Below are 57,671 nucleotides of genomic sequence, written 5' to 3' on the forward strand. Positions count from 1 at the left end.
CTCGCCCGTCCGATCTTTCTCATACATTTTCCCATCCCTGCCTTTGACGGGATACTTCATCGGATTTCCTTTGTTTGTCGTTCCAAGGATTGTGCCGCCAAGGTGCGTGATGCCCCGGACCCGGTCTCTTGTCAGTGGGATGAGCCCTCCATCGGGATATTGTTCAGGGAGTAGAAGTCCGTTGTAGCCGTCTCTGATGCCGATGCATTCCCAGCCACGGTCGATAGCAGTGATCACCGCTGCACGAATGACTGCATTGAGCCCGGGAGCGTCTCCGCCTCCGGTATTGATTGCAATGCGTTTGATAGGCTTGAGTGCCATACGTATCTCCTTTGAAAGTAATCAACTGTATTCAGCTTCACGTCCCAAAATCTTGAATTGAATCCATGTCGCTATCATGATGATGAGAAAGAGCACCCAGGACATTGCAGAGGCATAACCCATCCTCAGCTCTTCCCAAGCCGATTGATAGATGTGGTACACGATGACGTCTGTGCTTCCCACCGGGCCGCCGCCAGTCATGACATAAATCGAAGTAAAGACCTGAAACGATGCGATGATTGAGGTGACAAGGATAAAGAACGTCGTGGGCTTGAGCAGTGGAAGCGTTATCCGCCAGAAACGCTGCCAGCTGTTTGCGCCGTCGATCCGGGCTGCGTCATGGAATTCTTCCGGTATGCCCTGAAGTCCGGCAAGGAAAACGACCATCTGGTATCCAAGGCTGAGCCACACGGAAAATATGATCACCGAAACCATGGCCGTGCTGGACGAATTCAGCCACTGCACAGGACCGAGTCCCAAAAATCCGAGTACGAAGTTGGCCACGCCGAACGTGGGATGATAGATCCACATCCAGACGAGGGCAATTGCGACGAATGAAGTGACGCTTGGAAGGAAATAGAGCGCCCGGAGAAACGCGACTCCTTTGAGCCGCTTGTTCATCATCAGCGCCACGACGAGAGAAATGGCCATTGCGATGGGTACATTCAATGTATATAGTGCCGTGTTCTTCAGCGCATTCCAGAATGTCGTGTCCGACGCGAGTTCCCTGAAGTTCTCCAGGCCGACGAATGGTTTGTCCGGCACTACGACATCCCACCGGTGCAGGCTAAGGTATGCGGCAAATGCAATCGGCGTGAAGATAAAAACGGTCAGGTGGAGCAGGGAAGGGGCAAGGAAGCCAAGCGCTGTGCGTGTCGAGGCGCGCGTGTGACCGCGGGATTTCAGATACATCGCTCCGCATGCACTGAAAACTATGAATGTCACAACGATAAGGAACCGAAGTATGTCGGAGTGCTCTCGAATAGGCTTGAATTCAAACGCCTGGTGCTTTCGTATGTTCGCGAGTTGGGCATCGATTGTTGCTGCGTAGCGGGTCATTGTTTCATGAATCGGCTTGCCGTTCACCATAACTTCATCGACAGCATCCTGCAATGTCCATTCAACCTCGCTGAAGCGTTCGATAATAGAGCCCCACGGCTGACGGCACAATGGTATCTCGTTCGCAAAGGGGCGTTCGAGTCCAAGCAAGTCAGCCGCGACAACCTCCTCTGCCACATTGCGTACGGAAGGGATCTCAAGTTGTTTTGAGGCCCGAATGCGGTTTGCTTTCTCGCCGGCCATGAACGCTGCGAGAATAGCCGCTTCGCGGGGGTGTTTCGAACTGACAGGAACGCACCAGCCCGATTCGTACATGACGTTCACTGAGTGTCCTCCGGGATAGTTCGGCATCGGAACCACTCCCACGCGGAGAGTCCCGTGCTCAATCTGCCGGAGTATCCGTGGCAGCCGCCAGTGTCCGTCAACCATCATTGCGATCTTCCCGTTCATGAAGAGCTGAACGTTCATTCCAGTTTTTTCTGATTGTATCCAGCTCCCGGTGTTCGGAGCTACCTTGTGAACAGTACGCAGATCAATCAGATAGGAAAGGGCCGATTCGGTCGCAGGGGAGTTCAGATAGCCCGAGGCGGTCGTTCCAGACGGGTCGATGACGTCGCCCCCGGTCCTCCAAACCCACGGAATCCAGAAATAGAAATAGTTTGTGAAGGAAGTTCCATACTGATCTGGTGTCCCATCACCATCGAAATCAACGGTCGTCTTCCTGGCGAGGGCGAGATACTCATTCCACGTCCACGAACTCGCAGGATAGGGGAGATTGGCACCGTCAAAGATGTCTTTGTTGAAATAGACCATCAGTGGAGTGAAGCCCTTCGGAAATGCGAAGAGGGCTTCTCCTTTTCGCGCGATGGCGAGAACATTGGGATACCATCGGGCTGTGTCGATTCGAAGCTGTTGCACAAACGGGTTCAGATCGAGAAGGATCTTTTTGTTCGTGAAGGTTGGAATAAGCTTGGAATCCAGCAGAAACACGTCAGAGGGATCATCTGCAGCGAGCGCAGTCAAAATCTTTTCTTCGTACTGTCGCCCCGGGTTGGGTTCGTAGAGAACGTCGATGGCGGGATAGAGCCGCTTGAATTCTGCGAGAGCCAGCTGATCAAGCGGAACCTCGTCCAGATCAGCCCAATCTGTGAGTCTCAGCGTAATCCGAGTCTGGGCATTGAGAGGGTGGAAGCACGCGACGGCGAGAATGAAGAAGCAGAAGAAGGTGAGTAATGTTTCAGCCAGTCGCTGTTTTGTCCCGCGGGAGAACACAGATATTTTCTTTGGCTGATGGTGAGTGTGAAGCAGACAATTGCTGTTACAACGCAGTCCGCGACCCGGGCACTGCAGCCCGCGCACTAAGTCTTTCGCTCAAAAGATGACCGTGTTCCCTCAATCACCTCATCGGGCAGAGAGAGCCTTGAATACTTCCCTCGTCGCATCTGCCGCCGTACGGATTTCGTCCAGTGAATTATAGAAGTGGGGAGCGAATCGGAGCTTCCCTCCGCGCAGGGAAATGTAGATTTTTCTTCGTGTCAGTTCTTCGAAGGCTGCGGTGGGGTCGACTCCCGACGGCGGCGCGATCGTCATGATGCCTGAACGCTCATGAAGCGCTACAGGGGAATAGAGAGACACTCCATCCATACGGTGGAATTCTTCGAGAAGAGCTCCGGTCAAAGCCAGCACATGGGACTCGATGACCTGAGGTCCGACTTCGAGAAGCGTGCTCAGAGCCGCGTGCATTCCCCACATGCCGGGGATGTTGACGGTGCCTCCCTCGTAGCGGTTCGCCGTCGGTGTGAGGGCCTGCTCGAAATTAAAAAAGTCCCATGGGTTTTCGACTGAAAGCCAACCAAGATATTTTTGGTGTATCCTTGCCTGGAGTTCTTCGGTGACATAGAGAAAGCCGATTCCCTGCGGTCCCATTTGCCACTTTGCGGCCCCGGCTGCCATACCGTCGATTTTCATCGCCTGGACATCCACGGTAACCCCTCCAACGGCCTGCATGGCATCTACGACGAGCAGAATACCCCGGGCATGGCACACCTCGCCGAGTACGGCCAGATCCGCACGGTATCCGGATAGAAATTGAACGGCGCTGATGGCCAAAATACGCGTGCGAGGTCGCAGTGCTGCGTACACCGCCTCCGGCCTGATGGTTCCGTCAGGGCAATGGATGATATCAATTTCGACTCCCTGGCTCTTCAGGTGATAGTACGGATAGACATTGGACGGAAATTCGAGGTCATTGAGAAGGATCCGGTCTCCCGGTTTCCAATCGAGGCCCGACGCGATAACATTGAGCGCATCAGACGTGTTGCCGGCGAAGGCGATACGGTCGATCGATTCTGCGTTGATCATTCGTTGAACACACTTCTTCGTTTCCTCGATCTGCTTGACGTCCTCCCAGTAGGTCTCGATCTTGCCGGAAGAACGATCCTGCAAATGTCCAACTTGAGCACGCAATACCCGTGTCGAGAGCGGACTGACGGCAGCGTGATTCAGATAGATCACTCCCTGCTCAGTGTGCGGAAATAACTGTCGGAATTGCTGAAGCGGTTCGAATGGAATGAGACGAGCTTGGGGAGAAGTCACGAGTGGCCGGTGATGTTAGGAGACGATTCGTTCTGGGCAAGTGTACTCAAAGAGACACGGAAAATCAAGGATTTCGGGGTTAAATGCCGGGTTGTTTTTGGGAGTCAGGATGGCTACCATAGGTTCGACGCGCTTTCCCTTCCGGCTGTTCACCCACCCGTGGGTGGTGGATAGAAAGATGGCGTCGTGCGAAAATTCACTACGTCAACAGACTGGTATTCGTCCAATCTCAGGCCGGCAATCGATCCAATTTGCACGCTGCTGCAATGCAGTTGGATAGGCAACATCTTCACTCACTCCTGCGGGCAGGGAATAGGTGATTGCTTCGACTTGAATCTGGAGACAATTTGCATAGATTTGCTTTCTGTAACCCACCGTGGCCGTTGCCCACATGACTACAAAGGTCAAACGCATGAAAGTGAAACCAATTCTGCTGCTCGTTGTTCTCCTGAGCTGCTATTGTTACTCTGCGACTGTTTCCATTTCCGATTCCTCCTCACCCGTTGTCTTGATTCGCTGTGACGATCTCGGCATGTGTCACACGGTCAATCTGGCAGCAAAGCAGGTGCTGGAGACCGGCATGCCAGTCTCCTTTTCAGTTATGTTCGCCTGTCCGTGGTATCAGGAGGCGATTGACTTGCTTAGACGGTATCCGCATGCATCTGTCGGCATTCACCTCACACTCAATGCGGAGTGGAAGAACTACCGTTGGGGACCTGTATCAGGGAAGAGCGCTGTACCAAGCCTTGTTGACAGCCTTGGTTTCTTTTTCCCCTCGCGTGCAGCATTTTTTGCTCACCATCCACAATTGGGGGAAATTGAAACCGAATTGAGGGCACAGATCGAACGTGCGATGCATTGCGGGATACAAATAGACTACGTCGACTACCACATGGGAACGGCGGTTGATCGACCCGAATTACGGGCCCTGGTGGAATCTCTCGCGAAGCACTACGGTCTTGGCGTTTCCAGGTACTTCGGTGAAACGGATGTAGACGGAGTGTACAGCGCTCCGATTGCGAGCAAGGTCGATACACTCCTTGCCCGGACACGTTCACTGCCTCACACATCCATCAATCTGATGGTTTTTCATATCGGTCTCCAGACCCCGGAGATGGATGCCCTCGAGGATTTGAATTCATTCGGGCTTCGGGAAATGAGCAAACATCGGGAGGCAGAACTCAAATCCGTAACCTCAGCATCGTTCCGACAATTGGTCGAGTCACAGCACGTTCAGCTGACAACCTACCGGGACGTCATCAAAGCAACAGGATTGACCGGTATGAAACGCCCGGTACAGAAGGACTGATCTCGTTGAAGACTTTCGCAGTCATCCTGGTCGCCCTTACGCTGAATTCCTGCGCGATCTCGCGCTACCTCGGCTATTTCGAGCTCGCTGAACGATTGTATGTGGCCGGTGATTACTCTCGCGCCATTGATATGTACATCGAGGCGATCAGGCAAAAGGACAAAAGGGCAGAATCCTTTTTCGGATTGGCGCTGTCATACTATCAACGAGGAGACCTCGAAGAGGCGATGCTAGCGTTCGAGAAAGTGATAGAACTTGAACCAAAACGCGAGAGCGCATATGAAAGGCTCGCAGCCGTTCATCTGGATCTGGGAAACCCTGACATCGCGATCGCGTTGTGTCGGAAGGCTATCGGAATGGATCCGGAATTCGTGGAGGCGTACAATACGCTTGCACATGGATTGTTCGAAACCGGAAGGACGGATAGCGCGGAGACCACATTCAAGTATTGTATCACACTTGCGTGGGGGATGTCAGCGCGCAACCGCGGGTCCGGGTATCGGACGCTGTATCTGGATGAGCAAGCGGAATCCTATAACGGGCTCGGTGAGATTGAACTCGCCAGAGGACTCTATGTCCGGGCCTTGGAACAGTTTGGTTCAGCCATCAACCTCGTTTCCGATTGGGATACCCCATGGATCAACAAGGGGAGGACGTACGAAGCGATGGGGAACGCCGCTGCCGCACAGATATCCTATCTCCGCGCGATCGACTTGTCGGCGTCAAACGCAAGCACATACAAGCGGCTGGCCGAATTGTATCGGCGAATCGGTAAAGAGGCGGATGCGATCGACATCTACCGCTCGGCGCTTCGCGTTGATCGGACGGATACAGAATTGTACTACGCCCTGGCGGACATCTATGAGAAGCGTCACGACTATTCGCAAGCCACAGCTGCATTGGAGAACGTCGTACGGTATGCTCCCGATGATCCTGCGGGGTATTTCCGCAGCGGACGCCTCTGCAACGCTCAATCCGAGTACGATCGGGCAATCGTCTACTTCAGGCAGGCACTTGACCTCGATTCGCAGCATGCCGAGTCCTTGAACGGAATGGGTGAAGCCTATCAGGAAAAAGGTGAGGTCAGCGAAGCACAACGATTGTATGAAAGAGCAATTGCTTGTGATTCCTCGTTCACGCTTCCCTTGCGAAACCTTGGTTCGCTCTTCCTTTCTCTTGGGAAAGAGGCGGAAGGTATCCGATGCTACACACGCGCCTCAGCGTTGGGTGACATTGATGCAATGATGTTCCTCCGTGCCTGGGACAATGCCAGGAAGAAAGAGTGAAGTACGACCCTCTTCGAATCGTTCTCGTTGCATTTCTTCCGCTTTTCATTCGGAGTGGTCTCTATTTCCTGGCCTGCAAGGTTCGTTCTATTCAGATATCGTTGATGAGTTGCATCGTGATTGCAGGTTCTGGTGTACTCCTCACCATCGTCCCTATCCCACTGCCATACGCGTTTTCGCGTCTGCTGGCGATTGGTCTGGCAATGTTTCTTATGACGCGATACACCGAAGCGGAACTTTTTCCAGACGTGGTGCTCATCCCGCTAGCCGTTGAGGTACTTTCGGGCGTACTCACGGAATTGTCGCTCTTGCCTTTCGCTTCCTAGAACAATCCGTTTGAGGGCGTGGGTTTCTTGCCTCGAATGAATGTCGATCCGAGCGCACAACGTCTCAGGCAACTTCTGCTTTTCAATCCGATGCAGAAATTGAAAGGCCGCCGGAAATCTCCTGGTCAGTGTTTCGCTGGCTGGCCAACTTGTTCCCGGTGGAATGCACAACAGTCTTGCACGCCCCCTGAAATTTCCGTAACTTTGCCATTGAATATGCCCCCGTAGCTCAGCTGGATAGAGCATCGGTTTCCTAAACCGGTTGTCGGACGTTCGAGTCGTCTCGGGGGCACGAAACATTGTCGATTGTCGAATTTCGATTTCCGATTGTCGTTTGATCAGTCCGAAGTTTGCATCCCTGCTCATCGATCTTGAGCTAACCATTCACCAAATAACCACTTAGCTTTGCCATGCGATTCTCCAAGGCCTTCATCCCCACTCAGAAGGAAACTCCTGCTGACGCGACCATTCCAAGTCACCAACTCATGCTCCGGGCGGGGCTCATGCGCCAGCTCACCGCAGGAATTTATTCATTTCTGCCGCTCGGGTACCGATCGATGCTCAAGGCGATGCAAATCGTACGCGAAGAAATGAATGCAATCGGGGGTCAGGAGTTCTATCTGCCTGCCCTTAATCCCGAATCGCTTTGGATTCAGACGGGTCGCCGGAACATTCCGAACTTCATTCTGAGCATCAAGGAGCGGGATCTCGTTCTTGCCCCAACGCACGAAGAAGTTATTGCCTGGATCGCCTCCATGCACATCCAGTCATACAAGGACTTGCCACAGATATGGTACCAGATACAAACGAAGTTCAGGAACGAACCGCGGCCGCGATCAGGAGTCTTGAGAGGCAGGCAGTTCATCATGAAGGATTCCTATACGCTTGACACGACCTGGGAGGGGCTCGACAAGGGATATGAGGCTCATGCACAGGCGTATCGAAGTATTTTTGCCCGCTGTGGATTGAAATTCTTCGTGGTCGGTGCCTCCAGCGGCGCGATGGGGGGGACGGGATCGCAAGAATTCATGGTCGAGTCTGATTCTGGTGAGGATACAGTTGTCCTTTGCGAGAAGTGCGGCTATGCCGCCAACCTGGAAGTTGCAGGCTCGAGAATCCCGGCAGCCGGACGAGACGGTGACAGCAAGCCGAGTGCAGACATTCATACGCCAAATGTCCATACCATTGATGAGCTGGCCGCATTCTTGAAGGTTGACAGAGCGCGACTCGCGAAATCCCTGGTCTATCGTCACAATGGAAATCCCCTCCTCATCCTCATGGTTGGTAATGACCAGCTGAACGAATCGAAACTCACCTCTGCGCTGGGAGGCGGCGAGTTCCGCGCAATGGAGGCAGAAGAGCTCAAGGCTCTCACAGGAGCAGACGCGGGTTCGATTGGCCCTATCGGTTTGAAAGGATTTCGCATCATTGCGGACAAGAGACTTGAGGGCGCCAACAACCTGATCAGTGGCGCGAACCGAAACGACTACCATTTAGGCAACATCGACATCGCTCGTGATGTCGCAGTCGAGGGCTACTTCGATCTGAGAACTGTTGAACCAGGCGAAACGTGCTCGGCGTGCGGATCGCCGCTGAAAATCTCCAACGCGATCGAGCTGGGACATATCTTCAAGCTAGGCACGAAGTACGCCGATGCGCTCAACGTCACGTTTCTGGACGAGGGGGGACAGGCCAAGCCTGTGATCATGGGCAGCTATGGCATCGGAATCGAACGAATCATCGCGTGCGCCATCGAACAGAACCATGATGCCGACGGCATTATCTGGGATCCATCGCTTGCTCCGTATCTGGTACACGTCATTGCCATCAACATGAATAACGAAGATGTCGTCCTGCATTCCAATCAGGCATACAAATCGTTGAATGAGGCGGGGCTTGACGCTCTCTTCGACGATCGTACGAACGTCTCGCCCGGATTCAAATTCAAGGACGCCGATCTGCTTGGCATGCCAATCCAGGTCATTGTCGGCGACAAAGGGCTCAAGAACGGTCAGTATGAAGTGAAGGTGCGCCGCACAAAAGAACGATCAATGGTTCCGATCGCCGACCTTATCCCGACTGTCAAAAAGTTGTTGTCCATGTAGAGTGCTATGCCTACGCCAGCCTCACCGTGCTACATTGGAGGCGAGTGGAAGGGAACATCGACCGAAGACAGATTCGTCGAGATTCTCAATCCGTTCGACAATTCTCTCGTGGGGAAGGTATCCCTCGCAAACGAGGTTGACATTGACACAGCGGTAGAGCGCGCACAGGAGGGGTTCGAAAAAACCAGGGTTCTCCACAGCCACGAGCGGTATGATATCCTGTCCGCGATTGCTGCAGGGATCAGGGAGCAGAAGGAAGAATTTGCACTCGGCCTCGTAGCAGAAGTTGGAAAGCCGATATCAGCGGCCAGGGTCGAAATCGAAAGATCCATCACCACCTTTCAATATGCCGCGGAGGAGTCGAGAAGACTTGGCGGAGATGTGATTCCCCTCGATATTGCTTCGGCTGGGCAGGGCCGATTTGGCGTCATTCGGCGCTTTCCGCTTGGGGTTGTTCTTGGAATCTCGCCTTTCAATTTTCCCCTCAATCTCGTTGCACATAAGGTCGCACCGGCTATTGCGAGCGGCAACGCGTTCCTGCTGAAACCGGCAACGCAGGCCTCCTTGACGAGTCTTCGCTTGGCAAAGATCATTGAATCTTCAGGGTATCCTCGCGAGGCATTCAGTGTCATCCCGTGCACCAATTCGCTCGCCGAGCGGCTCGTCCAGGATGAGCGAATCAAATTGTTCAGCTTCACAGGGAGCCCTGCGGTTGGATGGACCTTAAAGTCCAAAGCAGGGAAGAAGAAGGTTGTTCTGGAATTGGGAGGGAACGCCGGCGTTATCGTGGACCGCTCTGCGGACATTGAAGTGGCTGTGAAGAAAAACCTGCTCGGCTCTTTCATCTACTCGGGTCAAGTCTGTATCAAGGTTCAGCGAATCTATGTGCATCACGACATTTTCGATGAATACCTCAGACGTTTTCTCGATGCTGCACGACAACTCCGTGTCGGCAATCCGCTTGATCCGGAAACGGTCGCAGGTCCGGTCATCAACTCCGAGTCCGTCGACAGAATCATCTCCTGGGTCGAGGAAGCGAAAGAATTGGGCGCGAAGGTCCTCCTCGGCGGAGGACACGTGGGCAGGGTCATTGAACCGACGGTGCTCATAGATGTTTCGCCGGAAGCTAAAGTCTTCTGTACCGAGGTGTTTGGACCCGTGGTGACACTGCACAAATTCCATACAATCGAGCAAGCCGTTGCCGGGGTGAACGATTCGCGATATGGTCTGCAGGCAGGGTTGTTTTCAAACGACTATCGGAATATTCTCTATGCGTACAATCACCTCGACGTGGGAGCTGTCATCATCAACGAGAACCCGACATTCAGAGTTGACAACATGCCGTACGGAGGGGTCAAAGACTCTGGATTCGGGCGTGAGGGAGTTCGCTACGCCATTGAAGAGATGACAGAGCCCAAGATGCTCGCTCTTGGAGTCTGATCACAACCGCTGTTGACTCCCGGCTTAGTACTTCGTACTCTCTGCTTGGTCCACCAGCTTCCACTCATGTAGTATCATCCTGTTGAGTATGCCTGAATTCGTTCACATTCACAATCATTCCCACTACAGCCTCCTGGACGGCGCATCAACCGTTGAGACTCTGATCGGAGCAGCTGTGCAGAACAAGATGTCTGCAGTTGCCTTGACGGATCATGGAGTCATGTTCGGGGCGTTGGAGTTTTACAAGAAGGCGAAAAAGGCAGGCATCAAGCCTATCGTTGGCTGCGAGGCGTACATCGTGACGCGTGGGAGCCGGTTTGACAAATCGCTTCAATCTGAGAAGTCAAGCCAGGGGCAGGGACGCGGAATCTATCACCACATCCTCCTTCTCGCAAAAGACGAACGCGGGTACAGAAACCTCCTCAAGCTCGTGACCCTGGGTCATACGGAGGGATACTACTACAAACCCAGGATCGATGTAGAACTCCTCAGTCAGTACAAGGAGGGGATCATCGCCACTTCCGCATGTCCGGGCGGTGTGGTTGGCTCGCAATTGGTAAATGGGAATTATGACGAGGCAAGAACAGTCGCTGGTGTATACAAAGACATTTTTGGCGATGATTTCTATGTCGAAATCCAGAACCACGGGCTCGAGGTGGAAAAACCGATTCTGGAAAACGCGCCCCGCATAGCGCGGGAGCTGGGCCTCAAGCTTGTCGGGACAAATGACTGTCACTACATCCAGGCAGGGCACGCGATGGCGCACAACATCATGCTCTGCATACCGGATGCGACAAGCACATATTCCCCGGAATACAAGACACTGCGCTATGGTACTGATCAGCTCTACTTCAAGTCCACGGCAGAGATGACCCGTGCATTCAAAGACTTTCCCCAGGCGATCACTTCGACACTCGAGATAGCAGAGAAATGCAATCTGACGCTCGATTTGAAGAAGAACCACATGCCGCAGTTTCCCATTCCGAAAGAAGAAGGGATCACTTCTCTCGAGGATTATCTCGACAAGTTGTCACGGGAGGGGATATCCAGGCGCTACCCTACCAGGACGCCCCAAATAGACTCCCGGCTGGAACACGAACTCGCTGTCATCAAGCGCATGGGATATGCCGGCTACTTCCTGATCGTGCAGGACTTCATCAACGCGGCTCGCAGCATGGGAATTCGTGTCGGCCCGGGGCGAGGCAGCGCCGCTGGCAGCATTGTTTCCTATGCACTCGGAATCACAGACGTCGATCCGCTGCATTTTGACCTCCTCTTTGAGCGCTTCCTCAACCCCGATCGCGTGAGCATGCCTGACATCGATGTCGATTTTGCTGACGACAAGCGAGATCAGGTAATCAACTACGTCAAAAATAAGTACGGGGAACATTCGGTCGCCCAGATTGTCACCTTTGGTACTCTCTCCACGCGTGCCGTCCTTAAAGATGTCGGCCGAGTACTGGGCGTCCCGCTCAGTACCATCGATCCGTTGACGAAACACATCCCGGTGGTCCTTGGAAAGGTGACGCCGCTCGCAGAAGCCCTCGAGTCCGTCCCCGAACTCAAGACGATCAAGGAGACCGGGGACGACAAGATCCGTCTTATGATCGACGCAGGCCTCGTGCTTGAGGGCATGAACAGGAATGTCTCGACGCACGCCGCTGGTATAGTCATTGCGCCAGGAGATATCAGCGATTACGTTCCGATGTACAAGACGCCGCAAACTGACCTGATGACCCAGTACAACATGAAGGATCTGGAGGAGGCCGGCCTCCTTAAGATGGACTTCCTGGGTCTGCGGACGCTTACAGTGATCGACAATGCTCTTCGACTGATCAAAACAAACCACGGCGTCGACATCGACCTCGACCGTCTCCCGGTTGATGATCCGGCGACGCTTGCGTTGTTCTGTAACGGACAGACGGTTGCTGTTTTTCAGTTTGAAAGTTCCGGAATGACGGACTACCTGCGCAAGCTCAAGCCCACATCGATTCATGATCTCGTGGCAATGAACGCGCTATATCGGCCGGGTCCGATGGAGAACATACCGGACTTCATCGACCGCAAGCATGGCAGGAAGAAGATCGAGTACATCCATCCGAGTTTAGAGCCCATCCTGAAGGAAACGTACGGGATCATTGTCTATCAGGAGCAGGTCATCAAGATCGCGAGCGAGATAGGCGGACTGAGTCTTGCCCAGGCGGATTTGCTGCGCCGTGCCATGGGGAAGAAAGACAAAGAGCTCATGGCCAGGCAGAAAAAGGAGTTCGTTGAGGGGGCAGTGCTGAAGTCTATCGACCGGAGAACTGCCGGGGACATCTTCGATTTGATCGAGAAGTTCGCTTCGTACGGTTTCAACAAGTCGCATAGCGTCGCGTATTCAGTCCTTGCCTATCAGACTGCCTACCTGAAAGCGCATTATGCGCCTGAATACATGGCTGCGACGATGACAAGCGAAGTGTCGGACACGGACAAGATCGTTGTCCTGACTGACGATTGCAGGAAGCTTGGCATTCCCGTGCTGCCGCCCGACGTGAATGAAGGAGATGTTACGTTCGTTGTGAAGCAGCAGGCAATCAGGTTCGGCTTGAGTGCCATCAAGAATGTTGGAGTGAGTGCGGTGGAGGCGATTGTGCGAACCCGGACTGACAAAGGCCAGTTCGTGGATATTTTCGATTTCTGCGCAAGGGTCGATTTGCGTCTCGTGAACAAGAAGACGATGGAAAGCCTGATTCAGGCCGGTGCGTTTGATTCACTGCACGTGAATCGTGCGCAGTTGTTTGAAAGTGTGGAGAAAGCAGTCGGGCACGGCCAGAACGCCCAGGAGCATTCAGGAAAGGGACAGTCGAACCTCTTCGAGACGAGCATTGCGAAAGTCGATATGCGACCATCGCTGCCGAATACTGAGGCATGGAAGGAGCCTGAGATTCTTGCCCGCGAAAAGGCTGTTCTCGGGTTCTATTTGTCCGGTCATCCGCTGGACAAGTATCGCGATGAGATTGAGGCCTTCGCGAATACCCGCCTGGGAAACAGTGCAGGTTTCAAACCGAATTCGACCGTACGGGCGTGTGGAATTGTGGCTGGGGTGAAAAGAAAGATCGACAAGAAGGGGAACACGATGGCCTTCGTGACGCTCGAGGATTTTACCGGCAAGGCGGACTGCATTGTGTTCTCAGACCCATTTCAGAAGTACGCCAAAATCCTCAACCCGGATTCCATGGTCATGGTCATCGGGAAAGGAGAAACAACGGGGGATCTCCTGAAAATCCTCGTGAATGAGGTGATACCGATGGAAAACGTTCGTGACCGATTTACCAAGAGTATCGCACTCTCAGTGAACCTCGATGTCGTCAGCGAGCAAATGGTTCTGGAACTCCGGACCATTATGGAACGCCATCGCGGTAAGTGCGCATGCTACGTTAGCGTGCTTGGTGGCGGTTTATCTAAGAATTCAGTATATTTATTGAAGAATTTGAGCGTTGAACCGAGCGCACAGTTCCTCCGCCTGGTAAAACAGCTGTTGGGCCCGGCGTCTGTTCGGTTGCAAGGTTGAATCTCGAAAGGAAGGTCTATCGATGAAGCCGATTGAAATAACAGATGCAAATTTCAAACAAGAGGTTCTGGATTCTCAGACCCCTGTCCTGGTTGATTTCTGGGCAGAGTGGTGCGGGCCTTGCAAGATGATTGCTCCTGTTGTAGAGCAGATTGCGAATGACTTTGCAGGAAAACTGAAGGTGGGGAAGGTCGATGTGGATTCGAATCAGCAGACGTCGATGCAGTTTGGCATCCGCAGCATTCCCACGCTCCTTATCTTCAAAAACGGGAAGGTTGTGGAGCAGATAGTCGGCGCAGTTCCGAAACAGGCACTTACTGACAAGGTGACGAAACACCTGAATTGACGACCATTCACTATATGCGAGAGGTCTGCGGAGACGCGGCTTCTCGCATTTTTGTTTCTATTGCAAGAACAGGCTAAAGGGCTATCCCGGTGAGTACATACAAGAAACGGACCTTCACGTGCGGCGCGTTGAGAACATCTGACATTGGTACAACGGTCACGCTCAATGGATGGGTCGCTGTCCGGCGCGACCTCGGAGGCGTCATTTTTATCGACCTGCGCGATCGCTATGGAATTACACAGGTCGTGTTTGCACCACAGCACAACAGCCAGGCGCATGAACTCGCACAAAGCCTGCGTTCGGAGTTTGTCATTTCTGTGACAGGCAAAGTCGAGCTGCGTCCCCAAGGGACAACAAATCCGGAAATCGCAACGGGCGAAATCGATGTCGCGGGCCTCGAACTGACAATCCTGAACAAGTCGGAAACTCCTCCTTTCCCGATTGAAAACGATCTCGAGGTGAACGAAGACCTTCGCCTTCGATACAGGTACCTGGATCTGCGCCGGCCTTCCATGCAGCAGAATCTCATCACCCGCCATCGTGTCTACCAGGTCACCCGCTCGTACTATGATCGGAACGGATTCATCGAAATCGAAACTCCCATTCTCATGAAGAGCACTCCCGAAGGGGCCAGAGATTATCTCGTCCCCAGCCGGGTGCACCGCGGTAAGTTCTATGCTCTGCCGCAATCACCGCAGACGTATAAACAGATCCTGATGGTCGCGGGGTTTGACCGGTATTTTCAGATTGTGAAATGCTTCCGCGACGAAGACCTTCGCGCTGATCGTCAGATGGAGTTCACTCAGATCGACGTCGAGATGTCGTTCGTCGACGAAGACGACGTGCTGACAATGACTGAAGGACTCATCGTCGATATGTGGAAGGACCTTCAGGGTGTGGCCCTGCATGCCCCGTTCCGGCGACTGACGTACAAGGAGGCGATGGAGCGATATGGGAGCGACAAGCCTGATACGCGGTTCGGACTCGAAATTGCGGACTGTTCAGGTGCCGTGGCCGAGAGCGGTTTCAGGGTCTTTAGTGATACGGTGAAAAAGGGGGGAGTCGTTGCCGGCTTCGCGATACAGGGACTCTCCGATTATACGCGCAATCAACTCGACGGCCTCACGGATCTGGCGAAGTCTCTCGGAGCCGGAGGACTCGTTTATGTGAAATGCCACGCAGAGAAGATAGAGTCGTCTGTGGACAAGTTCGTGAAGCCGGATGAAGTAAAGGCAATCGCCAATGCTGTTGGAGCGAAGACAGGAGATCTCATACTGCTGGTTTCCGGACCGTGGCAGAAGACACTTACCATTCTGGGATCCCTCCGGCTCGAGATGGCAAACCGGCTCAAGCTCGTTCCGCCAGACAAATGGGATTTCCTCTGGGTTACGGATTTCCCGTTGCTCGAATACAGCGAGGAAGAGAAACGCTTCGTGGCTGTCCACCATCCATTTACTTCACCAAAGCCGGAAGATGTTTCGCTGCTCGATACAGATCCTGGTAAGGCCCGCGCGCGCGCGTACGATCTGGTATTGAACGGAAACGAAATCGCCGGGGGCAGCATCAGAATCGCGGACTCTGATTTGCAGAGCAAGATGTTTGCACTCTTGGGCATCAACGCCGAGGAGGCTCAATTGAGGTTTGGCTTCATGCTCGACGCCTTCAAATTCGGGGCCCCGCCGCATGGTGGAATAGCGTACGGGCTGGATCGCATCGTGATGTTGCTGACGGGTCAGAAATCGATTCGGGACGTCATCGCATTTCCCAAGACGGCGAGCGCTACTTCCCTCATGGATGATTGCCCCTCGACAGTCGACAAGAAGCAGCTCGATGAGTTGCACATACGAGTTGTCTAATTGAAATCTGATTATGTTCGAAGATCTTAAAGACAAGTTGGCCGAGCAGCAGAAGCGACTCGCGTCGCTGAGGGGGTATCTTTGACCTCGACAGCAAGCTCGTCGACATCGGGAAACTCCAGGCCAGAACGCACGAGCAGGATTTCTGGAATGATAACGTTTCCGCTCAAAAAATACTGCAAGAGATAAACTCGAAGAAGGAATGGGTGACCGGCTGGGAGAAGCTGAACGCACTTGCGCAGGATACGGGAACTCTCATCGAGCTCGCCGAGGAATCGAATGAGAAAGGGATGGGGGAAGAGATCAATGCCGAACTCAAGAAGCTGGACACGGAAATTGAACGCCTCGAACTCAAGAACATGCTCGGTGGCGTCGACGATGCAAAAAACGCTATCCTTGTCATTCACTCTGGAGCTGGCGGGACGGAATCTCAGGATTGGGCGGAAATGCTTCTGCGGATGTACACCCGATGGTGCGAACGAAGCGGATTCAAGGTAAGCCTCGCCGACATTCTTGAAGGAGAAGGTGCCGGGATCAAAAGCGCGACTGTGGAAGTCCTCGGCCAGTTCGCGTACGGATACCTCAAAGCGGAAAACGGAGTGCATCGGCTCGTGCGCATTTCTCCGTTCGACGCAAACGCGAGGAGACACACGTCATTTGCTTCGGTGTTTGTGTATCCCGAAATTGAGGACGACGTAGAAATTGAAATTAATGTCGTCGATCTTAGGATCGACACGTTTCGATCGGGTGGCAAAGGGGGACAGAACGTCAACAAAGTCGAGACTGCGGTTCGTATCACGCACCTTCCGTCGGGAATTGTCGTCGCGTGCCAGCAGGAACGGTCGCAGTTCCAGAACAAGGAACGCGCGATGAAAATGCTGAAGTCGAGGTTGTATCAGCTCAGGCGGGAAGAGGAGGAGGCGCGACTCAGCGCCATCGAAAGCACCAAGAAGAAGATAGAATGGGGAAGTCAGATCCGCTCGTATACGTTTCAACCTTATACGCTTGTGAAAGACCACAGGACCGGGGTTGAATCCAGCGATGTGCACGGAGTGATGGATGGGGAGATCGACGCATTCATTCGCAGCTATCTTCTCGAAGGGGCGAAAAAGTAGTCGTTCCTTCGGGAACCTGTTGAGAACTCACACACGATGCCCATATCCATTTTCATAGCGCTCCGATATCTCAGATCCCGACGACACAGGGGTTTCATCTCGTTCATTACCGTTATCGCCGTGGTCGGCGTCACTCTCGGAGTGGCGGCTCTCATCATTACGCTCTCTGTGCTCGGAGGCTTCGAACGCACGATCAAGGAAAATGTGATCAGTTTTACGGCCCATCTTCAGCTGATAAGCTTTCAGAACCAACTCCTCCCAAATCCCAACAAGACGACCGAAATCGTTCTTTCAGAGTATCCAGAAGTGAAAAACATCGCTCCATTCCTCTCCCGGGAGGGGATGATCCGTTCTGCAAACGGTACAGATGGGATACTCATCAAAGGTGTCGACCCGAAGAACGACATTTCGGCGGCAAAAACAAGGATGGTTGACGGCTTCTACAACCTGGAACAGAAGGAAAGGGGTGTGGAGGGTATCATCCTCGGCCGTCGTTTGGCACAAAAACTCGAGGTCAAGGTCGGAGACAGGGTGCTGCTTATGTCGTTGGGGGGCTCGTCAGTCTCGCTATCCCAAACGAGGGTAATGCAGTTTGAAGTCCGCGGTTTGTACGAAACCGGAATGGCAGAGTACGATGAAACTTATACCTATGTCAACCTCAAGAACGCCCAACGCCTGTTTGCCGTGGGGCCGATGGTGTCAGGATTCGATATATTGGTCTACGATCTGGACAGTCTCCAGAATTTATCGCAGCGGGTCCCTGAGAGACTGGGATATCCCTACTATGCCCGGACGACATATGAAATGAACCGCAATCTGTTCACGTGGATCGAACTGCAGAAGAAGCCGATTCCCATTATCATTGGGCTGATAATCATCGTTGCCACTGTAAACATCATCGGGACACTCCTCATGATGGTCATGGAAAAAGGGAAGGAAATCGGGATCCTGCGGGCATTGGGGGCCAATAGAAGAAAACTCACCGGAATATTTCTTGCTCAGGGGATGATTATCGCCGTTCTGGGTGTCGTCCTTGGAAACATCATCGCCTTTCTCGTTTGCTGGCTGGAGCTCCATTATCGAATCATCTCGCTCCCTTCCGGGATATATTTCATGACCCATGTTCCAATTGATCTAAACCCGCTTAACTTCCTTCTTGTCAGCGTCTTGGCTCTCCTTATGTGCTTTCTTTCATCAATTATTCCGTCGCGGATTGCAGCCCGCCGCGATCCGATACGAATGATCAAATTTGGTTCATGAGTATTGAACGATCCATAGCGCTCAGGTATCTGATGTCCAAGCGAAAGCTCGGACTCGTTACGCTTATCTCATTCATCTCCGTTGTTGGAGTGACTATTGGAGTGGCAGCGTTGGTCATCGTTCTTTCCGTGTTCAACGGATTCAGCGGATTAGTCACCTCAATCCTTGTCAACTTCGACCCGCACATACGCGTCGAATACCAGAAGCAGGTAGACGCGGCCGCCTACGAACCAGTGGTTAAGTTCGCTCAGACGCAAGGTGAACTCCAAGGCATATCCAGCTTTGCCATTGGTAAAGCAGTCGTTGTGTCGAGGAACCTCAACAGAGTTATCAACGTCAAAGGAATAGATGTAAGTACAATCGGAGGTGTGTCCGGCCTCAAGGACAAGCTCGTTCTTGGCTCTCTCGACCTTGCCGGCCCGCGCAGCAACGGCATTGTGCTGGGGATGACGCTTGCCGACCGGCTGGGCTCAGTGATCGGCGATACGGTTTCCGTGGTCAGTCTCGCTGGTTCTGAGGTCGCTTTGCTTCAGTTGGGGCAGCCGCTGATCCGGCGGTTTCACGTTGTCGGTATTTACGAATCCAACAACAAGGACTATGATTCCTTCTACGCCTACGTGAGCCTCGGTGCGGCACAGTCGCTGTTCGGGATGTCCAACAAGGTCAGCGGCGTGGAACTGCGGCTGAAATCGATAGGGCAATCGGAGTCCTTCAAGCACCAGCTGACGGCCCGGTTTGGGGACCAGTTCCGAATTTTGACTTGGTATGATCTCCACCGGGATTTGTATTCTGTGATGAAGATTGAGAGATGGATGGCTTATATCATTCTCTGTCTTATCATTGGGGTCGCATCGTTCAACCTTCTCGGATCTCTTACAATGTCGGTTGTCGAGAAGACAAGGGATATCGGCATTCTCAAATCGATGGGGGCTACCAACAGGAGCATCGTGAAGATATTCATGTTCGAAGGCATCCTGGTCGGAGTGCTCGGGAGCATGTTGGGTCTCCTACTTGGACTATTGGTTGTCTGGCTCCAGGATCATTTCCATTTGTTTCCCCTCGATCCCACAGTCTACATTATCCCAGCTATCCCTGTTGAAGTTCACATTCTGGACCTGGTGATCGTAGCGGTGACCGCGCTCGCTCTGTGCTCCCTGGCAGCGCTTTATCCGGCCAGGCGAGCAGCAAGCTTTGTCCCAGTGGAGGCAATCAGATGGGAATAGTCGAAAGAAAAGTCTTGCTGCGCGCCGAAGGGTTACATAAAGAATATCCCATGGGAAAGGATCAACGCCTCCACGTGATCAAGGGACTCGACATGGAAATTCGTGAAGGGGAGATGGCGGTTATTGTGGGTCCGTCAGGTTCCGGAAAGAGCACTTTGCTTCACTTGCTCGGTGGACTTGATCGTCCGTCTTCGGGAAAGGTTGTCGTGGAAAGCCTTGACCTCAGTGTACTTTCTGAGGAAGAACTGGCTGGATTCCGGAATCAGACACTCGGATTCATTTTCCAGTTTCACCATCTGTTACCGGAGTTTACGGCTCTCGAAAATGTTGCCATGCCTGCATTGATCAGAGGCGAGAAGATGGATGAGGCGCAAGGGAGAGCTGTCATGCTTCTCCAAGAAGTTGGACTCGGAGAACGAGTGGAACACAAGCCAAGCGAGCTTTCGGGAGGGGAACAACAACGGGTGGCAGTTGCCAGAGCGCTGATGAATGATCCACGGCTCGTGCTCGCAGATGAGCCATCAGGAAACCTTGACGAAGAGAATAGTCAGAGGCTGCATCAATTGCTTGCGGATTTGGCCCAAAAAAGAGGGCTCACGTTTGTCATCGCAACGCACAATCTAGACTTGACGAAGCGGGCACACCGGGTGCTGCAACTGGTCGACGGCCGGCTGGTGACAGGGCTTCGTGCACACTCATAGCTGCAAAGAGGAGCAAGGTCTTGACATTCACAAGAAATGATGTAACTTTATTTTTGACCCAGGCGACGGTTACTCCCCTGACTGTCGTCACGAAACGGTCAAGCCCGGCGTACCCCCCACGCTGGGCTTTTTATTGCGTTTGAAGCAAAGGAGAAGGTTATGGCAAGAACAGCCACGAAAGTTGCAGCAAAAAAGAAGGCGCCGGCCATGGCGCTTCCGTTTTCAACAAGGAACTATCAAATTCTCGGTTTGGGATTGGTCGTTATCATCCTCGGCTACTTCGCGCTTAGCCAGCCTCCCTGGGATGGAACTATGCCGCTTGTGGTAGCTCCGATCCTCCTGGTTCTCGGCTACTGTGTCATTATCCCGTTCGGAATTCTCTACCGGGGAAAAGCGGAACAGCAGGCTGCACCGGGTGCTCAATCTGAACAAGCGCAGCCAGGTTGATCGCCGCTGCTCCGGCGAGCGGGATGGTGGCGAGCAAGAACATCCACGCGTCGATTTCGAAATACGGAGTCTTGTTTTTTTCACGGTTTTTTTCTAAATTGAATCGATAAGCAACCTGCAGCCATGGTATGTCACTATCTGGCTCTGGCGTTTTGTCGGGCGTGTAGCTCAGGGGTAGAGCATCTGCCTTTTAAGCAGAGGGTCGATGGTTCGAGACCATCCACGCTCACACTGGCAGATCAGAGACCGGAGATTGGCGTGGCGTCAGCCGGGAGCAGCACGTGATGTGGAGAGGATAGATTTTGCATTTGCCATTGCCCGGATGGTGGAATTGGCAGACACACCGTCTTGAGGGGGCGGCGCTCGAAAGAGCATACGAGTTCAAGTCTCGTTCCGGGCACTCCAACGCGTGCAGCATGCTGATTTGCTGCAACACCCCATTGAATAACAACGTTAAGGGACGGAGAGCTACTTCGTCCCTTTTCTGTTCTCAGACTCATTAAGGGTTTGCCCTCGTTGTGGTGTCCTCTGTCTCATGGTGCATGATCTGCGAACTCCTCATTCGTCCATCCCTTGTTACGCCGGGGCCCTCGGTCGTGCCCGATATGTTTGGCGCTTTCTGCATGGGAAGAATTGCACGAGAGTGTCTGCTTGAGTGGAATGGTGCCGCTAGCCCTATGTTTAATCGTATTCAGCAGGGTTACTTTTGATTTTGAGGCTCAGAACAAGTACTTTTCACCAGAAGAATGCAGACCGGTATGCATATTGTCGTTCAAGGGGTTGTGCAGGGGGTTGGTTTCCGGTATTTCGTCCTCCTTCACGCAACCCGGCTGGGACTTAACGGTTGGGTTCGCAATCTCTACAGCAGCGAAGTCGAAATTGAGGTCGAAGGCGATCGATCGATGGTGGAGGAACTGATCAAAGAAATCAAGATTGGCCCTCGATCTGCTCACGTAAAGGACCTGAACATTGAGTGGCAAGAATTCAAAAACCGATTCAAGGGTTTCGAGATCCGCTAAACCATTGGAACTCGTCCCGCGGGTGGGCATCGGGTATGATGTTCACGTGTTCGCTCCGGGCAGGAAACTCATCCTCGGGGGAGTCCACATTCCCTACCGGCTCGGTCTGCTCGGTCACTCTGACGCTGACGTTTTGCTGCACGCATTATGCGACGCTATTCTAGGTGCGGCGGCCCTCGGTGACATCGGAAATCACTTCCCCAATACGAACCCCAAGTACAAAAACATATCAAGCCTCTTGTTGTTACGCAGTGTAGGACGGATGATCGCGAATCATGGATTTCGCATCGTCCATCTTGATGCCACGATCATATTGCAGCAGCCAAAGGTTCTCCGGCATTCGGCGAAGATGATCAAGAACATCGCCGAAGCACTGACTGTCGAACCTGGGCGCGTTTCCATCAAGGCGACAACGAATGAAGGTCTCGGGTTTGTTGGCAGGGGAGAAGGGTGTGCCGCTCTTGCAACCGCAACTCTTGCCTCCTCCAGAACCTGAAAGCACTCAGTGGAAGAACTCATTCGCCACCTCGCAGCCATCAACCCCGTTTGGGTGTATCTATCCGTTTCGGGATTCGCCTTTCTCGAAAACATGTTTCCCCCGCTTCCAAGCGATGTGCTTATCCTCTTCGTCGGTTCGCTCGTCGGCGTCGGGTCCGTTGATTTCACCGTCGCCTTGATTGCCACAACCCTCGGCAGCACAGCCGGGTTTGTTGCTATGTACAAGCTAGGTGACTGGTTTGGACTGAGAATCCTGGAGACCGGAAAGATTCCCTTTATTCCAGTTGAAAACGTTCATAAAGTTGAACGATGGTTCAGAAAGTACGGGTACTTTCTCATCGTAGTGAATCGGTTCCTGACCGGTACGCGTGCGGTGATATCGTTCTTCGCAGGCATGTCGGAACTTCCGCTTACGGCGACAGCCAGCCTGTCGTTCGTCAGCGCTCTTGTGTGGAATTTCCTTCTCCTGTTTGCCGGAAAAGAACTTGGTGAGAATTGGCCGCTGATCGGATCTTACCTGGCGGCGTACAGCAAGGTTCTTACATTCGTTCTCCTCCTGGTCGTATTCCTCCTCATTGTTTGGTTTTTGTACAAGAATATGAACCGGACGAATGGCGCAAAGAAGTCGACTTGAAGTGATGACTGACGGAGTTGCACTTGGATGAATTTCTCCTGGAGTTGGACCGAAGCCTGTTCTATTTCTGCAACCAGAGCTTGTGTAACTGGCTCTTCGACACCATCCTTCCGTTTGTTACCGATCTGAACAAGAAGCCGGTCGCACTCGTCATCGTTGGAATCTTGTGGTTGCTTCTCTTGACGAAAGGGGGGCGCCACGGCCGCATCGCGGCTCTGCTCCTCATTCCAACCATTGCGATCAGCGATCAGTTCAGCAGCTCCGTGCTCAAGTATTTGATCGAACGGGTCCGTCCATGCAACGAACTTCCGGATGTCCGCCTGCTCGTCGGATGCGGAAGCGGCTATTCCTTCCCGTCATCGCATGCCGTCAATAACTTTGCGGCCGCGATCGTGCTGGCGTACTTCCTCCCACGATGGACGTGGGCATTCTTCTCGTTTGCCGGTGTGGTGGCCTTTTCCAGGGTATACGTCGGGGTTCACTACCCGTCCGATGTTATCGGCGGGGCTGTGATCGGCCTGTTTATCGGCGGCTGCATCATCGCCATGTACCGCGTGGCGGAGGAATGGTGGGTGCAACGATACAGCCGAATGTCAGAGGTCAGGAAATGACAACGCCATCATCCGATCAGCTTGCCATCCACAGTTCCTGGCACCGCTTAGCCCTTGCCGTCGCGTCAGGCGTGATGTTGGGCATATCCTTTCCGCCATCGCCTGTTCATTCATTTGCGTATGTAGGTCTCATCCCTCTCTTGTTGCTCCTCGAAACGCTTGACACAACGTGGCACAAACTCAAATACTCCTACGTTGCGTTCTTCATTCTTCACGCGCTGACGTTGTATTGGATCGGCGGGTTCGTCGTGGGAAAAGATCCGTGGATGATGATTGCAGGGGGAGCGGTTCTTCTCATCCATCCGCTCTTCTACGTGTTTGTGATCTATCTCTTTGTCCATGTCCGGAAGCGTCTCGGACTTATTGCAGCTCTCGTGTTTTTCCCCCTTGCGTGGATAGCGTACGAGTATTCTCATTCTCTCAGTGAAGTTTCCTTCCCATGGATTACTCTGGGCAACAGTCAGGCGTATGATCTCCGGAGGATCCAGATTGCGGAATTTACTTCGACGTACGGAATTTCATATCTCGTCCTTTGCTTCAATGGGTTAGGATTTGTTCTCATCTCGAACCTCGCAACCGGCAGATGGGGCTTCCGTTCCAGACCTTCTGTGATCGCGCTCGGAGTGCTTCTCGCGATATACTTTCTGCCGTGGCTCTATGGCAGCATCGTGATGAAGACGTACGTCGCAGAAAGCGAACCAGGCACACTCAGCGTCGGAATTGTTCAACCGAACATCGATCCATGGGAGAAATGGAGTTCGTCGGGAGCCAGCCCCTGGGCCTATTATGAGAGACAGCTCGAGAACTTCGTAGGCGAAACAAAGACGCTCGCGCGGAATCGGCTGGATCTCATCGTATGGCCTGAGACGGCGATACCATTTCGGATTCTCCTTCCGGGCAACCAGATGTACTTGCATTGGCTTCGGCAGAACCTGGACTCAACCGGCAGTGCTGTTCTGACGGGGCTGCCCTACACCGTCTTTTACGACAGCGCACATGCTCCCGTGACTGCATCCCATGATCCGGTTCGCAAGAAGTATTTTGATGACTTCAACTCGACCGCTCTCTTTGTTCCGGGTCGCGAGGTTGTTCCCGTGTACAAGAAGATAGTGCTGGTTCCATTCGCAGAGCGCATTCCGTATGCGGATGTGTTCAGATTTCTCATCGAGCCGTTAAAGTGGAATGTCGGTATCGGCATGTGGGGAAAGGGTACCGACACGACGCTGTTCGGGTTGCCGACAGCGGGGAAATCGGAGACGAAGTTCGCCTCAATGATATGCTATGAGTCCGTATATCCGAATTTTGTTCGCACATTTGTTCAGCGGGGGGCTCAATTCCTCGTCATTGTCACCAATGACAGCTGGTGGGGTAACACGCCTGGCGCATATCAGCACGCAAGTCTTGCCTCGATACGTGCGATTGAAAACCGGAGGTGGATCGTGCGCGCAGCGAATGGCGGAATTTCAGGCTTCATCGATCCCGCTGGCGGATTTCACAACGAGACGCGGCTCTATACGACCGCAGCGTTTCATGGAACCATTGAGCCGCGGGCGGAGTTGACTTTTTATGCCCGTCACGGGGACATTTTCGCGCAGGTATGTGCTTTGTGTGCGGCGGTTATCTTAGTCCTGACATTTCTCCCACAACGAAAGCCGAAGAACAGCGATGAGCGCATCGATCATTGATCTACGGAGCGACACCATCACAAAACCGACAGAAGCGATGCGCCATGCGATGGCTCTTGCTCCTGTGGGTGACGACGTCTTTGCTGAGGATCCGACCGTCAATCTTTTGCAGCAAAAGGTGGCTGCGCTTCTCGGAAAGCCTGCCGCCTTGTACGTCCCCTCAGGCGTCATGTCGAATCAATTGGCGCTCAACGCGCACACGCAACCTGGCGATGAGGTGATCGTCGAGAAGGAATCCCACATCTTCAACTACGAGACGGCTGCTCCATCGATTCTATCGAACGTTCAGCTCTATCTTATCACGGGCGAGCGTGGCATACTCAAGGTTGATCAATTGCCCCCGGCCGTGCGCTCCGACGCGTACTACATGCCCCGAACGAGACTTATCTGCCTGGAGAATACTCACAATCGCGCCGGAGGGACGATTTATCCCATCGAGGAGATCAGAAAGATCCGGGATTTCGCGAAATCCCGGGGTATTCGCATGCATCTCGACGGGGCAAGACTCTGGAATGCTTCGATGGCAACCGGAATCTCTCCTCTGGAATACGCACAGTACTTTGACACGGTGTCAGTCTGTTTTTCAAAAGGCCTCGGGGCACCCGTCGGATCTGCGCTCGTCGGATCGGATGAGGTCATTCAGCGCGCCCGACGGTTTCGCAAGATACTCGGTGGCGGTATGCGACAAGCTGGTATCATTGCGGCGGGGGCACTGTATGCGCTCGAGCATCACATCGATCGCCTGAAGGAAGATCACGAGAAGGCCCGGCTCTTCGCTGAACGCATCGCCGTGAACCCGTTACTGGGAATCGACCTCAAGTACGTTCAAACAAACATTGTCGTCTTTGATGTTTCCGCGACTGGAAAGACAACAGGTGAGATCCTCGATGCGTTGAGGGCTAAGAATGTGCTTCTCACCGATGCGAACTACACGTCTCTTCGAGCCGTGACCCATCTCGATGTCACGGCTGATCAGGTTATGCATGCGGCCGATATCGTCGCTGGTATCGCGCGATCTTGAGTCCGCTCATGGAGAAGGAACAATTTAAATATCGTTCACAGATCCAGGTCAGGAGTTATGAAGTGGACTGGCAGGGGATTGTCCACAATACAAACTATCTCCGGTTCTTTGAGGTCGGCCGTATAGAGGACCTGAAGCACATTGGCGCGACCGTCGATATGAAATCGATACAAGGCAACGGCAAGATCGTGCTTGTGCGAAATGAAATTGATTACCTCTCTCCGGCGTCTTTTGATGAATTGCTGAATGTGTCTACGCGTGTTTCCCTTGTGAAGAACACGAGTTTCATCATGGAAGGCCTGATGGAACGAGCGCACGGGGGACAGGTGGTGTCCAGCAATGTCGCATTTCATGTATGGCTCGACCCGGACACTGACCGTCCGATAACCATCCCTGATGAATTTCGCAAACTCGTACAGAACTTCGAGGGAGAGCAGTGCCAGATCATCTGGCCATCGCTCGATGTGTAGTTGACCCGGTCACTATCTCAATGACGACGTTCGAAGAATTCAAGCAGTTAAGCAGCGGGGGCAATGTCATCCCCGTCTACGAAACACTTCTTGCCGACACAGAGACGCCAGTCTCCGTCTATCTCAAGATACAGCAGGAAAGTCCCTACTCGTTTCTTCTGGAAAGCGTGGAAGGCGGCGACCAGGTTGGACGCTACTCGTTCATCGGCTTCAATCCCTTCATGAGATTCTCCATTCAGGGGAAGAAGTTCAGCCTGGATACGTTCCACGATGACGTGAAGGTCTTGCCGGGCCTCGTGTCGCAGGATGACCATCCCCTCGTCGCTCTCAAGAAAATCTTCTCACATATCAAAACTGTCCGAAGTCCCGGACTTCCGCGCCTTTCGGGCGGGGCGGTGGGGTATTTCGGGTATGAGAGCGTGCAGCTCGTTGAGGATGTTCCTGTCATCCATCAGGACGAATTTGCTCTGCCTGATGCATTACTCCTTTTCTACGATGTAGTGCTTGTCTTCGATAATTTGCAGCGTCGGATTTTCCTTGTGTCCAATGCCTACCTCCCGGCGGAAGGGCGATCGGAACAGGTGCTGTTCTCCGAATACCAAAAGGCAACATCGGAAATCGCTCTTTTGAAACAGCTCTTGCGCCGTCCCGCAGCACCTGAGATTGGCACGGCTGAACTTCATGGACAAATGAAACGGGTGACGGAGAAGGAGCACTATTGTGCCGCGGTCGAGCGTTCACGGGAGTATATTGTTGAAGGTGACATTTTTCAGGTCGTGCTTTCTCAGCGGCTCGAGCAGGATGCTACCGTCGCACCATTCGATCTGTACCGGGCGCTGCGTATGATCAACCCGTCCCCGTACATGTATTATCTGCAGTGCAAGGACTTCAGTATCATTGGGGCCTCACCTGAAATGCTCGTCCGCGTCGAAGATGGAGATGTCGAGACAAGACCGATCGCCGGTACCCGACGAAGGGGGGTGACGCGCGAAGAGGATGACCGCCTTGAAAAGGAGCTGATCGACGACCCGAAGGAACGTGCCGAACACTTGATGCTGGTCGATCTCGGGCGCAATGACCTCGGGCGAATCTGTTTGTACGGAAGCGTGCGTGTCGAGCAGTACATGTCGGTCGAAAAGTATTCGCATGTCATGCATCTTGTTACGAGTGTACACGGCACGCTCCGCCCTGACTTGACTCAGATCTACGCCCTCTTTTCGTGTTTCCCTGCCGGAACCCTTACTGGGGCTCCGAAAATCAGGGCAATGGAGATCATCGCTGAACTCGAGAAGCTTCACCGTGGAGTCTATGGCGGAGCTGTGGCATACATCGATTTCTCCGGCAATCTCGATTCCTGCATCGCCATACGAACAATGGTGATGAAAGGGAAGGTACTTCGCTTCCAGGCGGGAGCGGGCATCGTGTATGACTCGAAACCGGAACGCGAGTATGAGGAAACGATGGAAAAGCTCCGCGCCAACCTGAAATCACTCGAAATGTTGACCAGTTCCGAACATATGAACCGGAAGCCTTGAATGGTTCTTGTCATCGACAATTATGACTCGTTCACGTACAATCTCGTCCAATATGTGGGGGAGATGGGTGAAGCGCTGACCGTCGTCAGGAACGATCGGATAACAGTACCGGAAATCCGGAAACTGAACCCGCGAGCGATCATCCTTTCACCCGGACCTTGCAGGCCTTCCGACGCCGGCGCGACCGTAGAGGTTGTGCGCCAGCTTCACAAGGAATATCCAATTCTCGGAGTCTGTCTGGGACATCAGGCAATCGGTGAAGCGTTGGGGGGCAGGGTTGTCAAGGCAGAGCAAATCTTCCATGGAAAGACCTCGCTCGTCCATCACACGGGACATGAAATCTTTGCGGACATCCCATCTCCGTTTACCGCCGCACGTTATCACTCACTGATCGTAGAGAAAGTCACTCTCCCCCTGTGCCTTGAAGTGACTGCCTGGACGCCTGAGGGAGTGATCATGGGACTCCGCCACAGAGAACATCCAACGTTCGGAGTTCAGTTTCACCCCGAGTCGATTGCGACCGAGCACGGCAAGCAGATCCTCAGGAATTTCCTCTCAACGAATTAGCTGTGCACATTGTATGCTCAGAAAGGTCAGTTATGGATTCTTCCCACGGCGTATCTGATCATGACGCGAAGCAGGACATCCAGCTTCGATCTCTCATCAACGCGCAGGATGACGTTTGGCGGATATTTCGAGTGATGGCGGAATTCGTCGACGGCTTCACGCTCCTGTCGAAGCAAGATAATCTTGTTTCGATCTTCGGGTCTGCACGCACGAAGTCGGGTACCCCGTACTATGAGCTGGCTGAAAGCGTGTCGCGGGAGCTCGTGAAGAGGGGCTTCAACATTCTGACAGGAGGGGGGCCAGGAATCATGGAAGCGGGGAACAAGGGGGCACGGGATCAGGGGGGTGGATCGGTCGGGGCCAACATTGAGCTCCCGCATGAGCAAAGCTCCAATCCTTATATTGACAAAAACCGACTAGTAACGTTCCGGCACTTTTTTGTCCGAAAAGTGATGTTCGTGAAGTACGCTCACGGATTCATCGTGCTCCCCGGCGGGTTGGGTACACTCGATGAGTTCTTCGAGGCAGTCACACTTATTCAGACGAAGAAGACGCGCCCCTTCCCGGTGATTCTGATGGGGTCAGGCTATTGGAATGGGCTCATCGACTGGATTCGCAACGTGGTTCTTCCCGCTGGAAACATCTCTCCTGATGACCTGTCCTTGTTTCGGATTGAGGACGACCCGGCAAAAGCAGCTGAAATTGTTGAGGTTTTTTACAGAGAGAACAAGATGATCACGAATTTCTAAAGCGAAATCGCTTGCATATTACCGGGGGTTTGTCTATCTTAATATCACCTCGCAGTAGAAATAGCCCGCCTCATCGGGCTATTTTTTTTGGAATCCGGAGAAATGACTGAAATCCTAGAAAAAATGAGGGTCTTGCTTTCGCCCATCCTCGAAGAACACGAGGCTTTTCTGGCTGATCTGTTGATTCGGAGCGAGCGGGGAGGAAAGCTCATTCAGGTTTTCGTGGACACCGACAAGGGAATCACGATCGAGGAATGCGCATCGGTCAGCCGTCTGTTTGCCCACGAGCTTGATCGGAGCGATTTGATTCAGGGTCCGTACCGGCTTGAAGTTTCATCCCCCGGGATTGACAAACCGCTTCGGATGTTGAGGCAGTACAACAAGAATATTGGAAGGCGTTTCAAGGTTCTTTATCAATCAGTCGGATCGCCGGTGACAGTTGTTGGAACACTTCTCTCAGTGGGAGAAGGCGCACTGACGTTTGAGACCGAGGCAGGTTCGACGACGACGCTTGAATTCACCAAGATTATCGAATCCAAAGAAGAACTGCCCTGGTAGCAGTTCAGTAAAGAGTATATTGTCCGGAGGTTTTCATGAATCACGAAATAGTCGAATCATTTGCCCAAATGGTTCGCGAAAAAGGCATCGATAAGGATATCCTCGTCGGCATTGTCGAAGATATCTTTGGGATGATGGTCCGCAAGAAATACGGCCCGACTGCCAAATTCGATGTCGTTGTGAATATGGACAAGGGGGATATCGAAATCTACCTTGAGCGGGAAGTCGTCGAAGAGGTCGTGGACCCGGTCATGCAGATCGATATGAAGGAAGCCCGGAAGAAATCGGGCGAAGATATGGATGTGGGGGAGGAGTTTGTTGAGATCATCCCGCTTGAGAGTTTTGGGCGAAGACTTGTCGTCAGTGCGAAGCAGAATCTCAACCAGCGCATCAAGGAGATTGAGCGCGAAGCGATCTACAACGAATACTCGACTTCGCTTGGCGAAATCGTCGTTGGAGAAATCTATCAGATTCGCAAAGGAAAGGGTGAGATTCTTGTCATTCACAACAAGAACGAGTTGATCATACCCCGGAGCGATCAGATTTACAAGGAACGCTACAAGAAGGGCGACACAATTCGCGCTGTGGTCAAAGAAGTGCGAAAGGGGGCTGGGAACCCGGTGGTGATCATCTCGCGCACCGATCCGCAGTTCCTGATGCGCCTCTTCGAGATCGAAATTCCTGAAATTTATGACGGCATTATCGAAATCAAGGCTATCGCACGTGAACCAGGCGATCGCGCAAAAGTCGCAGTGTTGTCGCATGATGACCGCGTCGATGCTGTCGGCGCCTGCGTCGGCATGAAGGGCGTGAGAATTCACGCAATCGTGCGGGAACTCAACAACGAGAACATCGATGTGATTAATTGGAGCGATGACGCGCTTGTGTTCATCACGCGTTCGCTGTCTCCTGCAAAGCTGAAAGAAATCCAGATCGACAAGGAGGCGAAGAAGGCAAACGTGACTGTGGCGGCCGATCAGGTTTCTCTGGCCATCGGTAAGAATGGTCAGAACGTCCGCCTTGCTTCCAAGCTCACTGGTTATGACATCCAGCTGATCAAGGAAGGTGGAGAAGACGAAGAGTACGACATGGATCTTTCCGAATTCCGCGAGGAATTGGGTGATGTCATGTTCCACAAGTTCTTCGATGAAGGCTATGAATCAGTGCACGATGTCATCGACACGACAGTCGATGAGCTCGTAAACACTCTTGGGATCGAGAAGGAGAGAATCGAAGAAATCGTTGCCCTCCTGAAGAAAGGTCTCGAAGACGCAGAAATTGAGGACGCTGAGGAATCCGGCGAAGCCATCGCTCCTGCAGCGCAGCCTGAAGCTCCGAGTGCAGAACTTACATCGGAGACCACAGAGCCGGCAGCTGATACGGGCGCAGCGGAAACAACCGAGGCGGCGAACGATGCGGATGCGTCGGAGAAAACGGAGTCAGCAAGCGATCCGGATGAATCGAAAAAGGCGGAAGCAACCGAGCCGCCTGAGAACGAAGAAAAGCAACCGCAGTAGCAGCATCACGTGTACTTCAGTACTCAGAACGGACAAAAATCTGCATGGCTGAAACTGCAGCTAAGAAAATCAAAATATACAAGCTCGCGACCGAGCTGAATCTTTCTAGCGAGACGTTGATTGAGTTCTTGCACAAGAAGGGTTTTGAGGTGAAGAGTCACATGTCCTCGGTGGACGACGATATGCTGTCCGCCGTGATGGGACATTTCAAGAAAGAAAAAGACGTCGCGGAACGGCATCAGCGCAAACTCCAGGAATTCCGGACGTCCCGCAAGAAGGAGCCGACCGAGAAGACTGAAAAGAAGCCCGCGGTCGAGGAAGTACATGCTCCTCCGGCTCCTGTCGAGGAAGTCCCGCTGGTTGAGCCGATGGAAGAAGTGCCGCCGAGCACCGAGGAAGCAGCGGTAGAAACCGTTGTGACGCCAGAGACTGCTGAGTCTGCGTCGCCCGTGGTTGCTGAAGATGTCCCGCTAGTCCCGGAAGGGACGGCCGCAACCGAAACTGTTGAGACGCCCCCCGTGGCACCGCGCGTGAGGAAACCTCTGACGCCGCTCGAGCAGGCGATGGCCCGTCCTAGGATGGGTCTGACGATCAAGGGGAAAATGGAAATTGCCCGTCCGGCGCCAGTGACTGCCGCGGCGGAAGAGTCAGAGGAAGACAAGAAGAAGAAGAAAAAGAAGAAGAAGAAAGTTCGTGAGGAGGCAAAGAAGGTCCCCGGACGTGCGGCGCCGGCTGACGAAGAAGCCGAAGTGAAGGGGAAGAAGCGCAAGAAATCGCGGCATGCAGAAGTCGATGAGATGCAGGTGGAAAAGGCTATCCGTGAAACGCTGGCAGAAATGACAGACGATTCACTGGGTTCACGCGCCGCGATACGGAAGAAACGAAAGAAAGAGCGGGAGGAGGAAGAACAACGCCTCCTGGAAGAAAAAGAACGCGACAAGATGCACATTCGCGTTACCGAATTTGTTACGGTCGGAGAGTTGGCAGATTTGATGCGCGCATCCGTCGCAGAGGTTATTCAGAAATGTATGACCTTGGGCATCATGGTGTCGATTAACCAGAGACTGGAAAAGGACACGATTCAGCTCGTCGCCGATGAATTTGGCTACACGGTTGGCTTTGAGTCTGAATTCACGTCCGATGTCCTTTCCGATACCGACGATGATGTCGAAGACCTGAAACCCCGTGCTCCGGTCGTCACGATCATGGGGCACGTCGATCACGGGAAAACGTCCCTGTTGGATTATATCAGAAGGGCAAACGTCGTTGCAGGCGAAGCTGGCGGAATCACGCAGCACATCGGCGCATATGAAGTAACACTTGATGGCGGGAAGCAAATTACGTTTCTTGACACACCCGGCCACGAAGCGTTTACAGCGATGCGTGCGCGTGGAGCCCAGGTGACGGACATCGTCGTCCTCGTCGTTGCGGCAGATGACAATGTGATGCCTCAGACTGTTGAAGCTATCAGTCACGCTCAGGCGGCTGCTGTGCCAATCGTTATCGCGATCAACAAAACGGACAAGGGGGATGCCAACCCGGACCGGATTCGGCAGCAACTTTCGGAAAAGGGAGTCCTCGTCGAAGAATGGGGCGGAAAACATCAGGCCGTCGAACTATCGGCGAAGACCGGCAAAAACGTCGATCAATTGCTTGAACGAATTCTCCTTGAAGCGGAAGTTCTTGAGCTCAAGGCGAACCCGGACAGGCTCGCCCGTGGTGTTGTCGTGGAATCTGAACTCGACCGGGGGAAGGGTATCGTCGCAACTGTTCTCGTTCAGAAGGGATCTCTCCGCATCGGTGATTCGTTCATCTGTGGGATCTGGAGCGGCCGGGCCCGCGCAATGTTCGACGAACGGGGCAAACGTGTCGAAGTCGCTCATCCGTCGCAGCCCGTCCAGCTCATTGGCTTTGACGGGATTCCGCAAGCGGGAGACGATCTTGTCGTTCTCGAGAACGATCGCGAGGCACGCGAAATCAGCAATAAGCGCCAGCAGCTGAAGCGGGAACAGGACTTCCGCCAGCGGAGAATGATCACGTTGGATGACATCTCCAAGCAGATCAAGGAAGGTCAGGTCAAGGATCTCCCGATTATCGTCAAGGGCGACGTCGACGGCTCTGTTGAGGCCCTTTCTGATTCTCTCATGAAGCTCTCAACAGGCGAAGTGAAAGTGCAGGTTATTCACAAGGGAGTTGGCGGCATCTCTGAATCCGATGTCCTTCTTGCGGCAGCCTCGCGGGCGGTTATCATCGGTTTCCATGTTCGACCAAACCTGAATGCCCGTCGTCTGGCTGAGTCCGAAGAAGTAGACATTCGTCTTTACAGTATTATTTATGACGCTATCAATGAGGTCAAGAGCGCACTCGAAGGTATGCTTGCACCGTCACTGTCCGAGCAGGTGCTTGCGACGGTTGAGGTTCGGGATGTGTTCAAGATCTCGAAAATCGGCACCATCGCAGGATGCTACGTGCAGGATGGCAAAATCGTTCGTAATAACAAAGTTCGCCTGGTTCGGGACGGTCTTGTGGTTTTCGACGGCGGTATTTCCTCGCTGAAGCGTTTCAAGGAAGACGTGAGGGAAGTCGAGCAGGGGTTCGAGTGCGGCATCGCTTTGGAAGGGTTCAATGACATCAAGGCGGGCGACACGGTCGAAGCGTACACGATCGTAGAAACAAAGCGGAAGTTGGCGTAACAAGGAGTGATGGCATGTCGGTGCGAACTGAAAAGGTTGCTTCGCTCATCAAAGAAGTCATGAGCGAGATTATACAACAGAATTTTCGGATGGAGGAGTTCGGACTCGTCACGGTGACGGAAGTCCGGATGAGCCAGGATCTGAAAATTGCGAAGGTGTTTGTGAGCGTATTCGGGGATGCCGAAAAGAAGAAGAACCTTCTCGCGCATCTCGCAGTGGAAAAGGGATCGATTCGTTCGGAACTTGGCCATAGTCTCAATCTCAAGTTTACGCCGACGCTCTCGTTTTATCTCGATGAATCACTCGACTACGCGATGCGAATCGAAGATTTGCTCAACAAGATCCACAAGGATTCGCCCGGCACGAAGGAGGAATGAAGGCATGGCGGTCGCCTCTCATCACGCTCCGGAGGTCCAGGATGACGGAGAAATCCTTCTCTTGGACAAGCCGCTGGACTGGACTTCGTTTGACGTTGTACACAGGGTACGGCAGTGGCTGGGGATTAAGAAGGTTGGACACGCGGGGACTCTGGATCCGAGGGCGACGGGGCTCTTGATCGTGTGTACGGGGCGGCAGACAAAGCAAATTGATTCGTTTGCGATCCTCGACAAAGAGTATACCGGGACATTCGAGCTTGGCATACGGACGCCAAGTTTTGATATGGAGACTGAAGTGACCGAGGGGGGTGAGTTTGCCGGGATATCACTCGAAGGCCTCAAGACCGCCATCGAAGGATTCACAGGCCGGCAACTGCAGACCCCGCCAATGTATTCGGCGGTAAAGTACCATGGGAAACCACTTTATAAGTACGCACGAAAAGGAAAGACAATCGAGCGGCAGGCGAAAGAAATCGATGTGAAGGAGTTCTCGGTGTTGTCCTTCGTTCCCCCGGTTGTCGCGTTTCGGGTTGCATGCTCCAAAGGGACTTACATCCGGTCACTTGTCAGTGACCTTGGAGAAAGACTCGGTTGCGGTGCCGCTTTGACCTCTCTCAGGCGAACCCGCATCGGGAAGTACTCAGTTGAAGACGCGATGACGATTGAACAGCTGGACAAGGTTCATGCGGAGAGAGTGAGCATGCAGAGTGTGAGTGATGGACATCGTATTCCAGCCTGACGAAGTTGAATATCTCAAGAACTCCGTTGTAAGTGTTGGCACCTTTGACGGAGTCCACCTGGCTCACCAGCAGCTTCTTCGTGAAGTTGTGGAGCGCGCAAAGGCTCGAAAAGGGAGGAGCGTGGTCCTGACGTTTGACCCGCACCCGAAAGAAGTCCTGACAGGGAAGCCAATGCAGCTGCTGACAACCATCGAGGAGCGGCAGCAGATCTGCGAAGGCCTGGGAATCGATATTTTCTACAGAATCGGCTTCACATTCGAGTTCTCCCGCCAGACTTCGCGAGATTTCTACTTGCGCTATGTCGTACAGGGTTCTGGAGTGAGTGAAGTGGTGGAAGGATACGACCACCATTTTGGCCGGGATAGAGAAGGCAGCGTTGAGGAATTGCTTAAGCTTGGCCGTGAATTTGAGTTTTCCGTGGCCGCTCTCAAACCTGTCTATGTCGACGAAGAGATAGTTAGCAGCAGTCAGATTCGACAGAACCTGCTGAACGGGAAAGTTGACCGCGCACAAAGGCTTCTGGGCCGTCCTTACACCGTGAGCGGAGTGGTGGTACGGGGAGACGCGAGGGGGCGGGAGCTTGGTTATCCGACGGCGAACCTACAGCTTACGCACCACAAACTCGTTCCCCAGGACGGGATCTACTTGAGGGTGACCTCTACGGAAAGACGCTCGCCGTACAGTTCCTTAGGAGGCTCAGGGAGGAACGCAAGTTCGACGGTGCACACCAGTTGATCGATCAGATGCGCCGCGACGAGGCGCAGAGCAGATTGCTAGTGCTGGAGTATAAGTCGAAGGTTGTGAGGTAAAGTCTTACAGCGTTTAAAGTAACAATGCATTACTCATTAGCTCACTTTAAGGAGTCGCAATGTCAATCACCAAGGAACAAAAGGCGGAGCTCATCAAGAAGTTTGGAAAGAGCCCCACAGATACCGGAAACCCCGAGGTCCAGATTGCAATACTGACCTCTCATATTAACATGTTGTCACCTCACCTCGAGAGCCACAAAAAGGACCATCATGGCCGTGCCGGGCTGTTGAAGCTGGTGGGCAAGCGCAGAAGGCTTCTCGAATATCTCACAAAAAAAGACATTAATCGATATCGCAAGATCATCCAAGAGCTTGAAATCCGCAAATAGTTTGCGGATAGTCGAGTTCTCATCCCGAGCTGCATATGCAGCTCTCATTGAAAGAAAGAAGCATGTACTATGGTCGTGACTAAAGAAGTTGAAGTTGGCGGCAAGACGTTCTCATTCGAGACCGGCCGCTTCGCAAAGCAAGCCGACGGCGCCGTCATGGTCCGTTACGCCGACACAATGGTGTTGGCGACGGTTGTAAGTGCCAAGGAAATGAAAGAAGGGCAGGATTACTTCCCGCTCCAGGTGGAATACCGCGAAAGGACATCCGCTGTGGGCAAGATCCCGGGAGGATTCTTTAAGCGCGAAGGACGCCCGACAGAAAAGGAAATCCTCTCTTCAAGGCTTATCGATCGGCCAATCCGGCCAATGTTCCCGGAGGGGTACTTCAACGAAACACAGATCCTCGTCACAGTCTATTCATCTGACTCCCAGCACGACGGCGATGTGCTCGGAGCCTGCGCTGCATCTGCGGCGCTGATGGTCTCAGATGCCCCGTTTGATGGGCCAATCGCGGAAGTCCGCATCGGACGGATCGACGGCAAGTTCGTGATCAATCCGACTCACGATGAGCTTGAGCACAGCGATCTTGATGCAACTGTCGCCGGAACTCTCTCCTCCATCGTGATGGTCGAGGGGGAATCGAAAGAGATCTCCGAATCGGAAATGGTCGATGCTTTGCGCGTCGCTCATGAATCCATCAAGATCCTCTGTCAGGCTCAAGTTGATTTTGCGAAAGAGATCGCTAAAGCCAAGCGCGCTGTAGTCATAACGCAACATCCTGAAGCATTGCTTGCGGATGTAAAGCAGCTTGGTGGAGCAAGAATCAAGGAGCTTAGCCGGACAGTCCTCGCCAAGGAAGCCCGCTCGGAAGCCACGGGCAAGGTCTACGAGGAGGTCAACAAGGCCCTCGCAGAGAAGTATCCCGATCAGGAGGAAACCATCAACACGATCCTGCACGATCTCGAGTATCATTCAATGCGATCGACGATTCTGGACGAGGGGAAACGGCTCGATGGCCGCGGACTTACAGATATTCGCAAGATCACCTGCGAAATTGGTGTTCTGCCGAGAACGCACGGATCGGCCCTTTTCACAAGGGGCGAGACGCAGAGTCTGACGACTGCTACCCTCGGAACGAAACTCGATGAGCAGAAACTTGAAGGTTTAAAGGCTGAAACGACCAAGAGGTTCATGCTGCACTATAACTTCCCGCCGTTCAGCGTCGGCGAAGTTGGTCGGTTCACAGGCCCGGGGCGCAGAGAAATCGGACACGGTAATCTGGCTGAACGCTCACTTAAGAACCTGCTTCCTGAGGAAGCCGAATTCCCGTACACTCTCCGCGTCGTATCCGATATCCTCGAATCCAACGGCTCGTCTTCCATGGCGACCGTCTGTGCCGGCACTCTGGCGTTGTTTGATGCAGGCGTTCCGCTCAAGCGCCCTATCGCCGGTATCGCGATGGGACTTGTAAAGGAAGGGGACAAGATAGCGATCCTCAGCGATATTCTTGGCAACGAGGATCACCTGGGAGATATGGATTTTAAAGTTGCTGGAACTAAGGAAGGCATCACCGCATTCCAGATGGACATCAAGATTCAGGGCATTACCCTCGAGGTGATGGAGAAAGCTCTTGCACAGGCCAAGGCTGGTCGTTTCCACATACTTGATGTGATGAGTCAGTCGCTCGCGGGCCCGCGGCCCGAGCTTTCACAGTACGCGCCGCGTTTGCAGACCATCAAGATCCCCATTGATATGATCGGTGCACTCATTGGTCCCGGCGGTAAGAACATCCGTCAGTTGGTTAAGGACAGCGGTGCTGTGATTAATGTCGAGGATGATGGTACAGTCACCGTTGCGGCTGTCCAGAAAGAATCGGCCGACAAGGCCATGGACTACATTCGCAAGATGTCGGAAATGCCTGAGGTTGGCAAGGTGTATCAGGCGGTTGTGAAGAAGGTCATGGAATTCGGCGCCTTTGTAGAGATTCTTCCTGGCAAGGAAGGGTTGGTCCACATCTCGCAGCTCGACACGAACCGGGTTGAAAAGGTCGAAGACCTTTTCAAAGTGGGCGATTCGCTCGAAGTCAAGTTGATGCTGATTGACTCCGAGGGTCGACTCAACCTCAGTCGCAAGGCTACTCTTCCCGGCGGCGAAAACGCTGAAGAGGAGATGAAAAAGGCACGTGAACGTCGCTCGAGCGGACCGCGAGACAGCCATCGGTCGGATCGCAACCGGCGCTAAGCAACCAGTACGTGACGAGTCAACAATCCTCACACCGACGAACCGCCTCAGCAGGCTGATCAACGTGTGAGGATTTCTTTTTTGGATTGCTATGGATAGAGTGATTTCACAATCCAGAGGTCTCCGCGGGACAGTCTCCGTTCCGGGCGACAAGTCGATCTCCCATCGGGCTCTGATGATCGGAGCGTTGGCGGAGGGATCGTCAGAAATCAGCGGTTTCCTCGACGCAGCTGACCCGCGCAGCACGCTCCATTGTCTGGCTTCGCTCGGCGCCAACTTCCAGATGGAAGGTTCTCTCATCAAGGTGCATGGAACGGGGCTCTCTGGCCTCCGCCCCCCAAAGGAAATCCTCGACGCCGGCAACTCCGGTACAACCATCAGGCTCCTGACGGGTATCCTTGCCGGCCAGCCATTTCGGTCCGCTATCACCGGGGACGATTCTCTTCGGCAGCGCCCGATGAAACGCATCATTGAACCGCTCTCACGGATGGGCGCGAAGATACAGGGATCTGAACTCCAGACGGCTCCGCTGATTATCGAGGGCGTCTCCCCGCTTCACGCGATGGAGTATGCGATGCCGATGTCAAGCGCACAGGTGAAATCGGCAGTCTTGTTGGCGGGCCTTTTCGCCGAGGGTACTACCCGCGTTGTAGAGAAAACCCAAACACGAGATCACACAGAACGAATGCTCGGACTCAAGACGGTGCCTTCCGCCGGGGCCTTCGTTGTTGAAGTGAACGGTGGCATGCAAGTCCCCGCGCAACGATTCCATGTTCCCGGTGATGTATCCTCGGCTGCATTCCTCATTTCGGCAGCACTTCTTGTTCCGAATTCCGAACTTCGCATCCTTAATGTCGGCCTCAACCCAACGAGAACGCGCATCATCGATTTCTTCCGCTCTGTTGGGGGTTCGATCGAGACCGAACGCGAGTCGATCGTGGCGGGAGAACCAATTGGCGATCTTCTTGTCAGGACTTCTCCTCTTCAGGGAAGCGTTGAGCTGCAGGGGAGGCACGTTGCGGAGCTCATTGACGAAATCCCGATACTGTCCGTAACGCTTGCCCTTTCGGGATGCAGCCTCGTCGTCAGGGGAGCCGCGGATCTTCGGCACAAAGAATCCGACAGGATTCGCGCACTTGTTCTGAACCTCCGGAAGACCGGCCTTGAGGTCGAAGAGTATCCGGATGGGTTTGCATTTCAGCCCAAAAACACATTAATTGCGGCCGCATGCGACAGCTTTTCTGACCACCGTATCGCAATGGCGTTTGGTGTGGCCGGACTCGTGCTGAAGGGCAAGACAATGATCAAAGAGTCGGAGTGTGTTGACATCTCTTTTCCATCGTTCTGGCAGCTGCTCGGCAGCCTTGAGCGTCGATAGTATTGGGAGGATCTCAAAGTGGCAAGTGTACGTCTGGAAAACATAAAGAAGGTCTATGAAGGAAATGTCGTCGCGGTGCACGAAATGGACCTTGAGGTCAAGGACAAGGAATTTGTTGTGCTTGTAGGACCATCGGGATGCGGAAAATCGACAACGTTGCGTATGATCGCCGGACTTGAAGAGATTACCGCGGGCGATCTCTTTATCGACGGTCAACGCGTCAATGACGTCGCACCAAAAGATAGAGACATCGCAATGGTGTTCCAGAACTATGCGCTCTATCCCCATATGTCCGTCTACGAAAACATGGCTTTCGGGTTGAAACTTCGCAAGCTCCCGAAGCAGGAGATTGACGAACGTGTGCGTGAAGCCGCGGCAATCCTCGGTATCGGAGACTACCTCGACCGAAAACCAAAGGCCCTCTCCGGTGGACAGCGGCAGCGCGTCGCTGTCGGCAGAGCGATTGTCCGCAAACCCAAAGTGTTCCTCTTCGATGAACCGCTGAGCAACCTGGACGCGAAGCTGCGCGTGCAGATGCGCACCGAGATCTCAAAACTCCATGTGAAGCTGGGCGCAACGATGATCTACGTGACCCACGACCAGACCGAAGCGATGACAATGGGGGATAAGATCGTCTTGATGAAAGACGGATTTGTGCAGCAGATTGAGTCTCCTATGAAGATTTATGCGAATCCGGTGAACAAATTCGTTGCCGGGTTCATCGGGAGCCCTGCCATGAATTTCTTTGAGGGATCGATTGAGAAGGGAACATCTCTCACCTTCATCGAGAAGCCGGGGGGACTCAGAGTACCCATTCAGAAGAAGGACCAGGGACATCTGAAGGCATACATTGGGAAGGATTTGATACTCGGGCTCCGACCGGAACAAATATCCATCGCGGGTTCTGCCGCAGCAAGTGGATCACGGACGAAGGCAAAGGTAACCGTTGAGGTGGTGGAGCCGATGGGGAATGAGACGTACGTGTATTTTTCAACTCGGAAAGACGGTCCGCAATTCGTCGCGCGTGTTACGACTACGAAGGAACCTGCCGTGGGCAAACCTCTGGATCTCTTCTTCGATATGGGTCGTGCCCATTTCTTTGATCGGGAAACAGAGAAGACCATCCAATAGGGACTTTCTACTCGGGACGGTCTCTACAGGCGAATCACCTGGTGCTTGAATAGATCGATCTTGAGCTCTCCGTAGAGCCAGCGCAGGAACTCTGGTCCGTATTTATTCAGGAAATAGACTACGTTGAGTTCACGCTCCTGGTAGTTTCCTTGCGGGAAAACCAGGTTTGATACTTTGTCGATTTGCCGCAAGGATACTTCGTGCTGCCGCTTCTGTGCGGCAACTGCACGTTCTTTGAGTCCTTCGATATTCACGGTTGTCTTTCGACTGACATTCTCAAGCGCCCCGTTGAGTGTCGGATCAATTCTCTGCAGGACCTGCGCTATCCCCTCAAACGCCTCCTGAACCGAGGCAAACGTACCTCCAAATACCTCGTCCAGATTCAAATCCGATACCTGAGCTGCAACTTTTTCCTTCACGATCTCAACATCACGGTAGATGTCCACGAGAGAGATTGAAAATCGCTCGAGGACCTTGTCTGCTTTTTCCTCAAGGATCGTGGCGCTCGCCCGCGGGTAAATGATCGGCATGGGAATGTTGACGGCTTCGTAGAGTGACCTAAGTTGGCCGAAATACGCGACTTCTGCCGGACCTGCGACGTACGCAAGCGTTGGGAGAAGCCAGTCCTGGCAAATGGGGCGAAGGACCACGTTAGGACTGAAAAGCTGCGGGGTTTGTTTCGCAGCCTCAGTCACGAACTCTTTCGTCAGATGTTGGCGTGTTCCTTTCAAGGAGTATCCGTCAGGTCGCGGCTCAAGCAAATACCGGCCGCCATGATGGAAGAAGAACAGGTTCAGAGATTTTGGCTTGATCTGGGCATGGTACTGCTTCTCAAGTTCCGCACTTTGATCTATGACGAGTTGGCAGAACTTCGGTGTCTCGGCAAGCTCGCGCTGGAAAAGGGGAGCGAGCAGTTTCTTGACTTCATTGTCGTTCGGATCGAGGAACACCAGTCCGGAATTTTCCAGAAGAACATTCATAAGGTGGACGAAGGCCCTGTTGAATGTCATGCCCTTTTGATAAGCCATTCGAAAGAGCTCGAGGACTTTAGATTTAAACTCAGTCTGTATCAGTGATTGCTCGAGATTATCGAAGATGGAATCTATGGATTCGTCAAACTCAATCTTGCCCACCGCGCCCAGGTTTTGATCGTCGGAGGCTCGCTTCATCTCGTATCGAAATTCCTGGATGTCATTCGAGACGGAGAGCACTTTGATCGAATTCACCTCTGCGATATCGTGATCTTCACCCTCAAGCCAAAACACCGGCACAAAGTTGTATTCAGGATATTGCTGAGACAGGCTTTCGACAAGCTTCAGTGTGGTGAGCGTCTTCAGTATGGTGTAGACGGGGCCAGTAAATAGACCGACTTGCTGTCCGGTCACGACTGCCACGGTGTTGTCATTCAAAAGGGCATCGATGTTTGCGAGCGTTCGAACGCCGCAATGGAAATTGCGGTTCTGCGTTCCCAGGATCTGGACGAGAGAGGACCTATCGATGGGACGTTCGGAGACCTTTCGAAGAAGAGTCTTCCAGTGAGCTTCATTCCGGAAATCTCCACCGTAGAATTTCTCCACACTTCGAAAATCGCCGAGATAATCGACGAACAGGGAGGAGAAAGCGCCTCCGCCGGATTGCATTTCCCGGAATTCTATACCGTTACTGTGATCGTAGGCCATGGTCGTTGGGGCTATCAGTCCTTTATTCGGAAAATTGTTTCTTCGAGAAGCGATTTAAACACTCCCTTTACCCTTGCTCCAGTTTCTGCAACTTCTTCGTGAGACAGGCGGCCAACTGCTAATCCAGCCGCCATGTTCGAAATCAGCGAAATCGCGCCAACTTTCATCCCCAGCTCAGATGCGAGTACCATTTCCGGGACTGTCGACATACCTACAGCATCCGCCCCTAGTCGATGCAGCATCTCAATCTCGGCTTTCGTCTCATAGGACGGCCCCTGTAACCAACAATATGTACCACGACGCAGCAGGATGTTCAAGGCTGAAGCGGCGCCCAGAATGCACTCGGATACATGTTTATCCAATAGGAGGGAAGGCTTTGTATGAAAAGGAGTTGAGAGCGATGTTTGATTTGAATGATGAGGATCGAGAAAAGAGAAATTGATGTAATCCTCGATGAGCATCAAGTCCCCCTCTGAAAACTCGGGGTTGATCCCGCCGGCTGCATTCGTAGCCAGGAGGTATCGCGCGCCGAGTGCGGCCGCCACGGAAATTGGAAATGTCGTCGTTTTGAGATCTCCCGACTCGTAGAAATGAACTCGGCCTTTGAAAATGAGCAAGGGAGGGGATTCTTCTGAATTGCTCCTGAGTTTTCCGAATACAAGGCTGCCATCATGGCCTGAGACGCTCGAAGTGGGATAGGCAGGAATGGAGCTGGATTTGAATTCGATCGGATCGACAACGTTTTCGGCGAAGTCACCCAACCCGGATCCTAGTACAACTGCAACAGCAGGCCTTTGCGTGATACGCGAGGTCAAGTAGTCGACAGCTTTATCCAGCTTTGAGTTATCTGTCAATCCCACCATCCTCTCATACTGACCTGCATCTCTTGCTTGCACAGATTCTTCTCTGCTGTCCGGACCATGTGCGGAATATCGAATCAGTCGATGGGTGGCTCGAAACAATGGCGGCAGCGCGCCTCATAGATGTCTTTGGCGCCGACCACAACCCGGTCTGCCTGTTGCGTCTTGCGCTGAGTTCGATCCGCCGGATTTCCGCAAACGACGCATATGGCCAGCGTCTTTGTGATGTACTCAGCGACAGCGAGGAGTTGCGGCATAGGTTCAAACGGTTTCCCTCTGTAATCCTGATCGAGTCCGGCGACGATGACCCGCTTCCCCTGATTTGCCAGAGTTTCGCACACCTCTACAAGGTTCAACTTGAAAAACTGACCCTCATCGATACCAATAACCTGTGCATCTTTGCTTTGTTCGAGAATCTCCGAGGCATCGTCCACGACGATTGAAGTCAGCGATTGTTCACTATGAGAGACAATGTGCTGTGCGCTGTAACGATTGTCGATCCTTGGTTTGAAGATGGCCACTCGTTGCTTCGCAATTTCTGCCCTCCTCGAACGGCGAATCAACTCCTCAGTCTTCCCGCTGAACATACAGCCGCAGACCACTTCGATCCAGCCAGTATTGCGTGGGACGCTGTGAAGCTCCGACGTATCCATAGACTACCTGCTCTTTTTTCTTGTTCGATCGAGGTTCTTTTTGCCGAATGCATGGGGAAGGAGCTCTCGCATTTTCAACACTTTCACACTGCCTTTTCCGTTTACCATCAGAAAGTCGATGTTGCCGGCGAGATCCATCAAAACTTGCCGGCATGCTCCGCATGGGGGAGTATAGCCCGGATCATCAGATACGACCGCGATCGCCTTGAAATGCACATCTCCTTCTGATATCGCCTTGAAGATCGCTGTACGCTCGGCGCAGATTGTCAACGCGTATGTACTGATCTCAACATTGCAGCCGCTGTAGATCTTGCCGCTCGAAGAGAGGAGTGCTGCTCCCACGTGAAATCGGGAATATGGAGCGTGCGCCCTTTTCTTGGCCGCGAGCGCTATCTGTACGAGCTTTTTGTGTTCAGTTCGCACGTTTCTTTACTCGCCTCGTCGTTGTGTTGAGCGATAACTATGAATTTTCCCACACTCAGGAAAGCCGAGAAAATATAGACAAGATTGGAGTGAAATGCAATTGATCGAATGGCGGTGGAACGATTCTTCTACTGCCGGAAAGCAAGATCCGGGTTGGCTGCCCGAGAAACGGGTGCGCACGATGTGAGGTCAGACTTGCAGCAGTTCAATGATGATGAGCGTCTCGAAAAGAAGTTTCTTTTTCTTTACCGCTCTCGCTGTGAAACCAGTTTCGAGAAATGGGCGGAGACAAGCATGAACGTCTGCGTCGGAAGATAGAACCAGGACTGCCGATCCTTACTGGCAAAAGTAGGGGAGGAGCAGGAGTGGAAGAATCTGGACAGAACCACGCCGGGGGATTGGCTGGGAGTACATCGCCTTATCCTGAAGGAGTACAAGACCGCGTTTGGGCCGTTCTTTCCTGTGCCAGATCGTCGAGTCATGGTGTCTTGTAACTCTGACGAAGATTCTCTATATTTTTGATGAGGATAATATGAAATCCTGGAAGAGACTAAAACCAAAAGACTTTCGGACTCCCGCCCTCGCAATTGCGGTGTTTCTGATCGTATTCTATATTTTCAACAACATCGTAATGCCTTCGTACGTTCAACGGGGCAAAATGACGACGGTCCCGAATGTCGTGGGCCAGACGGTGGATGAGGCTCTCAAGCTGTTGACCGAGGCAGGGTTGCCAGGGAAGAAGGCGGGCGTTCGAACCGACAAGCAATATCCTGAAGGGATTGTGGTTGTTCAGAACCCCGCTTCAGGAGTGGAAGTGAAGTTCGGGCGAGGAGTGTATCTGACGGTGAGCGGAGGGGAGCCCCTTGTTGTAGTTCCTTCCTTGCGAGGCCAGAGCCTTCGAGACGCGACATTTTCGCTCGAGCGGGTGAGTTTGGTGATGGGCTCTACTGCATATCAGGTTTCTGAAGAATACCCTCAGGGGACCATTATCGATCAGGACACGCCGCAAAGCTCAAAGGTGCCCAGCGGAAAAGTCATCAATGTTACAGTCAGCCAGGGAAAGAACGCTGATCAGGTACCGGTACCTGACATTCTCAAAAAGACATTTTCTGAAGCCGAGCGAATCGTCATCCAGGCCGGTCTACGCGTGGGCAATATCACATATCAAGTAAACGCCGATCTTCTCCCCAACACCGTCATTGAGCAGTTCCCCAAAGCAGGGCAATTGGTGCCGGCAGGACAGGCCATCGATCTTGTCGTTGCCCAAAAAGGCGAAAAGTCCAGCGATCTCCAAAACTGATTGGAACACATGCTCAGAATTGCACCGTCAGTACTAGCCGCCGATTTTTCCCGCCTAGGTGATCAAGTTCGACAGGCCGAGACAGGCGGCGCCGACTGGATACACCTTGATGTGATGGATGGTCGCTTCGTTCCTAACATCACTATTGGCCCGTTTATCGTTGAGGCAGTTCGCCGATCAACAACGCTCCCTCTCGACACGCATTTAATGATCGTTGACCCTGACAAGCATGTCGAGGCCTTCCGCAAAGCCGGATCCGACCACATTACGGTACACCAGGAAGGCTGCGCGCACCTGCACCGCACGATAGCGCATATCAAATCGCTCGGTGCCAAAGCCGGTGTCTCGATTAACCCTGCTACTCCGTGTTCAACGCTTGAGGAAATCATGGGGGACGTGGACCTTATCCTTATCATGTCCGTGAATCCAGGGTACGGCGGACAGGCATTTATCAAGGGAACATTGCGGAAACTACGTGAAACCAGCGATATGATCCGCGAGTCAGGCAGAGATATCAGGTTGGAAGTCGATGGCGGAATCGATCTAACCACCGGCCCTCTCGTCACCGAAGCCGGGGCCGACGTCCTTGTCGCCGGCACCTCAATCTTCCGTGCCCCGGACATCAAGAACGCAATCACAGATCTTCGCTCCGCCTGCCAGGCAGGTCCCAAGAAAAGGACCTGAAGCCCCCCGACCTTGTTCCTCACCGACCTATTCATTCTTCCAAAGCCCAGTCACGAATGTGGCTGGGCTTTTTCTTTGTGAAAAGGCTTGACTTGGAGGAAGCGGTACCTTATATTTGTAGGCAAGACCGCTATTTGATCTTATTTAGTAAAGCCAATCCCGTCTATTCCTAAATAACTACGGTTCTGATATGCTCGACGATATCGATCAAAAAATCCTCGAAATCATTCAGAAACAGGGGCGGATGAGAAGAAATGATCTCGCAGAACGCGTGGGTCTTTCGCTTCCGTCGGTCAGCGAGCGCCTCCGGAAACTGGAGGAGGCAGGCATCATTAGCGGCTACTTCGCCAAGTTGGACTATCAAATGCTCGGCAAAGACATTACTGCGTTTGTTCTCGCGACAGTAGACTCATCAAAGCACTACAACTCGTTTGTCGACCATATCAGCTCGGTGGACGACATCCTCGAGTGTCATGCCATAACGGGAGAGGGAACCCATCTTCTTAAAATCCGTACCGAAAACACCACCAGTCTGGAAAAACTTCTTGCGAAGATCCAATCCTGGTCAGGAGTCGTGAAAACGACAACGAGCGTTGTTCTGTCAACTCCAAAGGAAACGAGTGCCATCAAAATTCATCTAAACAAATAACAAAACATCTAACCCACTAGGAGTCTTATGGCCACAAAGGCAAAAGCGATCTCAGGCGTGGACAAGGTCTTGAAGATGATCAAGGACAATGGTGTCAGGATCATCGATCTGAAATTCACCGACCTGATAGGGCAATGGCAACACTTCTCAGTCACAGCCAGAGAGTTTTCCGGCGAGATCTTTGAACAAGGGATTGGCTTCGATGGATCCAGCATCCGGGGATTCCAGAAGATTCACGAGAGCGACATGCTGCTCTTTCCAGATCCTACATCAGCTTTCCTCGACCCGTTCAACACGGTGCCGACACTAAGCCTCGTTTGCGATATTGCTGATCCGATCACGCACGAGAGCTATTCACGAGATCCTCGCCACATTGCCAAGAAGGCTGAGGCGTATCTCAAAACCACTGGCCTCGCGGATACGGCATTGTTCGGACCTGAACCGGAGTTCTTCATTCTGGACCATGTCCGTTTCGATCAATCTCATAACTTTGGGTACTACTATCTCGATTCGGAGGAGGGGTTCTGGAACAGCGGATCGAACGAAGAACAGAATCTCGGCCACAAGCCTCGCTTCAAGGAAGGATATTTCCCGGCTGCTCCCATTGACAGCTTGCAGGACATCAGGTCCGAGATGGCGCTGACGCTCGAAGGGGTGGGAATACCGATTGAGGTACATCATCACGAAGTTGCGACGGCAGGACAGACTGAAATTGACATGCGTCGCGACACGCTCACGAAAATGGCAGACAACTACCTCTTGTTCAAATACGTGACGAAAAACGTTGCCAAGAAGCACGGGAAAACCGTCACCTTCATGCCGAAGCCGATCTTTGGAGACAATGGTTCGGGCATGCACGTCCACCAGAGCCTCTGGAAAGCCGGAAAACCACTCTTCGCTGGCAATGGGTATGCCGGTCTCAGCGAAATGGCAATGTACTACATCGGGGGGCTTCTCAAGCATGCACCCGCGCTCTGCGCCTTCACCAACCCGACGACGAATTCATATAAGCGTCTCGTGCCCGGTTTTGAAGCACCGGTGAACCTGGCCTATTCGCAGCGCAATCGCTCTGCTTCCGTCCGCATCCCAATGTACTCTACCAATCCGAAGGCGAAGCGGGTCGAGTTTCGCTGCCCGGACCCCACGTGCAATCCCTACATCGGTTTTGCGGCCCTGCTGATGGCAGGACTGGATGGCATCATTAACAAAATCGATCCGGGAAAGCCGTTGGACAAGGACATCTATGACATGACGCGGGAACAGTTGCGCGACGTCCCCTCGACACCCGGCTCGCTGGCGGAATCTCTCGAGGCGCTCCGCAATGATCACGAGTTCCTCCTGCGCGGCGACGTGTTCTCCGAAGACGTCATCGATACATGGGTTGACTACAAGACGGAGAAGGAAATCGAACCCATGGCTCTCCGACCTCATCCCTATGAGTTTCTTCTCTACTACGACGCGTAGTTATCGGTTGATGTCGCTTGCCGTACTTCTCGAAGGTCCCGGATCGTTCGCCGGGACCTTCGACGTTTCTCCGGGTTTCCTTGCATTTCAGACGCCTTCTTGGTAATTTCATCTCAAGGCAAACACCATGGACTACACCCGTATCAAATACCGTAATGACCAGCGTGTCTGCACAATTACGCTGAGCAGACCTGACAAGCACAATGCACTCGATGACCTGATGATCACCGAGCTCATTTCCGCGTTTCAAACTGCCCAACGCGATGCGGAGGTCAAGGTCATCCTTCTGAAGGGTGAGGGGGAGTCCTTCTGTGCCGGAGCTGACCTGGCCTATATGCAGCGCATCATGAAATACGATTTCAATCAGAACCAGGAAGACTCTAACAATCTGATGAAGCTGTTCCTGCAGATTTATACTCAGCGGAAACCGGTCGTCGCCGTCGTGCAGGGGCACGCCGTCGCTGGTGGCTGCGGACTGGCTACTGTTTGTGATCTCGTCGTCGCGTCGAAAGAAACCGCACGTTTCGGATACACCGAAGTCAAAACAGGTTTCATACCCGCGATCGTTCTCTTCTTTCTCGTTCGAAGGGTAGGAGAGGGGAGGGCGCGCGAGCTCACGCTTCGGGGCAATGTCATCCCGGCTGAAGAAGCGTACCGGATGGGTCTCGTGAACTACGTCGTGCCCGAGACGGACATCGACCATTTTGGGGAAAACCTCGCCCTGGAACTCGCGAAGAACTGCAGCTCTTCCTCTCTTGGCCTGATCAAGGAATTGTTTTCCCGAATTCATGGAATGTCCGTTTCCGACGCCCTCAGCTATGCAGCGAATCTGAATGCCCTGACACGGATGACTGAGGACTGCAAGAAGGGTATCGATGCGTTTCTGAAAAAAGAACCGGTCAAGTGGTAATCCTTTCACATCGCGTAGTGCTCCGCCATGAAATCTGACTTGCGCACCCTCGCTTCCTGCATTCGCACTGTGCCCGATTTTCCCAAGCCCGGGATCATGTTTCGTGATATCACCACACTGCTCAAAGATGCAGAGGCCTTTCAGCGGGCCGTCGACGTGCTCCACTCCCGTTACAAGGAAGACAAGATCTCAAAAGTTGTCTGCATCGAATCCCGTGGATTCATCCTGGGGGCGGCGCTCGCGCTCAGGTTGAAGGCAGGATTTGTCCCAATCAGAAAAAAGGGGAAGCTCCCTGCCCCGACCATCGGACAAAGTTATGCACTGGAGTACGGAACCGATATAATCGAAATTCATCAGGATGCGATCACCCCGGGCGAGCGGGTTCTGATTCATGATGATTTGCTTGCAACGGGGGGGACAGTCGCTGCGGCCTGTAAGCTTGTCGAAAAACTCGAGGGTTCTATTGCTGGCCTCTCGTTTCTCATCGAACTGGGATTTCTCAAGGGACGGGCGCAGCTTGGGTCGTATGATGTGTTCTCAATCATTCAATACGACGCAGAATAGAATCTCTGTGATGGTGCCTCGCGTACAAGAGTCACACTGTTTCAGCGCGTATGCGCCTCTTACCCAGGGATGCCCGCATCCGTATTCTCGTCACCGTCAGCTGCATCATTTCCTTCGCGCACGCAGATAAACCGACCTCGAAGTTTCCAGGCTGTATGACATCGTCGGTGTTGAGGAACCCGCGTCGCGTGGTCGACCAGACGGGCATCACGAGAGCGGCTGTACGTGGGATTGTCGAAGCCACTCAGAGGTATCACACGCTGGATATTATTGTTGAGAGATTGAACGGAACCTCGCCATGAAAACGATTATCGAACCCTTCAAGATCAAGTCCGTCGAACCCATCCGCTTCACAACTCCGGCAGAGCGGGAGAAGATTCTCCGCGATGCGTTTTACAACCCATTTCTTATTCGCGCTGACGATGTCCTCATCGACTTGCTGACGGACAGCGGGACGTCCGCGATGAGCGCGAAACAATGGGCCGGTATCATGGATGGTGACGAAGCGTATGCCGGGTCCAGAAGTTTCTTCCGTTTTGAAGCAACAGTGAAGAAGCTCACCGGATTCAAGCACGTCATGCCGACGCACCAGGGGAGAGCTGCGGAGAAGATTCTGTTCACGATCGTCGGGAAGCAGGGAAAGTATATTCCCAACAATACGCATTTTGACACGACGCGCGCCAATGTTGAGTTCTCAGGTGCCGAAGCGGTGGATCTTCCGACGGAAGAGGGGAAGAAACCAGGCCTCATCGCTGACTTCAAGGGAAACATGAACATACCGGCTCTGGAAGCGTTTATTCGAACCACGGGGGCAGAGAACATTCCCCTTTGCATGATAACGATCACGAACAACTCAGGAAGCGGACAACCGGTTTCCATGGCCAACATTCGGGAGACGAAGCAGCTGCTTCTGAAGTTCGGAATTCCACTCTTCCTCGACGCGTGTAGGTTCGCTGAGAATGCATTCTTCATCAAGAAGCGTGAGCCCGGTTATGCCGGGAAGACAGCCGAAGAAATAGCCCGGGAGATGTTCTCCTATGCTGACGGATGCACGATGAGCGCGAAGAAGGATGCATTCGTGAACATGGGTGGGTTTCTGGCACTCAATGACGACGTGCTTGCAATGAATGCACGAAATCTCCTCATCGTCACGGAAGGTTTCACGACCTATGGAGGCCTCGCGGGCCGTGACCTCGAAGCTATTGCGCAGGGTCTTGAAGAAATTCTCGATGAGCATTATCTGACGTATCGCCTCCGATCTGTCGAATACCTGGGGGAGAGAATCGTCAAAGGAGGCGTCCCGATCGTCGAACCTCCCGGCGGACATGCCATCTATCTCGATGCGAAGCGATTTGCTCCGCACATTCCACCCAGCCAGTACCCTGGTCAGGCTATCGTGTGTGAACTGTATCGGGCAGGGGGGATTCGCTCCGTGGAGATTGGAAGCGTGATGTTCGGAAAATATGATGCACAGGGGGCGTTGTTGTCCCCTCCTATGGAACTCGTTCGCCTGGCGATCCCGAGGAGGGTCTATACACAGAGCCACATCGACTATGTCATAGAGGTTGTGCTCGATGTCTTTGAACGACGGAAATCGCTTCGGGGGCTTCGAATCACTGAGGAGGCACCTGCCCTTCGACATTTCACGGCGAAGTTCGAGCCGATCGCCTGAAGAGAATTCCAGTACCTGGACGCGAAAAACCCAGAAAAGCGTTGCTTCCTAGGACCAATCTTCATAAATTCTTCAAGAAATGAGCCAGGTTGAAATGTTGAAATGCACTGTCTGTCTTGAGGAAAACGACGATTTTGCGATCACTTGCGCAAAATGTAAGGCTTTTCTCCAGAACCGCGTGCCAAACCTGGATCTCTTTGATATCGGCTGGAAGGTTCTCGAATCCCCCCGAAAGGCATTTCGGACCATCACGATCGCAGATCACAAGAATTACGCCCTGTTTCTTTTCTCGCTCTTTGGCATCAGCCTCTCCTTTACGGCCTTCTGGTTCTTCCGGCTCGGGACCCGATTCATTTCGCTCATCGACCTTATCCCTGCTGCTGTTGGGATCGGAATAATCCTCGGGCTGGCATCGGCCTTCATCGTCACGGGTATTTACTTTGCATTTGTTACTATTCTTGGGGGAACGACAGGCTTTCGAACGTCCCTCGGAGTAATCGGGTATTCTCTTACTCCCATCGCACTTTCTCTGTTCCTTGTGCTCCCGATTGAATTGTTGACGTTCGGCATGTATCTCTTCACGTCAAACCCTCATCCGTACACCCTCAAACCCGTTTCCTTCATGATCCTGATCGGGTTTGACGGCCTGGTTTGCGTTTGGAGTATCGCGCTGGCAGTTCTCGGCACGCACGTATCACAGAGAATCAACGTATTCAAATCAGTCATTGCGGTCCTGGGAGCGTTCGTCGTGTTTCTTGGCGGACTCTTGCTGCTCGCTCAACAGTTTGGCCTCATTGATCTCGTGTGACGGAGAGGAAGGGGATGGGTGACGAGAGAGCAGTTTGAGGAGATTGCCCAGCATGCATTCGACAGTCTTCCGGATGCATTCAAGCACAAAATCGAAAATGTTCAGATCGTCGTCGAGGATTATCCTTCCGGCGACGCGTTGGCGAGGACACGGGCTGGGAAGTTCACCTTGCTCGGCCTCTACCAGGGTGTACCGCTTCCGCATCGGGGCACTTCATATGGAATGTACCCGGTTGGGCCGGACAAAATAAGCCTGTACCAGAAGAACATCGAGCAAACGTGTTCGACCGAGCAGGAGATTGAACGACGCATCGTTGAGGTGCTGTTTCATGAACTCGGTCACTATTTTGGTATGAACGAGCAGGAAGTGCGGGACGCCTTGAGAGATTTCGAGTAAGAGACCACGTATCATATTACGGAGAGCGCAGCTATGCCGAAAGTCTTGTTACAGATATCCTACGACATCGATCCTGAGAAGCGTGACCAATACCTTGCCTTGATGAAGGAGCTGAAGGCTCACTTCTCTGTAGTGAGAAAGAAGAATTACTCGGTGTTTGAGCAAAAAGGGAAGAAGAACTCCTTCGTTGAGGAGTTTGTTTGCAGTTCACTTGAGGAATACGACGCTCTGGACAATGATCTCGACGAAAAAAGCGAGGAATTGGTGAGCCGGCTCGAGAGTTTTCTGAAAGAGGGAAAAGCAAAGTACACGACACTCACCGAAGTTGACTAAAGCAAGAGTGACCGCCACATCGATTCTGCCGAGGAGCAGCGGTGCAGCGGTCACGCATTCTCTTGTGACGTTCCCGCCTTCCTAGTTTCGTTTTTCCAGCTTGACCTTCACAGACTTGGTTTCGGCACCCCGTTTGATCACGACATCTACTTCGTCTCCCGGTTTGTACTCGCCAAGAGCGTAGGTGAAGTCGTAGAGGCTCTTGACGTCGACTTTGCCGAACTTGATGATGATATCCCCGCCGGTCATGCCGGCTTTGGCTGCGGGGCTCCCTTCACGCACTCCGGAAATCTTCATACCCTGCACCTGCTCGCCAAAATCCGGGATAGTACCCATATACACTCGTGTGCTCCTGCCAGCAGTGGCTTGACGAGGAGCCTCCACAGCAATATATCGTGGGCGATCGACAGATTGATCGAGTTCTTCGGCTATCCGCTCGATATATCGTACCACCTTCTCTTCACCCTGATAATTCAACTTGTCAAAGGTATCAGAGGGGCGGTGATAATCGGAATGAATGTCAGTAAAGAAATGGAACACAGGGATTTGTTTTCCATAGAACGAAGCGTGGTCGCTGGGACCGTAGCCGTCCTTGTTCAATTTCAACACGAACGCTGAGTCCTGGTTGTGCTTCTTCACCAGATCTTCAAACCCCGCTGAAGTGCCTACCCCGTAAACAATCAATACGCGGTTATTCAGTCGGCCAATCATATCCATGTTGATCATTGCCACCGCTCGATCCAACGGAAGCAGGGGATGGTTGGCGTAATAGGCTGATCCGAGCAGTCCAAGCTCCTCGCCGGCGAATGAGATAAAGAGCATGCTTCTCTTCAGTGAAGTCTTCATTGCTGAGAATGCCTGGGCAAGCTCCAGCACTCCTGCCGTACCCGAGGCGTTGTCATCAGCTCCGTGATGGATTGCCACGGTGTCAATTTTGAGCGAACCAGAGCCCTCGCCTCCCATACCAAGGTGATCATAATGTGCGCCAATGATAATCATCTGATTCTTTAGCTCTGGGTCACTTCCCTCAAGATATCCAACGACATTACGAGCGGTTTCTCGAATTTCCTTGATATCCGTTTTGGCGCGCACGAAGACGTGAGGAAGGTCAACTGACTTCGGTGCCTTCGATTGATGGATCGCCTTCTGCAAATCCTTGATCGTCTTGCCGGCATCGGCCAGCATGAGGTCGGCAGTTTTCCTGGTTATGTTTATAGCAGGAAGGCCAGCATTCCCAGACGCATTGTCGTAACTCAGCTTTATCAGGTCGTCTGTCTCCGAATCCTCGGGCCCGGTTACCACGAAAAGGACTCTGGCACCCAGCTCCCGCGCCTTCGATGCTTTGTAGCGCAGGCTGGCATATTGACCCAAATCGCGCGTGGAATCAGCCGGCGGGGCGTTTCGGAGCACCATGACAGCCTTCCCCTTAATATCGAGACTGGCGTAGTCATCATACTTTTTTGCTGTATCCGAAATACCGTAACCGAGGAAGACAACAGGACCTGCGAACGTTTCGCTCGAGGAAAACCCTAGCGGGCGAAACTCCTTGTCGAGCAGTAATGAGGTAGCTTTGCCTGAGATCTCGAACGCCAGACTGTTGCCATCACCAAGCTTCACTCCAGAAACAAACTCGAAATCCTGAAAGAATGAGCCGTTTGGCCCGACCGGCTTGAGGCCGTAAGATTGAAACTCCCGTGCGATGTATTGTGCTGCAGCTTCGGCTCCCTTCGAGCCGGTCTTGCGTCCCTGGAGATCATCAGATGAAAGAAACTTGACGTGCTTTGTAAGCTCGGCGGCTGTAATCTCTTTACTTGTTTGCGCTAAGACTCCAACCTTAAACCCGAATAGAAGAATCAACGCGAGGGAAGTTACTCGAAGCAATAGTTTCATGAAGACTCCTTTTTGTTTTTGTTAAAGTCCTGTGCATCAAAATACTGCCCGGTTACACTCCGGGACTCATCGGAGGCCAGGTAGACGAATGCCTCGAGAACTTCCGAAGGCGGCTTGAGTCTGGATCGGTCCTCGTCAGGGTACGCCGCGTGGCGCATATCGGTGTCCATCGGTCCGGGATTGACCGAGTTCACTCGAATGCGGCTGGTCCTGACCTCGTCTGCAAGCGTTTGCGTGAACCCCTCGAGAGCGAACTTCGATGCTGCATAGGCTCCCCAACGTTGACGCCCTTTTTTCCCGACCGACGAACTCACGTTGATAATGGAGCCAGATCCCTGTTTCAGCATTGATGGCAGAAAGGCCCTTGTGACAGAAAAGAGTCCGTTGACGTTGACGTCGATAATTCGATTCCACGTTGCGGGTGTCCATTCCGAGAGATCGATTCGTGGACCCAGCTGAGCAGCGTTATTCACGAGTACGTCAATCGACCCAAATGTTTCCAGAACCACTGAAGCAAAACGTTCCACCTGCTCGTGGTCGGTGATGTCGCAGCCCAAGGCGATTGGGGGAGGTCCTATCAAGGATAGTTCGAGTTCAGCTCTCTGGAGCAAGTCGGTCGATCTGGCGCAGAGTGCCAGACGGGCTCCCTCTGCAGCAAATCTGAACGCTAGTGCGCGGCCAAGCCCTTTCGAACCACCTGTAATGACTATTTTCTTGTTCTTGAGCCTCATGTCCGCGCTGCATTCCTCTGTCAACGGCCCGGATTGGTGGAGATTACAGAATCAATCTACCACCCAGCCGCAATGCCCGAAACTGCCTCAATCAACCCAGTCGGCGACAAAAACATTAAACTCATAGCGCCCCGTCGCGTTCCGATCCGACACAAACGCGACCTTCTTTCCGTCCCTTGAGAAAACTGAGAACGCATTGAAATGACCTTCGGATGTAACCTGCTCCAGTCCGGATCCATCGGCATTCATGACGAACAGATCGAAGAACCTTCCTCCCGGATCCTTCATATTGGAGGCGAAGATAATTCGTTTGTCACCAGGTAGGAAGAAAGGGGCGAAATTTGCGGCGTTGTTGTGCGTCAACTGCTTGCGGTTTTTCCCGTCAGCTGCGCACACAAAGATCTCCATTTTTCCGGGCTTCACAAGCTGTTCTGCGAGAAGTGATTTATACTCAGCGATTTCTTTTACCTTGGTTGGATGATTGCCGCGATAGACGATCTTCTTGCCATCCCAGGAGAAAAACGCCCCTCCGTCGTATCCAATGTCGTGAGTGATCCGCTTCAAGTGCGAACCGTCAAGGTTCATCGTGTACAATTCCAGGTCCCCAACGCGTGAAGATGTGAACACGATCTTGTCTCCCGTGGGCGAGACCGTCGCTTCAGCGTCGTATCCAGGGCTGGCAAAAAGGGTTTTCAATCCGGAGCCATCGGCGTTCGCCACATAGATGTCGTAATCGTTGAAGACCCCCCAGACATATCCTTTTGACTTGTCCGGAGAGGGGGGACAATTGGCGCTTGCCCCGTGCGTTGAAGCATACAGGATTGTTTCGTCACCAGGGAGAAAATACCCGCACGTCGTTCTGCCCTTGCCCGTGCTCACAAGTTGCTGAGATGATCCATCGATCTTCATCGTAAACATTTGATCGCAAGTGTAGGGGGGACGCGTTGATTGAAAGATCAACTTCTGACCGTCGAAGGAGAAGTACGCTTCAGCGTTGGTTCCGCCGAATGTGAGCTGACGTATGTTGCGAAGGTGTTTTTCGTTCGAAGGACGCAGTGAATCGGGACCCGAGGCAATCGCCACAGACACAATAGAAAGTGCTGCAATACAGTACATCCCAAATCGTGACATATCCGTTACCTGAGCCTTAT

At 52.9% G+C, this 57,671-nt stretch carries 53 protein-coding genes and 3 tRNA genes (1 of these 56 only partly in view); 46 read left to right on the plus strand and 10 right to left on the minus strand.

Annotated elements, in window-relative coordinates; translation table 11 throughout:
- From NTU47_17755 to NTU47_17765, 3 genes are all read right to left on the minus strand, one after another.
- Positions 1-321, minus strand: partial view of an ATP-dependent 6-phosphofructokinase gene (locus NTU47_17755; GenBank protein ID MCX6135656.1) — the 5' end (the start) only. The gene continues 789 nt to the left of window position 1, outside the view; only the first 321 of its 1,110 coding nucleotides appear in the window; its start codon is at positions 319-321; its stop codon lies off the left edge, out of view.
- A 21-nt stretch (positions 322-342) separates the two neighbouring features.
- Positions 343-2,652, minus strand: a complete 2,310-nt coding sequence (locus NTU47_17760) for an extracellular solute-binding protein (protein MCX6135657.1) — start codon at positions 2,650-2,652, stop codon at positions 343-345.
- Between the two features lie 129 nt (positions 2,653-2,781).
- Entirely contained in the window at positions 2,782-3,894 is a 1,113-nt protein-coding gene (locus NTU47_17765; GenBank protein MCX6135658.1) for an aminotransferase class V-fold PLP-dependent enzyme, read from the minus strand.
- Positions 3,895-4,387: 493 nt separating this feature from the next.
- On the opposite strand from NTU47_17765, the gene NTU47_17770 reads away from it, so the two are divergent.
- From NTU47_17770 to ugpC, 36 genes are all read left to right on the plus strand, one after another.
- The gene (locus NTU47_17770; protein MCX6135659.1) at positions 4,388-5,284 is read left to right on the plus strand and encodes a ChbG/HpnK family deacetylase; all 897 of its coding nucleotides are present in this window, start codon (positions 4,388-4,390) and stop codon (positions 5,282-5,284) included.
- A gap of 5 nt (positions 5,285-5,289) precedes the next feature.
- Positions 5,290-6,570 (plus strand): tetratricopeptide repeat protein, encoded by a 1,281-nt coding sequence (locus tag NTU47_17775; GenBank protein MCX6135660.1) that lies wholly within the window; start codon positions 5,290-5,292, stop codon positions 6,568-6,570.
- Positions 6,567-6,896: a hypothetical protein gene (locus tag NTU47_17780; protein ID MCX6135661.1), complete on the plus strand. Its 330-nt coding sequence runs from the start codon at positions 6,567-6,569 to the stop codon at positions 6,894-6,896. The genes NTU47_17775 and NTU47_17780 overlap by 4 nt, the downstream gene beginning before the upstream one ends.
- Positions 6,897-7,114: 218 nt before the next feature.
- Positions 7,115-7,188: transfer RNA gene (locus tag NTU47_17785), tRNA-Arg, on the plus strand.
- A 118-nt stretch (positions 7,189-7,306) separates the two neighbouring features.
- A complete protein-coding gene (locus NTU47_17790) occupies positions 7,307-9,001 on the plus strand; it encodes a proline--tRNA ligase (protein MCX6135662.1) in 1,695 nt (564 codons plus the stop codon).
- Positions 9,002-9,007: 6 nt separating this feature from the next.
- Complete coding sequence (locus NTU47_17795) at positions 9,008-10,441, plus strand: aldehyde dehydrogenase family protein (GenBank protein MCX6135663.1); 1,434 nt, start codon at positions 9,008-9,010, stop codon at positions 10,439-10,441.
- An 88-nt stretch (positions 10,442-10,529) separates the two neighbouring features.
- The gene (dnaE, locus tag NTU47_17800) at positions 10,530-13,994 is read left to right on the plus strand and encodes a DNA polymerase III subunit alpha (GenBank protein ID MCX6135664.1); all 3,465 of its coding nucleotides are present in this window, start codon (positions 10,530-10,532) and stop codon (positions 13,992-13,994) included.
- Between the two features lie 22 nt (positions 13,995-14,016).
- Entirely contained in the window at positions 14,017-14,340 is a 324-nt protein-coding gene (trxA, locus tag NTU47_17805) for a thioredoxin (GenBank protein ID MCX6135665.1), read from the plus strand.
- Between the two features lie 89 nt (positions 14,341-14,429).
- Positions 14,430-16,196 (plus strand): aspartate--tRNA ligase, encoded by a 1,767-nt coding sequence (gene aspS, locus NTU47_17810; GenBank protein ID MCX6135666.1) that lies wholly within the window; start codon positions 14,430-14,432, stop codon positions 16,194-16,196.
- Positions 16,197-16,273: 77 nt separating this feature from the next.
- Positions 16,274-17,311 (plus strand): peptide chain release factor 2, encoded by a 1,038-nt coding sequence (prfB, locus tag NTU47_17815; GenBank protein ID MCX6135667.1) that lies wholly within the window; start codon positions 16,274-16,276, stop codon positions 17,309-17,311.
- A gap of 36 nt (positions 17,312-17,347) precedes the next feature.
- Positions 17,348-18,571 carry an ABC transporter permease gene (locus NTU47_17820; protein ID MCX6135668.1) on the plus strand — a complete coding sequence of 408 codons (1,224 nt, stop codon included), beginning with the start codon at positions 17,348-17,350 and terminating at the stop codon, positions 18,569-18,571.
- Positions 18,568-19,794, plus strand: coding sequence for an ABC transporter permease (locus tag NTU47_17825; GenBank protein ID MCX6135669.1), 1,227 nt, complete (start codon positions 18,568-18,570; stop codon positions 19,792-19,794). Before NTU47_17820 ends, NTU47_17825 begins: the two co-directional genes overlap by 4 nt.
- Positions 19,785-20,495 carry an ABC transporter ATP-binding protein gene (locus NTU47_17830; GenBank protein ID MCX6135670.1) on the plus strand — a complete coding sequence of 237 codons (711 nt, stop codon included), beginning with the start codon at positions 19,785-19,787 and terminating at the stop codon, positions 20,493-20,495. The genes NTU47_17825 and NTU47_17830 overlap by 10 nt, the downstream gene beginning before the upstream one ends.
- Positions 20,496-20,654: 159 nt before the next feature.
- A complete protein-coding gene (locus NTU47_17835; GenBank protein ID MCX6135671.1) occupies positions 20,655-20,942 on the plus strand; it encodes a hypothetical protein in 288 nt (95 codons plus the stop codon).
- A 157-nt stretch (positions 20,943-21,099) separates the two neighbouring features.
- Positions 21,100-21,171 (plus strand) — tRNA-Lys (locus tag NTU47_17840).
- Between the two features lie 87 nt (positions 21,172-21,258).
- Positions 21,259-21,342, plus strand: a tRNA-Leu gene (locus NTU47_17845).
- A gap of 358 nt (positions 21,343-21,700) precedes the next feature.
- Positions 21,701-21,961, plus strand: coding sequence for an acylphosphatase (locus NTU47_17850; protein ID MCX6135672.1), 261 nt, complete (start codon positions 21,701-21,703; stop codon positions 21,959-21,961).
- A 4-nt stretch (positions 21,962-21,965) separates the two neighbouring features.
- A complete protein-coding gene (ispF, locus tag NTU47_17855) occupies positions 21,966-22,457 on the plus strand; it encodes a 2-C-methyl-D-erythritol 2,4-cyclodiphosphate synthase (protein MCX6135673.1) in 492 nt (163 codons plus the stop codon).
- Between the two features lie 9 nt (positions 22,458-22,466).
- The gene (locus NTU47_17860) at positions 22,467-23,093 is read left to right on the plus strand and encodes a DedA family protein (protein MCX6135674.1); all 627 of its coding nucleotides are present in this window, start codon (positions 22,467-22,469) and stop codon (positions 23,091-23,093) included.
- A gap of 23 nt (positions 23,094-23,116) precedes the next feature.
- Complete coding sequence (locus NTU47_17865) at positions 23,117-23,704, plus strand: phosphatase PAP2 family protein (GenBank protein ID MCX6135675.1); 588 nt, start codon at positions 23,117-23,119, stop codon at positions 23,702-23,704.
- Positions 23,701-25,389: an apolipoprotein N-acyltransferase gene (gene lnt, locus NTU47_17870; protein ID MCX6135676.1), complete on the plus strand. Its 1,689-nt coding sequence runs from the start codon at positions 23,701-23,703 to the stop codon at positions 25,387-25,389. Before NTU47_17865 ends, lnt begins: the two co-directional genes overlap by 4 nt.
- Positions 25,370-26,410, plus strand: a complete 1,041-nt coding sequence (locus NTU47_17875) for an aminotransferase class I/II-fold pyridoxal phosphate-dependent enzyme (GenBank protein MCX6135677.1) — start codon at positions 25,370-25,372, stop codon at positions 26,408-26,410. The genes lnt and NTU47_17875 overlap by 20 nt, the downstream gene beginning before the upstream one ends.
- An 8-nt stretch (positions 26,411-26,418) precedes the next feature.
- Entirely contained in the window at positions 26,419-26,880 is a 462-nt protein-coding gene (locus NTU47_17880) for a thioesterase family protein (protein MCX6135678.1), read from the plus strand.
- The gene (trpE, locus tag NTU47_17885; protein ID MCX6135679.1) at positions 26,847-28,415 is read left to right on the plus strand and encodes an anthranilate synthase component I; all 1,569 of its coding nucleotides are present in this window, start codon (positions 26,847-26,849) and stop codon (positions 28,413-28,415) included. Before NTU47_17880 ends, trpE begins: the two co-directional genes overlap by 34 nt.
- Positions 28,416-28,982 (plus strand): aminodeoxychorismate/anthranilate synthase component II, encoded by a 567-nt coding sequence (locus NTU47_17890; protein ID MCX6135680.1) that lies wholly within the window; start codon positions 28,416-28,418, stop codon positions 28,980-28,982.
- Between the two features lie 32 nt (positions 28,983-29,014).
- Complete coding sequence (locus NTU47_17895; GenBank protein MCX6135681.1) at positions 29,015-29,731, plus strand: TIGR00730 family Rossman fold protein; 717 nt, start codon at positions 29,015-29,017, stop codon at positions 29,729-29,731.
- Between the two features lie 102 nt (positions 29,732-29,833).
- Positions 29,834-30,289 carry a hypothetical protein gene (locus NTU47_17900; protein ID MCX6135682.1) on the plus strand — a complete coding sequence of 152 codons (456 nt, stop codon included), beginning with the start codon at positions 29,834-29,836 and terminating at the stop codon, positions 30,287-30,289.
- A gap of 35 nt (positions 30,290-30,324) precedes the next feature.
- Entirely contained in the window at positions 30,325-31,806 is a 1,482-nt protein-coding gene (gene nusA / locus NTU47_17905) for a transcription termination factor NusA (protein MCX6135683.1), read from the plus strand.
- Between the two features lie 44 nt (positions 31,807-31,850).
- Entirely contained in the window at positions 31,851-34,499 is a 2,649-nt protein-coding gene (gene infB, locus NTU47_17910; GenBank protein MCX6135684.1) for a translation initiation factor IF-2, read from the plus strand.
- A gap of 14 nt (positions 34,500-34,513) precedes the next feature.
- Entirely contained in the window at positions 34,514-34,876 is a 363-nt protein-coding gene (gene rbfA / locus NTU47_17915; protein ID MCX6135685.1) for a 30S ribosome-binding factor RbfA, read from the plus strand.
- A gap of 4 nt (positions 34,877-34,880) precedes the next feature.
- The gene (gene truB, locus NTU47_17920) at positions 34,881-35,615 is read left to right on the plus strand and encodes a tRNA pseudouridine(55) synthase TruB (GenBank protein MCX6135686.1); all 735 of its coding nucleotides are present in this window, start codon (positions 34,881-34,883) and stop codon (positions 35,613-35,615) included.
- A complete protein-coding gene (locus NTU47_17925; protein MCX6135687.1) occupies positions 35,593-36,351 on the plus strand; it encodes a hypothetical protein in 759 nt (252 codons plus the stop codon). The genes truB and NTU47_17925 overlap by 23 nt, the downstream gene beginning before the upstream one ends.
- 133 nt (positions 36,352-36,484) lie before the next feature.
- Entirely contained in the window at positions 36,485-36,754 is a 270-nt protein-coding gene (gene rpsO / locus NTU47_17930; GenBank protein ID MCX6135688.1) for a 30S ribosomal protein S15, read from the plus strand.
- Between the two features lie 69 nt (positions 36,755-36,823).
- On the plus strand, positions 36,824-38,995 hold the full coding sequence (gene pnp, locus NTU47_17935) for a polyribonucleotide nucleotidyltransferase (protein ID MCX6135689.1): 2,172 nt from the start codon (positions 36,824-36,826) through the stop codon (positions 38,993-38,995).
- Positions 38,996-39,086: 91 nt separating this feature from the next.
- Positions 39,087-40,373 (plus strand): 3-phosphoshikimate 1-carboxyvinyltransferase, encoded by a 1,287-nt coding sequence (aroA, locus tag NTU47_17940; protein MCX6135690.1) that lies wholly within the window; start codon positions 39,087-39,089, stop codon positions 40,371-40,373.
- Between the two features lie 18 nt (positions 40,374-40,391).
- Entirely contained in the window at positions 40,392-41,504 is a 1,113-nt protein-coding gene (ugpC, locus tag NTU47_17945) for a sn-glycerol-3-phosphate ABC transporter ATP-binding protein UgpC (protein MCX6135691.1), read from the plus strand.
- Positions 41,505-41,527: 23 nt separating this feature from the next.
- On the opposite strand, the gene bshC is transcribed toward ugpC, so the two are convergent.
- From bshC to cdd, 4 genes are all read right to left on the minus strand, one after another.
- A complete protein-coding gene (bshC, locus tag NTU47_17950) occupies positions 41,528-43,183 on the minus strand; it encodes a bacillithiol biosynthesis cysteine-adding enzyme BshC (GenBank protein MCX6135692.1) in 1,656 nt (551 codons plus the stop codon).
- A 14-nt stretch (positions 43,184-43,197) separates the two neighbouring features.
- Positions 43,198-44,046, minus strand: a complete 849-nt coding sequence (locus NTU47_17955) for a purine-nucleoside phosphorylase (protein ID MCX6135693.1) — start codon at positions 44,044-44,046, stop codon at positions 43,198-43,200.
- A 74-nt stretch (positions 44,047-44,120) separates the two neighbouring features.
- Positions 44,121-44,696: a thymidine kinase gene (locus NTU47_17960; GenBank protein ID MCX6135694.1), complete on the minus strand. Its 576-nt coding sequence runs from the start codon at positions 44,694-44,696 to the stop codon at positions 44,121-44,123.
- 3 nt (positions 44,697-44,699) lie between these two features.
- Positions 44,700-45,119, minus strand: a complete 420-nt coding sequence (gene cdd / locus NTU47_17965) for a cytidine deaminase (protein ID MCX6135695.1) — start codon at positions 45,117-45,119, stop codon at positions 44,700-44,702.
- Between the two features lie 532 nt (positions 45,120-45,651).
- On the opposite strand from cdd, the gene NTU47_17970 reads away from it, so the two are divergent.
- The 10 genes from NTU47_17970 to NTU47_18015 all read left to right on the plus strand — a co-directional run bounded on the left by NTU47_17970 (position 45,652) and on the right by NTU47_18015 (position 53,899).
- The gene (locus tag NTU47_17970) at positions 45,652-46,419 is read left to right on the plus strand and encodes a PASTA domain-containing protein (GenBank protein MCX6135696.1); all 768 of its coding nucleotides are present in this window, start codon (positions 45,652-45,654) and stop codon (positions 46,417-46,419) included.
- A 9-nt stretch (positions 46,420-46,428) separates the two neighbouring features.
- A complete protein-coding gene (gene rpe / locus NTU47_17975) occupies positions 46,429-47,103 on the plus strand; it encodes a ribulose-phosphate 3-epimerase (protein ID MCX6135697.1) in 675 nt (224 codons plus the stop codon).
- Between the two features lie 190 nt (positions 47,104-47,293).
- Positions 47,294-47,752: an Lrp/AsnC family transcriptional regulator gene (locus tag NTU47_17980; protein ID MCX6135698.1), complete on the plus strand. Its 459-nt coding sequence runs from the start codon at positions 47,294-47,296 to the stop codon at positions 47,750-47,752.
- 27 nt (positions 47,753-47,779) lie between these two features.
- On the plus strand, positions 47,780-49,216 hold the full coding sequence (gene glnA / locus NTU47_17985) for a type I glutamate--ammonia ligase (GenBank protein ID MCX6135699.1): 1,437 nt from the start codon (positions 47,780-47,782) through the stop codon (positions 49,214-49,216).
- A 127-nt stretch (positions 49,217-49,343) separates the two neighbouring features.
- On the plus strand, positions 49,344-50,126 hold the full coding sequence (locus NTU47_17990) for an enoyl-CoA hydratase-related protein (protein MCX6135700.1): 783 nt from the start codon (positions 49,344-49,346) through the stop codon (positions 50,124-50,126).
- 27 nt (positions 50,127-50,153) lie between these two features.
- Positions 50,154-50,690, plus strand: a complete 537-nt coding sequence (locus NTU47_17995; protein ID MCX6135701.1) for an adenine phosphoribosyltransferase — start codon at positions 50,154-50,156, stop codon at positions 50,688-50,690.
- Between the two features lie 298 nt (positions 50,691-50,988).
- Positions 50,989-52,362, plus strand: a complete 1,374-nt coding sequence (locus NTU47_18000) for a tryptophanase (GenBank protein MCX6135702.1) — start codon at positions 50,989-50,991, stop codon at positions 52,360-52,362.
- A 178-nt stretch (positions 52,363-52,540) separates the two neighbouring features.
- On the plus strand, positions 52,541-53,170 hold the full coding sequence (locus NTU47_18005; protein ID MCX6135703.1) for a Yip1 family protein: 630 nt from the start codon (positions 52,541-52,543) through the stop codon (positions 53,168-53,170).
- 18 nt (positions 53,171-53,188) lie between these two features.
- Positions 53,189-53,566 (plus strand): metallopeptidase family protein, encoded by a 378-nt coding sequence (locus NTU47_18010; GenBank protein ID MCX6135704.1) that lies wholly within the window; start codon positions 53,189-53,191, stop codon positions 53,564-53,566.
- A 33-nt stretch (positions 53,567-53,599) separates the two neighbouring features.
- Positions 53,600-53,899 carry a hypothetical protein gene (locus NTU47_18015; protein ID MCX6135705.1) on the plus strand — a complete coding sequence of 100 codons (300 nt, stop codon included), beginning with the start codon at positions 53,600-53,602 and terminating at the stop codon, positions 53,897-53,899.
- Between the two features lie 81 nt (positions 53,900-53,980).
- Here the strand turns inward: NTU47_18015 and NTU47_18020 are convergent, their stop codons facing one another.
- The 3 genes from NTU47_18020 to NTU47_18030 all read right to left on the minus strand — a co-directional run bounded on the left by NTU47_18020 (position 53,981) and on the right by NTU47_18030 (position 57,651).
- The gene (locus NTU47_18020; GenBank protein MCX6135706.1) at positions 53,981-55,789 is read right to left on the minus strand and encodes a M28 family peptidase; all 1,809 of its coding nucleotides are present in this window, start codon (positions 55,787-55,789) and stop codon (positions 53,981-53,983) included.
- Positions 55,786-56,520, minus strand: a complete 735-nt coding sequence (locus tag NTU47_18025; GenBank protein ID MCX6135707.1) for an SDR family NAD(P)-dependent oxidoreductase — start codon at positions 56,518-56,520, stop codon at positions 55,786-55,788. Before NTU47_18025 ends, NTU47_18020 begins: the two co-directional genes overlap by 4 nt.
- 87 nt (positions 56,521-56,607) lie before the next feature.
- Positions 56,608-57,651, minus strand: a complete 1,044-nt coding sequence (locus tag NTU47_18030) for a hypothetical protein (protein MCX6135708.1) — start codon at positions 57,649-57,651, stop codon at positions 56,608-56,610.
- Positions 57,652-57,671: the final 20 nt, after the last annotated feature.

The organism is Ignavibacteriales bacterium (assembly GCA_026390595.1).
GTDB lineage: Bacteria > Bacteroidota > Ignavibacteria > UBA10030 > UBA10030 > UBA9647.

Excerpts from the sequence above, each read along its gene's own strand:
- NTU47_17875 (MCX6135677.1), top strand. The coding sequence starts at position 25,370 with ATGAGCGCATCGATCATTGATCTACGGAGCGACACCATCACAAAACCG.
- NTU47_18030 (MCX6135708.1), bottom strand. The coding sequence starts at position 57,651 with ATGTCACGATTTGGGATGTACTGTATTGCAGCACTTTCTATTGTGTCT.
- NTU47_17955 (MCX6135693.1), bottom strand. The coding sequence starts at position 44,046 with ATGGTGGGATTGACAGATAACTCAAAGCTGGATAAAGCTGTCGACTAC.
- lnt (MCX6135676.1), top strand. The coding sequence starts at position 23,701 with ATGACAACGCCATCATCCGATCAGCTTGCCATCCACAGTTCCTGGCAC.
- NTU47_17835 (MCX6135671.1), top strand. The coding sequence starts at position 20,655 with ATGGCAAGAACAGCCACGAAAGTTGCAGCAAAAAAGAAGGCGCCGGCC.
- NTU47_17925 (MCX6135687.1), top strand. The coding sequence starts at position 35,593 with ATGGACATCGTATTCCAGCCTGACGAAGTTGAATATCTCAAGAACTCC.
- NTU47_17990 (MCX6135700.1), top strand. The coding sequence starts at position 49,344 with ATGGACTACACCCGTATCAAATACCGTAATGACCAGCGTGTCTGCACA.
- NTU47_17770 (MCX6135659.1), top strand. The coding sequence starts at position 4,388 with ATGAAAGTGAAACCAATTCTGCTGCTCGTTGTTCTCCTGAGCTGCTAT.
- NTU47_17830 (MCX6135670.1), top strand. The coding sequence starts at position 19,785 with ATGGGAATAGTCGAAAGAAAAGTCTTGCTGCGCGCCGAAGGGTTACAT.
- NTU47_17825 (MCX6135669.1), top strand. The coding sequence starts at position 18,568 with ATGAGTATTGAACGATCCATAGCGCTCAGGTATCTGATGTCCAAGCGA.
- NTU47_17820 (MCX6135668.1), top strand. The coding sequence starts at position 17,348 with ATGCCCATATCCATTTTCATAGCGCTCCGATATCTCAGATCCCGACGA.
- NTU47_17995 (MCX6135701.1), top strand. The coding sequence starts at position 50,154 with ATGAAATCTGACTTGCGCACCCTCGCTTCCTGCATTCGCACTGTGCCC.
- NTU47_18020 (MCX6135706.1), bottom strand. The coding sequence starts at position 55,789 with ATGAAACTATTGCTTCGAGTAACTTCCCTCGCGTTGATTCTTCTATTC.
- NTU47_17895 (MCX6135681.1), top strand. The coding sequence starts at position 29,015 with ATGGATTCTTCCCACGGCGTATCTGATCATGACGCGAAGCAGGACATC.
- rpe (MCX6135697.1), top strand. The coding sequence starts at position 46,429 with ATGCTCAGAATTGCACCGTCAGTACTAGCCGCCGATTTTTCCCGCCTA.
- pnp (MCX6135689.1), top strand. The coding sequence starts at position 36,824 with ATGGTCGTGACTAAAGAAGTTGAAGTTGGCGGCAAGACGTTCTCATTC.
- NTU47_17795 (MCX6135663.1), top strand. The coding sequence starts at position 9,008 with ATGCCTACGCCAGCCTCACCGTGCTACATTGGAGGCGAGTGGAAGGGA.
- NTU47_17890 (MCX6135680.1), top strand. The coding sequence starts at position 28,416 with ATGGTTCTTGTCATCGACAATTATGACTCGTTCACGTACAATCTCGTC.
- trxA (MCX6135665.1), top strand. The coding sequence starts at position 14,017 with ATGAAGCCGATTGAAATAACAGATGCAAATTTCAAACAAGAGGTTCTG.
- NTU47_17880 (MCX6135678.1), top strand. The coding sequence starts at position 26,419 with ATGGAGAAGGAACAATTTAAATATCGTTCACAGATCCAGGTCAGGAGT.
- NTU47_17790 (MCX6135662.1), top strand. The coding sequence starts at position 7,307 with ATGCGATTCTCCAAGGCCTTCATCCCCACTCAGAAGGAAACTCCTGCT.
- truB (MCX6135686.1), top strand. The coding sequence starts at position 34,881 with ATGGCGGTCGCCTCTCATCACGCTCCGGAGGTCCAGGATGACGGAGAA.
- infB (MCX6135684.1), top strand. The coding sequence starts at position 31,851 with ATGGCTGAAACTGCAGCTAAGAAAATCAAAATATACAAGCTCGCGACC.
- NTU47_18025 (MCX6135707.1), bottom strand. The coding sequence starts at position 56,520 with ATGAGGCTCAAGAACAAGAAAATAGTCATTACAGGTGGTTCGAAAGGG.
- nusA (MCX6135683.1), top strand. The coding sequence starts at position 30,325 with ATGAATCACGAAATAGTCGAATCATTTGCCCAAATGGTTCGCGAAAAA.
- NTU47_17900 (MCX6135682.1), top strand. The coding sequence starts at position 29,834 with ATGACTGAAATCCTAGAAAAAATGAGGGTCTTGCTTTCGCCCATCCTC.
- aroA (MCX6135690.1), top strand. The coding sequence starts at position 39,087 with ATGGATAGAGTGATTTCACAATCCAGAGGTCTCCGCGGGACAGTCTCC.
- NTU47_18000 (MCX6135702.1), top strand. The coding sequence starts at position 50,989 with ATGAAAACGATTATCGAACCCTTCAAGATCAAGTCCGTCGAACCCATC.
- NTU47_18015 (MCX6135705.1), top strand. The coding sequence starts at position 53,600 with ATGCCGAAAGTCTTGTTACAGATATCCTACGACATCGATCCTGAGAAG.
- rpsO (MCX6135688.1), top strand. The coding sequence starts at position 36,485 with ATGTCAATCACCAAGGAACAAAAGGCGGAGCTCATCAAGAAGTTTGGA.
- NTU47_17850 (MCX6135672.1), top strand. The coding sequence starts at position 21,701 with ATGCATATTGTCGTTCAAGGGGTTGTGCAGGGGGTTGGTTTCCGGTAT.
- NTU47_17960 (MCX6135694.1), bottom strand. The coding sequence starts at position 44,696 with ATGGATACGTCGGAGCTTCACAGCGTCCCACGCAATACTGGCTGGATC.
- dnaE (MCX6135664.1), top strand. The coding sequence starts at position 10,530 with ATGCCTGAATTCGTTCACATTCACAATCATTCCCACTACAGCCTCCTG.
- NTU47_17980 (MCX6135698.1), top strand. The coding sequence starts at position 47,294 with ATGCTCGACGATATCGATCAAAAAATCCTCGAAATCATTCAGAAACAG.
- glnA (MCX6135699.1), top strand. The coding sequence starts at position 47,780 with ATGGCCACAAAGGCAAAAGCGATCTCAGGCGTGGACAAGGTCTTGAAG.
- NTU47_17970 (MCX6135696.1), top strand. The coding sequence starts at position 45,652 with ATGAAATCCTGGAAGAGACTAAAACCAAAAGACTTTCGGACTCCCGCC.
- rbfA (MCX6135685.1), top strand. The coding sequence starts at position 34,514 with ATGTCGGTGCGAACTGAAAAGGTTGCTTCGCTCATCAAAGAAGTCATG.
- bshC (MCX6135692.1), bottom strand. The coding sequence starts at position 43,183 with ATGGCCTACGATCACAGTAACGGTATAGAATTCCGGGAAATGCAATCC.